This window comes from Streptococcus suis YS161 (genome assembly GCF_002760245.1).
Lineage (GTDB): Bacteria > Bacillota > Bacilli > Lactobacillales > Streptococcaceae > Streptococcus > Streptococcus suis_I.
This window is the reverse complement of the sequence record NZ_ASCA01000016.1, coordinates 1-57,671: the sequence shown is the minus strand read 5'-3', so window position 1 is coordinate 57,671 and position 57,671 is coordinate 1. Positions and strand designations below refer to the sequence as shown.

Below are 57,671 nucleotides of genomic sequence, written 5' to 3'. Positions count from 1 at the left end.
ACTTGACAAAGGGCTTTACATATCAGTGGTTTGAATTAGGAAAAGGATAACTTTAAGTTATAGTGTCAATAACCTACTCCTAAAATAACTCTAAAGTTTTCAAATTGATAAACTTAGATATGTCCTGCTTCATTTCACTATAAATGACTATATTTGATGCAACAAAAAAGTCTGAACCTAAGCCCAGACTCTACTAAAACAATTATTTTACTTCTACTTTTTCAGTCCAAGGACGCGCTGTAGTTGCTAGAACCTCGTTTAGTTCTTCTACGTTGCGGCGACCTTGATCCGCCAACCAAGCTTTGGCTGCTTCTTCACCCTCGCTTGCAAAGATGGCTACTGCATCCTTCCAAGTCGCCCGACCACACAGGACACCATTAAAGCTTGAACCAGCTTCTTTGGCAAAGACAAGGGTTTCTTGGAAGAGTTTGGCAGATACACCCGCGCTCAAATAAATGAATGGCAAGTGAGTGCTGTCTGTTTGCTCCTTGAAGAAGGCCTTAGCTTCCTCAACTGTATAGACTGGCTCTTCATCTGTGTAGCCTTCTACAAAGTTCATATTGACAGGCACTTCAACCTTGAGTACGTCGGCATTATAACGTGACTTACTAAATTCACGCATGGCACCATTGACCTTGTGTGGCTTGAGGGCTGCGTATTCACGAGAAGTCACATCCATATCGCTGGCATCATAAGTCAAGATTTCGACGAAGTAAGGAATATCTTCTGCGATACACTCACTACCAATGCGTTCTACCCAAGCATGCTTAATGTCGTTGATTTCTGGCTTGTCATCTACATCATAGTAAAGCAAGATTTTTACGGCATCCGCCCCCAATTCTTTGATACGTTTGGCTGACCAATTTGGCAAAAGGTCTGGCAAACGACCTGGTGTGGACGCATCGTAACCTGTTTTTTCATAAGCTGCAATGAAACCGCAATCTGCATGGCGCAATTCTGAAGCCGGAACACCGTATTCCGCATCCAAGAGAATGGAGCTTGCATAGGGTGTCAAATCGCTTGAGATGACTTTCTTGAAGTCAATCAAAATGTCATCTCCAAATTCGCCACCACCTGCTGCAGCAGCAAGCAGGCGTTTCAATGCACCACGTTGGTCAATCGCCAAGGCCGCAATCACCTGATCGCTATTTGACAAGCGGGTCATGTGATTGAATTTAGCTTGAGAAAGTTGTAATTTTGTCATTAGTTTCCTCCTAAGGAATTTTATTAACCAAATCGTTTCACGCCATCTAGATAGGTCGCTTGTAAGCGTCCTGCATCATCTACGACGATAAAGTCTGCAGCTCGGCCTTCTGTAATCCGACCACAAATATGGTCAATATTGACAGAGCGAGCTGGTGCCAGAGAAGCCATACGAAGGGCATCAGGTAGGGATACCAAGCCCCATTTCACAACATTCTGCACTGCTTCAATCAATTCTAAGATAGAACCTGCCAAACTACCACTTTCTTTTAAACGAGCAGTTCCATCTTTTACAACAACTTCAAATTCACCGAGGCGGGACTCCCCTTCACCCATACCGCCAGCTCGCATACAGTCCGTAATCAAAACAGTTTCCTCTGCTCCACGTGCTTTGACCACGATTTCTGCCGCAACTGGATGAACATGGTGTCCATCACAAATCATTTCCGCATAGACATTTTTTAAATTCAAAGCAGCACCGACCATACCTGGTTCACGGTGATGAAGCCCACTCATCCCATTGTAAACATGGACGAAGATATTGGCACCAGCTTCTACTGCCGCTTCCGCTTGCGCATAAGTCGCATCGCTGTGAGCCAAGGCAGTATGAATTGCCTTGCTGTTAGCAAACTCGATGAATTCTTTGACGCCTTCACGTTCTGGAGCAATAGCAATTTTATTGACTAAACCTTTAGATAAGCTGTGCCAGTTGTCCAACTTTTCAATGGATGGATCGCTCATGTACTTAGGATTTTGTGCTCCCTTGTATTTTTCTGTAAAGAAAGGACCTTCTAAGAAAATACCTTGAATCTTGGCGCCTGTTTCCTGCCCTGCATAAGTCCCAATCGTTTCACAAACTGCATCTAAATTTTCAGTCGTATCTGTTAAGGTCGTTGGAAGCCAAGAGGTTACCCCACAAGACAAGAGGCCTTCTGAAATTACCTTGATCCCTTCAAAATCATTGTCCATAACATCGTGAGAAGCGTAGCCGTGGATATGTGTATCAACTAGCCCTGGTGCTAAATGAAAGTCAGAGTAATCAACAATTTCCCCTTCAGGCTTTTCAGTCACAATCCGTCCAAACTGCCCCTTGTCAGTAATTTCCAAATAGGCTGATTCGACCTCACTCTCTGGTAAAATAATAGATTTTGCTTTTATAAATACTGCCATATTATCTCCTTTGTTGATATATACACTTACTAAACTGGTTATAACCATATATCAAATATATTGTAGAACTTCTATTAGAAAATGTCAAGTAATTACCATAACTTTATAAGAAATGGATGCTGTGAGAAGGTAGAAAAAAGAGTTCTTACTCCCCAAAGTACCGTTTCTGAATCTGTACTTGGAGATAAGAACTCTACGTAAGCAGTGTATACTAGGCGTCAATCCATAACCTAACACCTGCTCCTATCAAATATAAATAGATTACAACAATTCGTTGAGAGGTTTGAAGATGATACGTTCCAAATCAGCTACATAAGTTCCCAACTGTTGTTGCTTGCTGAAATATTCCGTCAAAAGTGGATTTCCCTGAACTTTCTTGTTGAAATCCAACATTTTCTTTTGGTCAGCTTCAGTAGGAATTTCACCAGCCTGCAATTTAGATTGGATTTCTTTTTGGAAAGAAATATAACTTTCCAATATTTCTTTGGCTTCTGAATTCCCCTCAACTGAGACCTTAACGGCTTCCACCGCCTTATATTCAGGAAGGTTACGGATTGCACGTTCCAATTCATTTGCGATATCATAGATATTTGTTGACATAATTTTCTCCTAATCTAAATGGATTTTGTAAGTCGTCCGCTCTCTTAAACGTTTCGCAGCGTCTTCCAAATTTCCTTTGTTTTTAAACGTAATTTGTAAAATACCGTGTATATCTTCACGGTTCTCTTCATTGATACGAATATTGACAATGGAAATACCCCGTAAGACTTCCAAAACCTTCAAAATCGTATCTTCCTCATCAGGAACACTAAGGAATAAGTCGTAGAAAGAATCAACACCTGCACGCTTGTGAATTTCCATGGCTTTACGAGTTTGACGTCCCTTATCAAAAAAGTCCCAAATTGCTTTTTGATCGCCAGATCTGAGCACATCTGAAATTTCTGAAAGACGTGCTTGAAATTCCTCGATTCGATTTAGAATAGAATCTGCATTGGTTAGCAAAATGCTAGTCCACATGCTCGGCTCACTTTCTGCAATCCGTGTCATATCTCTAAATCCTCCAGCTGCAAAATTATTCGTAAAGGGATGATCTTGGGCAAACTCTCCAGCTTGATGCATCAAACTAGAAGCCAATACGTGTGGAAAATGTGAAATTTGACTGGTCACACGGTCATGTTCTGCCGCATCAATCTGAACAAAACGTGCCCCCGTTCCAGATAACAAGTCTGTCAATCGGGGAACCGCATCCTGCTTGGTAGCCTGACATGGTGTCATAATGTAGTAAGCATTCTCAAATAGATGGAGATCTGCTGCACTGGCACCAGATTTATGACTACCTGCCATAGGGTGTCCACCGATAAAATTAATTTGTCTTGGCGCCAAATGTTCCTCAGCAGCAGCCACAATTGCAGACTTCGTTGAACCTGCATCTGTAATCAAGACCGTATCCTTCAATTCAAGGGCACTAAATTCTTCAATCAAACGCAAAGAAACTTGAATTGGAACACAAAGAAGAATCACATCAGCCTGCTTTGCTACACCCTCCAATTCCGTTGATACCTCATCAACCATCCCCTTGCCCAAGGCAATTTGGCATGATTGTTCGTTAGGATCAAAGCCAATGAGGTGATAGTCAGGATGGTCTTTGCGAATACAGAGCGCAAGTGAACTTCCAATCAACCCTAGACCTACAATTAAAATCGTTTTTTTCATTAATTACCTAGAAATTTTTGACATAGTCGCGATGACTGGCTACTGCAGCTTTCAATTCCTCCATATTATCGGAAGAGAACTTCTCTAGGATTTCTGTCGCTAGAGTTGTAGCTACGACTGATTCCATGACTACACCAGCTGCTGGGAGAGCCGTTGGATCTGAACGTTCCACAGTAGCTTTATAAGGCTCATGGGTGTCAATGTCAACCGACATCAATGGCTTATAGAGGGTCGGAATTGGTTTCATAACACCACGAATAATCAGAGCCTCGCCATTGGTCATACCACCTTCGAAACCACCTAGATTATTGGTTCGGCGTGTATATCCTTTTTCTTGGGACCAGAGAATTTCGTCCATGACTTGACTCCCTTTGAGATAGCCAGCTTGGAAGCCTACTCCAAATTCTACTCCCTTAAAAGCATTGATTGAAACAACAGCCTGCGCTAATTTTGCATCCAACTTTTTATCCCATTGCACATATGACCCCAAGCCAGCTGGAACTCCTCCAACAACAGTCTCAATCACTCCGCCAATAGTATCTCCATCTCGCTTGATTTGATCAATATAGGCTTTGATTTCTTCTTCACGCTCTTGGTTGACAATGGATACTTCTGACTGGGCTGCACGCTCTTTGATTTCTGCTACGCTTAAACCATCTGGGACATCAATTTCCTTCCCTCCGAAAACGACTACATGGTTAGCAATTTCAATATCCAACTCAGCCAAAATCCGTTTGGCAACCGCACCAACAGCCACACGCATAGTTGTCTCACGCGCACTAGAACGTTCCAAGGAATTACGCAAATCATCAAAGCGATATTTCATACCACCAACTAGGTCAGCATGTCCTGGGCGTGGATGTTTGATACGACGCTTACTTTTGAGCTTCTCTTCGATGTCCTCAACTGCCATAATATCCAACCATTTTTGATGGTCTTTGTTGGTCACATTCAATGTAATCGGGGCACCTGTTGTCTTACCGTGACGAACACCAGCCGTAATCTCTACGCGATCTGTTTCAATCTGCATCCGACTACCACGACCGTATCCCCCCTGGCGACGTTTTAAATCTTCATTAATATCCTCAGCTGTTAAAGGAAGACCAGCTGGAACTCCCTCAATAATGGCTGTTAGACGTGGTCCATGAGACTCACCAGCTGTTAAATAACGCATACTTAATTCTCCAAAATTTCCAAAAACTTACGAGTATTGCCTAAAGACATCTGTCCAGGTGCAGATGTTTCATCTAAGCTGGCAAAAGTCCAGCAGGATCCTGTAATCACACCTGCAATACGCGTTAACTTCCCTAGTTCACCCATAGCGATTGTCGCAAATGTCTGCTCGGTGTTCAGCGATTTAAAACCACGAGTATAATTCATAACATCTAGGACATCCTGCTCTGTCTTAGCCATTACAGCCATTTTAACAACAGCTGGTGACAGGCTAGTCAGTTCAGACATGATTTCCATATAATTAGACGGTGTTTCCTCAAAATTATGATAACTCAACACAAGATTAGGAAACTCCAACATCTGCTCAAAAACCGACTTATAAGAATAATATTCAAAATCAATATAATCTGGCTGATAAAGCGCTGCAACTTCTTTGATTAAATTGACATATTCTTGATCCGCCAAATCTAAATGTCCACCCTCGCGTGTGGTACGAACGGTAAAAATTACTTCTTTCCCATTACATTTTTCAAAAATAGCAGGAGCGACTGTTAAAATTTCTTCTTTTGGAAGATAGTCAGCTCTCCACTCAATGAGGTCAGCTTCCGACAAACGCCCCACATCAATGGCCTCTACTTCTTCCAAATTTCTAGGCATAATAGGTACTACTATTTTCATTTTTCTACCTTTATCGTAAAGACCTTGAGGTAATTACTACTTTCATCATTTTTATTGATTGTAAAATCAGCTGGTAAACGATAGTCAGCAAGATAACGATGTCTTTGTGAACCAAATCCTTTTTCGATCTGCTGACGGAACTTTTCAACGGAAACATTTGCAGCGTTGGTCGAAGCGATAATAGTTCCTCCTGTATTTAGTATTTCCAAAGATTGAGAAATCAACTTGTGGTAATCTTTGGCTACTGAAAAGGTTTGTTTCTTATTTCGTGCAAAGCTTGGCGGATCCAAGACAATCACATCATAAGTCAAGCCTTTACGTTTGGCATATTTGAAATATTCAAATACATCCATTACCACAAAGTGATGATTATCTAAGTCTAAACTATTAACCTTAAAGTGAGCTTTAGAAAGTTCTCGCGAGCGTTTGGCTAAGTCAACAGAAGTCGTTTCCCCTGCTCCGCCCATAGCAGCAGCAATAGAAAATGCTGCCGTATACGAAAACATGTTCAAAAGTGACTTGCCTGCCGCCAGGCCATCCACCAAGGAACCACGTACCTCATGCTGATCCAAAAAGATTCCCGTCATCAGTCCATCATTCATAAAGACCTGATAGTGAACTCCATTTTCCAACACAGTGAAATACTCAGGGGCTTCTTCTCCATAAAGATGAGCAGACTCAAAGGCCAAGCCTTTAAAACGAATCTTCTCATAAGCTCCTCTTACTTCTGGAAATACCTGTTGAAAGGCAGCAACAATCATCTCTTTGACAGAATAAATAAAGGTATTATACCATGAAAAAACTGCGTATTCATCATACAAGTCAACCGTCATTCCACCAAAATTATCTCCATCTTGATTAAATAAACGAAAAGCATTCGTCATCTCAGATTGATAAAAATGTTGGCGTTTCTGTTTAGCATCCACGAATAATTTAACAAAAAAATCCACGGTCAAGTCTTGGTTGCTTCTACTAAACAGCCAGCCTATTCCCTTATTCTGTTTGGACAAATAAGCCTGACCTAAATAGCTTCCAGATTCTGAATACAAAACAGCCAGCCTGTCTTCATCAAACGAAAAACCTGAAAAATCAGCGCTATCCAGGAGTTGAATCCCTCTGTTTATTTTCTGTTCTGCAATACGGTTTACCTTTATTTTCATAGAATTATTATAACATGTTTCTTCATATATGCCAAAAAAACTCTAAACTTTGAGGCTTATTTTAAAATTATGGTATAATGAACTAAGCTTTTAGAAAGGACCATGAGGCTTTATTGTGAAAAAACTAATTGACTACGTCAAGAAGATTGGACAAACTCGACTTGGCTTCGTCTTGATTTTGCTAATCATTTACTGGCTCAAAACACTCTGGGCCTACTATGTTGATTTTAATTTAGATACCCAAGGATTTTTCCAAAATTTTATCGCTATTATGAATCCTCTACCAGTAGGAATTTTATTGCTTGGTCTCTCGCTTTATATAAAGAATACGAAGGCATTCTATAGTGTAGCGATGACCATTTATATTGTTCTTTTCGCCTGGCTCTTTTCAAATGCAGTCTATTATAGAGAATTTTCCGATTATATTTCCATTTCTACCATGATGGCTACCTCTAGCGTATCTGCTGGACTAGGGGAAGCAGCTCTTAAGTTATTTAGGCTATGGGATATTGTCTATTTTCTTGATTTTATAGCTTTTGGTTTCTTAGTCTACCGTAAGGCATTTCACTGGGACAAAACTCCATTTCATAAAAAATCTAGCTTTGCCATCACAGCCTTTTCAGTATTATTGTTCTCTATCAATCTCTTTTTAGCAGAAATTGATAGACCTGAGCTACTTACAAGAGGATTTTCTAATACTTATATCGTCAGAGCCATTGGGTTACCAGCTTTCCTTGGCTACAATGCTAATCAAACCTACAATGCCCATAGGGATCGCTCTGGGGCCACTGCCTCAGACCTGGAGCCTGTAAAACAATATATTACAGAACATTATGCTCAACCGAATGACAACTACTTCGGTATTGCCAAAGGGCGAAATGTTATCTATCTCCACCTAGAAAGCTTACAACAATTTGTTATTGACTATAAGTTGAACGTCAACGGTATCGAATACGAAGTCACACCTTTCCTCAATTCTCTGTATCATTCTAGCTCTACTCTCGCCTTTTCTAATTTCTTTAACCAAGTGAAGGCAGGTAAAACCTCTGATGCCGAAACCATGATTGAGACCTCACTTTTTGGACTCAATCAAGGCTCTTTCATGGTCCAATATGGTGGAAGCAATACCCAGCAAGCTGCACCATATATTCTCTCTCAAAATGGTGGCTATACATCTGCTGTATTCCACGGTAACGCAGCCAGTTTCTGGAATAGGAACAACACCTATAAACAGTGGGGTTACAATTACTTCTTTGATCAATCCTACTTCTCTGAAGCCACTGCTGAAAATTCATTCCAATACGGTCTGAATGATAAAATCATGTTCGCCGACTCTATCCAATATCTTGAACATTTACAGCAACCCTTCTATACTAAATTTATCACAGTTTCCAACCACTACCCCTATACAACCAGCTTGATTGGAGATGAGATTGGCTTTCCATTAGCCAATACAGATGATGAAACCATTAATGGCTATTTTGCTACTGCAAACTATCTCGACGCGTCCATAAAGGCATTTTTCGATTACTTAAAAGCGACTGGCTTGTACGAAAACTCCGTCATCGTCCTCTATGGTGATCACTATGGAATTTCTAATTCACGCAATCCTGACTTGGCACCGTTGATTGGAAAAGATTCTCAGACTTGGTCAGATTTTGACAATGCCATGATGCAACGTGTTCCATATATGATTGTTGTACCTGGAATGATCAACGGCGGGATTTTTGATACCTACGGTGGTGAGATTGATGCACTTCCTACTCTCGAACATCTTTTAGGAATCAAATCCGATAACTATCTTCAAGTTGGTCAAGACCTACTTTCCAGCCAACACAGCCAAATTGTGGCTCTTCGAACCGCTGGCAGTTTCATCACACCAAAATACACTAGCTACGAAGGTAAAATCTACTATACAGAAACTGGTCTTGAAATTACAAATCCAGATGAGACAACTCAGAAAGAAATTGATGCAATTAAAGAAGCTACTGCAGCACAACTAGCGACTAGCGATGCCATTCAAACTGGTGATCTTATCCGATTCTTCGACAATGGATTGCCAGCCTTGGATTCAAGTCAATATAACTACATTGACTCATTGGCTGCCGAGATTGCACTGGAGAATAAACTTGGTACACAATCGACAAGTTTGTATAGTAAAAACGGCAATAAATCAACAATTGAACTATTTAAAGCACCAAGCTACCTAGAACTTCACGGTAGTACAACTGCTACTAGCACACCAAATACTGGTACTAGCTCAACAAGTACCAGTTCAACTTCGCAGTAATACACTAAAAAGCTTAGAATCATGTCAGTTACTACATTGATTCTAAGCCTTTTTATACTCAATGAAAATCAAAAACAGACTAGCTCCAAAGGTTTGGGGAACCTTTGGAGGTTGGAGATAGAGCGAACGTAGTTCGTTTCTACTTAGCAGATAGAACCCTGTTACTATTTTGTTTCAAGGTAACAGGCTGAAAGGCTCCACTGGAGCCTTTCACTCATCAAATCAAGTCAACAACGTCTGATTTTGATTTTCGAAATAAAGAGCTTGGTACACAGACCAAACTCTTTATTTTATATACTTATTTAGCAAGCTTTGCTTTAGCAGCATCTGCAAGAGCTGTGAAAGCTGCTGCATCGTTCACTGCCAAGTCAGCAAGCATTTTGCGGTTTACTTCGATTTCTGCCAATTTCAAACCGTGCATCAATTGTGAGTATGACAAACCGTTCATGCGAGCAGCCGCGTTGATACGAGTGATCCACAATTTACGGAAATCACGTTTTTTCTGACGGCGGTCACGGTATGCATAGTAGTAAGAGTTCATTACTTGTTCTTTCGCAGTGCGGAACAAGAGATGTTTAGCTCCATAGTAACCTTTAGCTAATTTTAAAATACGTTTACGGCGTTTACGAGAAACAACGCCACCTTTAACACGTGCCATTTAATTTTCCTCCAAATAATTCAAATAATAAGTAGTGCTATATCAGTGCTTAGCGCATTTGAGTAAGCATTGACTTGATACGCTTGAAGTCACCAGCATGTACCATACCTGCTTTACGAAGGTGACGACGTTGTTTTTTAGTTTTACCGTGGAAACGGTGTGAAGTATAAGCGCGGAAGCGTTTCAATCCACCAGAACCTGTACGTTTGAAACGTTTAGCTGATGCGCGGTGAGTTTTTTGTTTTGGCATGTTAATTCTCCTTTTGCTTAAAAAGCTTATTTTTTATCTGAAGCTGGGGCCAATTGCATAAACATTTGACGTCCGTCCATCTTAGCGCGTTGTTCGATAATGGCAATATCTTGGGTTGCTTCAGCGAACTCAGCTAATACTTTCGCTCCAACTTCTTTGTGGGTAATCATACGACCCTTGAAACGGATCGAAACCTTAACCTTATTTCCTTTTTCAAGGAATTTACGGGCATGACGAAGTTTTGTCTCGAAGTCCCCTTTGTCAATAACTGGGCTTAGACGCACTTCTTTTACAGTGACAACACTTTGTTTCTTGCGTTGTTCTTTCTGTTTCTTCTGATATTCAAATTTGAACTTACCGTAGTCCATAATTTTCGCTACTGGTGGTTTAGCTTGTGGTTGAATCAATACTAAATCCACATTGGCGCTATCAGCAATGGCCTGAGCCTCATTGAGCGGTTTGATTCCCAACTGTTCACCCTCAAGACCGATAAGACGAACTTCACGCACTCGAATTTCATCATTGATGAACAAATCTTGCTTTGCTATGGCTTTTCACCTCATTTTATATTTTTCGAGAAAAACGAAACGGACTTGCTAAACAAGTCCGCACTACACCATTATTCTTTCCGAAGAAATCTTAATCCGTAGAGCCAGACAACGTTAGTCGCAAGGCGAGAAGCTCTCACTTCTGCTTTTCTCAATATGACTATTCTAACATGTCTAAAACTACTTGTCAAGAATTTCTTTCGCTTTTTCTGAAATAAATTTCACTACACCTTCGATGGATACTCCTGTTGTATCAAAGGTAATGGCATCGTCTGCTGCCTTTAAAGGAGAAACTTCTCGATGGGAATCTTTATAGTCACGAGCCGCAATTTCCTGCTTTAGAGATTCCAAGTCAGTCTCAATGCCACGTTCCGTATTTTCTTTGAAACGACGCAGGGCACGTTCTTCCACTGATGCAATCAAGAAAATCTTAAGTTCCGCTTGAGGCAATACGACTGTACCGATATCACGACCATCCATAACGATGCCACCAGCCTGGGCAATTTCCTGTTGCAGGCGTACCAATTCTTCCCGTACTAGAGGAAGTGCTGCTACTGCCGATACATTATTTGTAACTTGGTTATCACGAATTGGTAAAGTGACATCTTCATCACCCACAAAAACTAATTGTTGGCCATTTTCATCACGACCAAATCGAATAGGATACTGAGCAAGCAAGGCCACGATTCTATTTTGATCTGTGACCTCTATACCGTTTGTCAAGGCTAGATAGGTAGCCGAGCGATACATAGCTCCTGTATCTAAGTAAGTATATCCAAAATTTTTAGCAATAATTTTAGCAACCGTTGACTTCCCACTTGAAGCTGGACCGTCAATTGCAATTTGAATTGATTTCATAACTCCTCTTTATCTAATACGGACTACATCACCTGGATGCGCAAGCCAAGACCCTGTGGTCATTTTCTCTGGATTTAACCGCTCTAACTCAGCAATTGAAATCCCGCCACGTGCGGCTAATTGCCCAACACCTTCACCTGCTTGAACAGTAAGAGTCGAGCCATCCGTAGCTTCTGCTAGACTGGAACTTGTTTCCGTTGTTTCTGTTTCTGTCGCATCAGTAGAAGTAGACTCCTGTGTTTCTGCAACTGAAGTTGAACTTTCTGCTACAACTGCCGCGGAGCTTGGATTATAAAATTCTTTAGTTGAATCTGTTTTACTTCCTCCAACCGACAAGTAGATGGCAGTGATACCAATAATCAGTACGATAACAAAGAAAATAATTGCCAAGGCTGTAAATACTGTTGTACTTGCTACTCCCTTGTTTAAACGTTCTTTTCGACTAACTGTTTCTGTTTGATAAACTTCTTCATTCCATGGCTCTTGTGACATTATCGAGAAAACTCCTTGTATTTTTATTAAAATATGATTACAATACTAATATGAAAATAAAACTTATTCCTGAACGGTGCATTGCCTGCGGGCTCTGCCAAACCTATTCATCTATATTCGATTATGATGACGACGGTATCGTTGTTTTTTCAGACGACTCACAATTTGAGAAAACGATTGAACCCAATCCAGATATTCTCAAAGCCATCAAATCATGTCCTACAAAAGCCATTTCAGCGGATTGATTTGGCTTTTTTTGTATAATACTCTTCAAAATAATCCTGTTTTATTAAATGGTCTATTATTTCAATCTCACCCTTGAAGCAATTATGAATAGCTAAATGGTTAATAAAGTATTTTTTCGGCCATTTGCGCATGTGATACACCTGCCCATTGGGAAATTCTTGGGAAAATATGCGAATGGCTAGATAAGAAACTTCAATTTTTTTTATGGTAGCAATTTCAATTTTCTGTACTGCAAAAGGATTAGCCGAAGCAATCCGTAAATGCTTTTCTTTTATCTCGAAATAGCGATGTAAGCCAAGCACTACTAATACAGCAAAGAGAGAGAGCAGTAAGATAAATAATCTTGACACTCTCAACTTTTCCAATAAAAGTGTCATACCAATGAAAATAGGCGTGAAGGTAAGTGACCAGTAAATAATGGCCCATGATAAATCCGGTTGCCAATGGTAACGAATTTTACCAAAAATTTTGATCATATCGGACCTCCATCTATTATTCTAGCACAAAAAAAGAGATTTTCCTATGAAAACCTCTATCTTTTGAAATTTTTATTACATTTACATGACAACGGCGTCTTATTTGTAAAAGAAATGAAATATTTTACTTCTCTCTATTACGAACTTTTCAGCAACCATTTATAGTTGACAAGATTTACTTGCCAATAAACCTTAATTTATTGAACAAATTTTAAAATCCACAAATTCTTTGTATTTTACCATAATAATATATATCAATGATAAATAACACCGAGTCCTCGAATGATGTAAAAATCATAAATATAACTTTTGAAAATATGAATACTACTTAAAATAAGTAAGAGAGCCGAAATAAGGAAAACCAGTCTTTGAATTTTCGGATACATTTTTAATAACTTCCAATACCCGAACATCATCATCAAGCATAGTGGAACAAATAATCCAATGATATATCTACCTTGTGGCTGATAATCAGTAAAGTAACTCCTATAAACGTGTAAAAAAATAGTTATTAGCATTGAGCCTGCAAGTGATAAATATGCAAAAATTTCCCATATCGAGAGCTTTATTTTAAACTTATAAAAAATGCTAAAACATACTCCAATTATCAAACTATACCAATAGACATTGTAGAGAAAGTCTGACAGAACCAAGGACATATAGCTAAATCGACCAATAAATGACTGCCAAGTCCAAACAATAAAATCATAGTTACGCCAAGTAAAAAACTCTATAAAATTTCTACCATAACTAACAGCGCCATTTAACATTGACTCACCACCCTGTTCAATCCATTTTTGATGAGCAGCTTCAAAGGCACTACTGCCAAAAAAATCTCCATATAAGAGATAATTTCTTACAAAAAATGGTGCAACAACGACAATTAAGATAATTGATAGTAAGACACAATGATTGATTTTCATTACGAAGCTATTGTGCTTCAGTTTATTAGAGTAGTTGATTGCGAACAGGAAATATATACCAGCAAACAATACAAAACCATAGGTATTGATATATCCTAATAAGCAAACAATAAAACCCAATGCTAAATAAATGGTATCAAAATATGTCCACTTGCGAGCAATGCTTGTTTTTACAACTACATCAGTGACTAAAGCTACTCCCAACAATCCAATGATGTCATTATTAACGTAGGAGGATAAAAAGATAATTTGTGGCCAAAGTCCAACAAATAAGATTGTAAACAAGCAAATCATTTTACTTTTTGTGATTCTCCAGACAGAAAGTGCAATCACATTTGCAGTCAAAACTCCGCTAATAACACTAGTAAATCTCGCAGCTAATAACAGTGCCTGGTCACTTTGGCTAAATAGACTCGTCACTTTCATGAAAAGCGCACTAAACAATGGAGCTAGAAACTGAGAATAGAAGCCATAAGACCAATTTCCACCTCTATCAAATAAAGTTTCGGTATCATAGCCAGTTGGAAGATGTCCGTGCTTATATATAAACATAGGAATCTTATAGCGTAAGTACTCATCAGGAGCACCATCAAATGGAATTGTTTTTGCCCATACTAAATAGGTTAGAAGTAAACATGCCGATAAAATACATAGCATAAAGGAAAATCGATTTAACTTCATCTCCTTCTCCGTTTTCTAATTTTATTCACTAAAAGCAAGTGTTTATATTCAAATATTTTATTTCCGAAAAAGTAGAAATTTGTAGCACAGAGTAAAATAAGCAAATACACATATGGAAAAACATATCGTGATTTAACTTCCCAAAATAAGTGGAATGAAAAGCCACCAATCAAATAAATATATGGAACCAATAGTAAGAAGTTATAGTCTTTAGTCCTAGACAGCAGTTGTAGTAAAGCAGAGATTAAAGTAGATAGATAAATCAAGGATACAATTACCGCCATATATTTGTTATAAATATTGTATAGAGGGCCCTCGCTATAAAGATCGTTCAGTGAATTTGTTTCAGTAGATTGCCCATAGGCTTCTAGTGGACCAACAAAAATCGATTGGAAAGTAGGTTCATTCCAAGTTACATTAATTTTGTTATAAAAAAATTGTTGAGCATATTTTGGATTTGTTTTTAAAGCCTGCATACGCTCATTAAGATCTCTATTTACAGCTTGTTCAGTCTGTTCATCATTATAGTTATTCCACTCTCGAATAAAATTAGTATATCCATCCCAGTAACCTGGACTAGCCACTTTATCATTCAATCCCATGACTATCCATGCTTTTTGAGATGGATAGGTAATCTCATTTTGAATCTTTTTTTCATAGTAATTATGTATAGAATTATTTGATATGGTGTAACTCACTGGTAATATAAGCATCGATATACAGATCATTATAGATGGTTTCTTTATTAATTCAACGACTTGCAATAACAAAAGTAGTATAAGAAATATGAGATAGTTTGCTCTGATTAGACACGCTATAGTAATGCATATAGTTGATAGAAAAAAGAAGATAATTTTTTTTTGTTTTGAATAATGAATATAAAAATAAAGAGAGAGTAGAATAAATACTAAACCTGGAATATCTCCATATATCCATAATGTGAGGAATATGGAAGGTAAAAATAAATGTGATAGTAAAATTACAAGATTACTGATAGCTCTTTTTTCGAACAATAAATTAGCAATTTGCCAAAGTAAAAAATTTGATACACAAACTAAAAAAACCTGTAACCGAAATAAATCTTCAGGGTTAGAAGTAAAAATAGTGTATAGTCTAAACAACGTCAACAATCCCATTTGAGTTGGAAAGGTTGCCATATAGTGAGTATGGTCTATTTTTTCAAATGAAGAAAAATTCCCATTATTTATCTCTATTGCTGTCTTTAATACTGCGCCCGGATCTGAACGAATCACCTCTCCTGCATTTTCAGCTAAAAACAAACCAATTGCTAAAAATATGCAAGTACCCCCAATGAACAATATAGTAGAAGAAATCTTTTCAAGATGCTTGGTTATTAAAGAAATCAATACAAATCCTACTATTAAAATGAAATAGAATACAATATTATTCTTGGTAAAAATAGTTGTTTGTGTAATATCTAATTTCATATAGCCTGTTGATTTCAAGGATAGAAATGACATAAATCCAGCAACTATGATAGAACAGACAAGTATTAAAGTTTTTCCCAGTGAGAGCAAAATGACTTGCAGGTAATTAAAATCTGTTTTAGTTCTCATCTTCTCTACCTACTCTCTCACTTATTATATATTTGGGACGATTTTTTACTTCCAAATAAATTTTTCCAACATATTCACCAATTATTCCTAGACAAACCAACTGTACTCCACAAAAAAGACTTAGTAGAGTGGCATTTGAAGCCCACCCAGAAACTGTATCACCCGAGAAGAAACGGATAAAAATCCAGAAAATACTTAAAAAACTCACGAGAGCCATTATCATTCCAAGGCTTGTCACCAGGCGTATTGGTCTTACACTCAAACTCGTTATCCCTTCAAATGCCAAATGAAGCATTTTACTTAGAGGATATTTACTATTTCCAGCTAATCGTTCTTTTCGTTTATAGTATACATATGTACTATTAAATCCCACTAAAGGAAACATTCCCCTAAGGAATAAGTTAACTTCATCAAATTTTTCAAACTCCCTCAGTACCTTACTAGATACTAAGCGATAGTCTGCATGATTATATACTGTCTCCACACCAAGCCAATCCATCAATTTATAGAAAGATTGCGCGGTTGTTTTTTTAAAAAATGTATCAGAATCACGATCATTCCTGACACCATATACAATTTCTGCTCCTTGCATATATGCAAAAATCATCTCATCCATTGCGTCAATATCATCTTGACCATCGCAATCAATGGAAATTGTAATATCCGCCCAATTTTTACTTTCCATCAAGCCTGCATAAACTGCATTTTGATGTCCTCTATTTCGACTTTGACGCAATCCAGTACAATGAACTGATTGTTTTGATAGATTAGAAATAATTTTCCATGTATCGTCTTTACTTCCATCATCTACAAATACTACTCTACTATTTTTAGCAACTAAACCTTCTTCAATTAGTGATTGTATTTTCTTTAAAAACAATGGAGCAGTAATTGGTAAAACATCCTCTTCATTATAGCAAGGAATTGTAATTGCTAAAACTGGTATTTTATTAGTATTATTCGCTATTCTTTTCATATCTTCTAAACTTCTATTTTGTAATTGATTAATTGTAGATTTTGCACAATCTACTTCATTTGAAAGAACTGATTATATTGTTTCAAATACGATTTTCCAGCAATAAGATCGTACTCAACCAATTTCAGGTCATTAGCAATTTTTAGTTGTTCATCTGTTAGTGCTCTTTTATCCACACTAGCATTTTCTAAAACATCGGTCAATAACGCATAATAAGGTGAAACTCTAGAGTTTGTATGTGCGAGTAACGCTGCTGGGAAATCTGTTGAATTTACAACTGGAAAATCTAATTTAGTATTGGACTTATTACTCCAGATAAAATAATCTGTTAAGTATTGACTTTCAGGGTTATTATCAAATGCAGAAATGGGGTATAGCCCTGGTAAATGGTCACCGTAAAATACAACAGTAATATCCTTATCAATATTAGCAAGTTTGTCTAAAAATCCTTTTGTGACTATATCTGTCTCATATACAAGCCTTGCAAAGTTTGTTAAACGACTATTTTCCAAATCTGAAAAACCTATACCGGAACCAGTAATGTATGATGGTTCGTCCATAGTCCAAGGAATATGATTTTGATAAGTAATAACAGAGAAAAATTGACTTTGATTTACATCTAGCCTATCCAAAATATTTTGATATGTGGATTCATCACTAGGGAAGCCACCATATTTTTCGTTTACCGTAGGCTCAGTCGCATTACCATCAGTAGCAACAAAAGTTCCAAAATTAAGACGCCTATAAACATCTGCCCGAGAGTATAACTGAGTGCCTCCAAGATGAATGACATACTTGTTTTGACTGAGATATGAATCGCTAATCGAAGGAATAATTGACATTTTTGGCAGTACTTCAACATTATAAATCGAAATCGAATTTGATAAGTTATAAAATGGAAGTCCAATAAGCGCCTGAGACTCCATATTCGCAGTTCCACCACCATAATTATCGGACTTCATTAAACCACTAGTTGTTCCAGCTTTTATTGCATCAATGTTTTTAAAAATATCCTCAGTTAAAGTTACTCCTTCAATTCTATTTGGATTTGCAAGACCTTCACTTAAAATAAAGATGACTGTCTCATCTGAAATATTTTGAGTTCTGGTACTATTAATTTCATCTGCACGATGTTTATATTTTTCTACTAGCTCTTCAATAGTTTTTTGACTATAATTTTCTGGCTTTTCCATCAATGTTCTAGTCAATTGCTTCATCCATACAAACATTAATGATTGATATCGTGCACTTCTTGCATGACCTTCGAAAGTAATGTTTCTACCGTTATTGATTTTTGAAAGTATAGGTATTCCTTCTGAAATATAGCCATTTTCCTGATTTTTAAAAATTCCATAAACTCCACCTAGGATTGAAAATGTTAATAAAACTAGGACAATTTGTGTACGAAGTGAAGTGATAATTCTTCCTTTTAAATATCTAGAATTCAAAAACAAATATATATATATGAGTACAGCAATTAATAGTATTGAAAATAGTAATATTTTCACATCCAAAAAACTAAAAATCAAATCTATCTGTGTAATCATTGATAGATCGGTCACCAATAATGGCTCGCTACGTAGGTTAAATTTTAAATAATTCGCAATCGTAAATGCAGTACCTGATAATAGAATGACCAGAGTTGCTAACCAATAGCGGTTAAGTAAAAAATATACAAAGATATAGATTAGTGATAATATAATGATTTGAAATAAGGTTGCACCGGGAAAAATGTATTCACCAAGATAATCCTCATCCATTCTGATACCAAACTGTATCATGAAGTTGAAAATTAGGGCAAAAAACAATGAGCTAATAATAGCCAAAGAAAAAACTGAGTTATTTTTCCTTATATCTCCGCACGTTTTCCAAAATAAATATGTAACTATCGAAACGAAAGCGAGTATCACAACTAACTTATACAACAAATAAAAATAAAAACTTGTTGGATCACCGCCGTTTGATAAATATAAAAATTGCTTCAACTTCTCTATCAGCTTGCTATCTTGCAATACGATTAATGATACTAATAAAGCTAATAATAAATTTGTTGACTTATTTTCATTTAAATAATTAGAATACTTCTTAATTACTTCAACTTTGCTAGCCAAATACTTTAGAACAAATGCTAAAGAAATGACAATAATAATTACTCCAAAACTTCCTATCTCAAAAAATTGATTCGTATCAAAAGTCGCAAAATCAAAAGATTCATTATTAAGATTTTGGGTCATTAGTAAAAAATAAGAGATGAGTAAATATACAAAATATGAATCTATTAACTTTCTAAAAAATTCCCCTCCAATATTTACAGAAAGATAGGATGAAAAAATGAGAATCGAAATAGCAGATAAGACCTGTAAGACATACCGAAATTCAGTTACAGTCTGGCTAATAGTGATATAATCCACTAAATATTCACTCAATGAAAATGTTCCAATCACAATAGCTGCTAGCATCAAAACAACTTTCATAAGTATATCTTTTTGTATGCTTTTTTTAAAATACTTTTTCATTGATTGAATTTTCAAATCTCTATCCATTATTTTTCTCATATTTTCGTAAAATATTTTCTTAAAATAAGGCATTTGGAATACTTTCTCTTCCTAATTAAATAACATTTAGATTGTCAACTAATAGACTATTTTCTTTTTTTTCCCCTGATGTTCTAATGAAAAGCTTGATATATCCTCATCTAGTTTTATCATATTTGCAAGTCGAATCCCACGCCATTTCTCAATATGGAACAAGGGATTAACAACTGACCAATATAATTTCTTCTTTAAAGAATAATCTTTATCTCTCAATATTTTAGGTATATCTTTTAGAATCCCTTTCAAACTTTGACGGAATATAAACCACAAGCTCATTTGCGACTCTGGTGCTCCACTATTTAGACGAACGTTATATGTTTCGTCAAAGATACGTTTTTTATACTCTTTTAACAAAACATCGTTTGAGTGTTCGACTATTGCTCGGCCATTATATGCCTTGTAATATCCCGCATCTATAATATCTTTTCCATACTCATAATCCTCGGAATACTTGACTGGGCGATAACCTATTTCATTCACTAGAAAAAGACGTGGAGCTGCTGAACACACATCACTATAAAATGATTCTTTTGTGTACATTCCAACCTGTTCTGAAACAGTTCTAGTCCAAATCGTCACCGCATCAGGTGTCCCTTGCTCCTCAAATACCGCATTGATGTCGTATTTCATGGCAGGAAAACAATAGTCTCTAGGTTTCTGACGTGCAAGTACCGCAACGACTTTTTCACTAATTTCAAACGGTGCCAGCATCTCATTTAACCAATTTTGATTGTATGGAACAGCATCCTGACTAAGATACACCATATACTCTCCGTCTGATATTTCAGCTGCCATTTGTCGAGTTCCACCATGTGAATATTCACTTTTATCAATCTGCTTTAACGTAAGGTTCCCATATTTATCAGCAAACTTACGAATAATAGGAACAGAATTATCGCTTGAACCAGAATCTGTTATAAGGACATTCCAATTAAAATCTGTCTTTTGATTGTAAAGAGCAGACAATGTTTCTTCTAAATGGTCATTTTCACCATTATAAACTGGAATAAATACTGTAGCTTTAATTTGGTTAGCCATTTATAACCTCTCGACGAATAATCTTTTCTACTTTTTTATAGCTTTCATCCCATGATAAACCAGTATACTTATCACTCATTTGTTCGGCATGCTCATTAATATCGGCTCTTTCGACAGCTTCACATAACTTATTTGCTAATGATACGGGATAGGCTTCCGTATAGAGGATATCATCAATCTCACCGAGAACCATACGGTTATTATCTCCATCGTTCATGACTGGAACACATCCTGCTACCAACAATTCTAAAGGCAATAGTGATACATTTGTTAATGAAAGAACTAAACATGCTACACTTTCATGATAAATTGCTGCTAATTGCTCTTTATTTAAAATACCACGGTCTGTAAATTCGAACGGAATATCGTAATTTGACATATCTTGACCGAAAAACTCGATTTCATATTCAGGATGTTTTTCTTTGAAAATTTTCAAAGCCATAACCCCAATTTCAAAACCGCGTCGCTCAGTGTGAGCCCTAGCATAAAATGAAATTTTCTTCTTCTTTACAATTGGTGTTTTGGGTTTATAAATATCAATATCTGCACCGAAATCAAAATAATCTGCTTGCATTCCATATTGACCAACTTTTTCTACAAGCCACTTCCCTGCTGTGATACCATAAAAACCAAACTTATAGGTTGCTTCAGCAAGCATGTATCTAGATCCCACACCAAAGAATATTGGTTCAAAATCCTGAACAAAATAAAACTTATGCAAATGGTCATCTTGTAGATTGAAAACAGCGTAAGCAGTTTCCCAACTCGTAGCAAATACTACATCTTGATTTTTAAAGTCTTCTAATTCTTCTACATCCACGTCTATTCCATAAGAACGAGAAAAAATCTGCTGTGCTTCACCTGCTGATTGTGGAATAGTATTGTTATGATAGATATAAAATGTAATATGATGTCCCTGACTTTGTAAATATTTCACAAATCGCGAAATGGTCGTATGACCACCGCCGCCAGGTCCGACTGGAGGAGATACCCAAGCAATATTTAACTTGTCTTTGGATAATTTTTCAGGTTTAATATAGGGATGATGAATATAATCAGCACTAGCTAAATCTGAAAATTGTGGCATTTGAGGAAGTTCGTCCATGTTTATTTTAGAGGGAGGGGTAACAACTACTTGGTTTTGTCCTAGTAGATGCGCTTTAATTTTTCGGATTGTTGCCTTGGTTCCTTCTTGGCGATAAGTACGAATAGTACTATGAATAATTTTTTTCATTTTTTCTCCTTTCGGCCTATTCTCCATTTGTAATAATTCCATTTGACAATAAATTTTAACGCCTTAAACGGAACAATAAATAGATTTTTAATATTGCTATTACTAAGGTCTGACATGTTAATATAAAAATCTGGGTAGACTGGGATTTTGACTTCTTTTATGACTTCTACTTTAACTTCTTTTACTACCTCAATTTCCTTGATTATTTCAACCTCATGATAAACTTTTTGACGATTCAATACTTTATTATCTAGAAATGAAGGTAGGGAATTTGGATTTTCAATAATTCGAAAATCATATCCTTTATCCCAAGCTAAGTAAACAACTAGTCTATCAATAATGCTAAATAGTTTATTTTTATCAGAGTAGTCATCTCTAAGTAACTGGCTAATTGGTACATTTAGCAAATGCTTGACCACTTCATCTTTCATCCAAACCGCTCCACCATATGGCAAAACAAAACTATCAAATGATGAAAAATCAATATTTTTCCGCTCGGATACTTCTCTCCACACTTGATTCAATTCGTTTGAGAGCCTATTCTCCATATCAGCATCGACCAAGCGTTGCATTCGGAATGAAGTCGGTACATCAGGAATGAGCACCCCTACATTACTTTTACTTAAAAATTCGAGTAAAATACTATCGCTCTCGGTAAACATCATATCAGCTAATTCAGTGTAAGTTGAATGTCCGTTATAAAAGTCATCCGAATCAACCATAAAACTGTTCAAAAAACCGATATAGTTGTAGTGAGTAATATTATCTTTTAGTTGGTAAAGAGGAGAAAACGCAAAACCACATTTTTCTATAATAAAAATTTGAGCCACGATAGTAAATTTTTCCAATTCAAGGCGAATCCTCTTTTTCAGTTCTTCACTTTCAACCGAAATAATTATATCGAATTTATTGGCTAACGATTTTATTTTATCAATAATACTGTTAAAGGTCCATAAGTCAGTAAGATGAATGACTACTGCACCATTAGAAAATTCGTCAAAGTTTACTAGCTTTGTTTCTTTTTTTAATAGTTTTTGACTTAATTTGAAAACCGAATCAGGATAGTAAACCTGAGATAGATGGTCAATAATCAAGTTTGTTGGATAGTCTGTTTGTCTCTTTAATTCCTCTAAAATATATGGAGAGATGGGTTGGTGCATTTCAAAAAGTTTAACTTTTAAGAATGGAATTTTGGCCTCAATCAAAGTTTTAGGGTGATCTAATGAAAAATTCAACTTCCCATTATTTTCTATTTTTGTTGTATCTAAAATGGATTGATAATGAAATCCAGCATCTATCAATATTTTTGTTAGTTGTGTTTCATACTGATTAATTACATTTTGAACATCTGTAAAATTTTCTACATTCTTCATAAAATTCAAGAATATTTCAGAACTAAAAACAGACTTTTTAAAAACCATGAAATACGATTGTAAATGTTCTGGAATAAATGGCTCGCTATTTGGAACCTCAGCATGATTTGTCATACCCCAAAAATCTACATCAGTTTGCTGTTCAAAAATTTGATAGTAACCTTCCAAATCCCAAATTGGACCAAAACATGTATCATTCATAAATGTGATGGAATCAAATTCAAGAAGTTCTTGACTATCTAAATTGAAAATCCCATCCCTCCAAGCCGCGAAATCAAAGCCAACATTTTCTCGTATAATAGGATTTGAAATTTTAAACTTACTCTCTAAACTTTCAACTATTGATGTGCTTAATTGACTATTGCTGATGAAAATAGTTCTATCAAAAATGGGTGTAATTGTACTCAATTGATAATCAACATATTCACTATAAGCATTATATTTATTATAGTGAACATATACTAGTAGTCTTCTCATTTAACACCTCTGAGTCCATGTTTTAGATTGTTTTAAAGGTTCCCTGTCTTTTAAGAATTCCATCTGCAGAATCCACCAATGATAAATCAGTTTGATCAATTTTGCGAACGATAGTTACAATCGGCGACTCATCCAATGGTGTTACAGCTAAAATCTCAGAAGCCCTATTCTTCACAACCATCACCATTCTAACCTTAATACTATTAAAGTAATCTAAGCAACACTCATAACTAAATGTTTTTTTACCAATCCCTGTAGTTGACAGGTACATAGAATTATCATTGTATAAAGGTTGCCCTGTATCAAGATCAAAAAATGTAAATGCTAGATAAGTATCATCATCAACTAACTGATCATAAGAGATTTCAAATTGAAGTATATCCTCGGGCTGATAAATTTTATCATGTAGTAATACTGCTTTCAAATTTTGAATTCGATGATTTGTTTCAAGCTCACCTTTTGATGGCGATTCCTCTTCATTCGATGTGGTAGTAGGGGTGTTAGTATGAGTGTTATCCAATTGGTATTGTCCTGCAACATCAAATGGTTCACCATAAGCTTTTACCAAACCGTTCTCGATAAGCACCGCCTTGTTACAATACTTTTTAACAGCACTCATATCATGAGTTACAAGTATTGTTGTTTTACCAGATTTTTTCCGTTCCATGAAATAGTCATTACATTTTCTCTGGAAAGCTTCATCACCAACAGCTAATACTTCATCAAGGATTAGTACATCTCCTTGAGCTTTAATCGCAACGGAGAAAGCTAAGCGTACTTGCATACCACTGGAGTAATTTTTCAGCTTTTGATTCATGAATTCACCAAGTTCAGCAAAATCAACAATATCATCATACATATCATCAATTTCCTTTTGGGTAAATCCTAACATGGCCCCATTCAAATATACATTTTCTTTACCTGTTAATTCTGGGTTAAAACCTACACCAAGTTCAATAAACGAAACTAACTTACCATTTACAGTTGCTTTTCCTTGTTCTGGAACATAAATTTGAGAAATAATTTTAAGGAGTGTTGATTTACCTGAACCATTACGTCCAACAATCCCAAAAAAGTCCCCTTCTTCTACTTCAAAATTGATGTCTCTGAGTACATGTTGTTTTTTATAACCTTTTATCCCTTTAAAGCGATTTACCAAAGCTGTTCGAAGGCTCTGGGTACTTTCAGTCGGCAATTTGAAATATTTTGAAACATGTTCAACTTTTACTGCAATATTTTTTGTCATTAAAGAATCTCCGCAAAACGTTTAGAATTTTTTCTAAAGATAATCAGTCCAATCCCAAAAATTACAAATGGAATGACATATGGAACTGAGGCAATTACCTTGTTTCCAATTAGGTCCCATCCACGCAAGTTTCCATCATAGACGATATAGTGACGAATATCTTGGACAATCTGAGCCAATGGATTAAGCATAAGAAATTTAGCTACTTGTTCTTGCCCTCTATCCAAAAGATACGTTAGTGAATAGATAATCGGTGTAGCATACATCCCAGCCTGCATGATAACTTCCCAAATTGGACCGATGTCTCGATATTTTACAAACAGGCTTGAGAGAATGAAGGCAATCCCTGTAGCCAAAATAACTAGTTCAATAAAGAGAGGAATTAAAACGAGAAAATTGACATTAGGATAAATTCCGTTCACAATTGAGAAGGCTAAAACGACAATTAAGTTGATACTATAGTTAATAGCAGCTCCTGCAACTGAGGAAATAACTATAATCTCTTTGGGAAAACTTAGTTTCCTCAATAAGTCTCCTCGTGATACAATGGATAACATTCCCATATTAGTTGCTTCAGCAAAAAAGTTCCAATTGACCATTGCAAACAAAACGCCAACAGCAGCATGTGGGGTACCATCATCAATTCTCAAAAATCGAATAAAGACAAGATACATGATTGTAAATAGTAACATTGGTTTCAAAATTGACCATAGATGCCCAATAAAGGAACCTTGATAACGTAGTTTAAAATCTGTTTTTATCATCTCTCTTAAGAGTATTTGATTTTCTTTATTTAATAAATTCATAACTATTCCTTATAAGCAAATTTTGTAATTATTAAGCTCGAAAAAACAAAGGTATGGAAAGTTTTATTTTTTCTCAAACCATATTTTTTTAATGTTTTATAGCGTTCTAGCACTGGTTTATCCATAATTGTTACAAACGCTTCGACTAATTCTCTATTTGACTGAGATAGAGGCATTTGTAGTAAGTGTCGGGCTTGTTTTTGGCTATTTTTGATCAAGTCCCAATAGACCGCAAATAAAATGTGAGGACGAATCCATTTTTTAAAGCGTTTTGAGAGGGTTCGAGCTCCTAAGACATTATCCGAATGTTGACGATAAAGTTCCCCTGGTAGATCAATAAACACCAGGTTTCCAAAGGCTGACGCAAGCAGGGCCAGATACCAATCATGCATCAAAATATCCTCAGTTACTTGCCACATTTCAGCGAGAGTATGATTAATCATGGCGACACCGCCAGTCACAGTATTCTCAGTCAACTCTTGCACCAATTCCGTATTGGCATGATGAGATTGAGATTTTACCATGCTTTCTGCCATAACCTCTAGATTTTGATTGACAACTTTGAGGTCCATATAAACCATCAATGGCAAATTTGTTGGATAGGCTTGTGCTTTTTTCAAGCTAACTTCCAGTTTATTTGGTAGCCAAACATCATCTTGGTCACTGAAAAAATAGAAATCAGCAGTATCATAATGAACTAGCCTATGAAAACTTTTGATGACACCGAGATTTTCGTCTGTCTCAACATCTATGAAGTGAATTCGCTGATCTTGTTCAACAAAATCTTTAATAATCTCTCTAGTTCGATCACTGGAACCATCATCACGAATAAATAGTGTCCAGTCTGTGTAAGTCTGTTCTTGGATAGAGCGAATTTGCTCAGCTAAGAACTGTTGACCATTGTAGGTCGACATGAGTATGTTTACTTTCATTGTAAAAATAATTCCTCGTACTCTTGGACGATTTTTTCCCAGGTGTAGGATTCGTGCATGTGCTTCTTGGCAATATTACCTAGGTCTTCTGCTTCCATCTGCTTATCTATCTGGTTAATCAATTGACTTAAATTACCGGATTCTTTACTCCAATAATGAGCCCCTTCTAGGGCAACTTTGCAGTTAAAATCAACACCTAAAACCAAATTTTCATTGGTTTGCGCCAGCGCTTCTAGGAGGCTGGGATTGGTTCCTCCAACTTCGTGTCCATGAATATATGCTCGACATTCTTGGCGCAGATACTTAAGCAGTTCTTGGTCATACACTGTTCCTACGAACTTGATTCGCTTATCTGATGCTAAGCCTGTCTCATCTTTCAATTTTTGAAAATAGGCAGAGCCTTCATGGTTAGCAACGATGACCAAATCACGTTTTGTATCGCTCTTCATAAATTCCTTGATGGCTGCTAGATAATTGTTCTCAGGAACAAATCGACCGATAATCAGATAGAATTCTTTCTCCCTGATTCCCCAATTTGTAAAATATTGGCGAACTTGTTCAGATTCTTTTGTTAACTTAGTTGGACTTAAATCTGTACCGTAGGCAATAAAGCGTGTATTGGTTGCCGAGTATTCAGATTGAATATAATCTTCAATTCCCTCATTATCCGCAATAATCAAATCAGCATATCTGACCATCATTTTTTCAGAAAATTTTAGATAGCGTTGAACTGGTTTAGCCCACTTGGCCCGTTTCCATTCCAAACCATCTGGATTGACAAACAGGGTACCTCCAACAGAGTGAATCTTTTTCGCAAAAGGTACTATGAAGCCACCTATGGTATTTCCCAAGATATAGAAAATCGGTCGCTCTATCTGCTGTTCCTTAATGATTTTAAGGGCATAAGTAATCGCCATCATATCATAAGCGATAACGCGAGCTGGTCCAAATTTAGGTGGATTAATGGTGAAGCAATCTGCACCTAAGTAGGTCGAATGCTGATGATGACTTGTATCCGATAAACAAGCTACATGATAGCAGATTTTCTCGGATTTCTGGTGACTGACCAATTGTTGGACAAAGGTCTCAAAGCCACCATATTTTGCTGGTAGTCCACGACTACCGATAATAAAAACGTGTTTCATGAATCCTCTCCATCAAATTGCAGTTCTTTTCATTATACCATTTTTTTATTTTTTTTTCTAATTCTATACGTGGTTTACTTAGTGTGCTATTGTAGGCTAAATTCTACAGATTCCTATGCTAGCCTAGAGAGACAAGAAATCGTGTAAAAGCCATTACAACGAATTTATTTCTCCTGCCTAGGAAGAGTTGAAATGGAGCAAATAAAGTTTGCATTTACTACAAATGAGCCCCCTCGCTCTCTAGTTTCTAGCCCCAGACTGTTTCTCTCCAACAGGATAACCGTAAGCTCAGCGATAAACGATTCTATTGCCCCATGTTTCGAATACATCTAACAAACAGGCAATCCTAGACAAACTTCTATCCTACTCGGACGAGCTAAAACAGAACTATGGACCCTTTCTGCTACTCCTATTTCATTACTGAGAGAAAACTCAAACTATTTCTTTGACCTAATCGAACAAGAAATAGCCACTGTTAATCCTATTTTCCAGACGGTATTTAAGACATTTCTAAAGGATAAAGACAAGGTTTTAAACGCGTTGGAATTACCTTATTCCAACGCCAAACTGGAAGCTACCAATAATCTCATCAAAGTCATTAAGCGAAATACTTTTGGCTTTAGGAAGATGAAAACTTTAAAAAACGGATTTTAATCGCTTTGAACAGTGAAAAGGGCTGGGGATAGCCCTTTTCAGCCTATCTCCTAAAAATAAGAAAGAGATAGAAAAAGAGAGAACGAGTTCGTCCTCTCTAGGTGTTAGCTTTTCATCTACCCACTACAGTTGACAAAGAGCCAAAAGAGTCTACTAGATATTAAACTTCCAATAAAATCTATTCTTATTCATATTATTGCTCAATCCGAATCAAACTAATTGACATCGTATTGATCAAGCCCATATCTAAGAATTAACGATTTTAATTTCTCTGCGTATGCTGGATCGGTTGCATAACCAGAAGCTAGTAAGCTAGTTAATGCAGACTCATAATCCTTAGCTTGCAAAAAGTTAGAATAATTTTTTATTCTCCAAGGTGTTGAAGTAAAGAAATTACCATAGTCAGCTATACTTTCAAAAATAGTCCCATATGCACGGAATTGTTTCTCGACCGTAACTGTTTTTCCGCTTACAACTTCGTTTGTTTGAACAGTGTAGGTGTTTCCTTTCCAACTTACATCGGCCTTAATTCCAAAAATATTATTCGCATTTGTAGCTAGTTGAGACGTTCCCCATGCACTCTCTAAAATAGTCTGTGCTAACATCACACTAGTAACTATACCTTTATTTTTTGAAACTTGCTGCACTGTAGGTAATATTTTATTAACAAATGCTTGTTGGCTAGTTGTCATCTGAACTCGTTCAACAGTATTTTTCTGGTTAGTCGTTTCAGTTGCTGATGGTTTGCTACCAACAACACTATACCAATTATCAATACCAGTAGCCAAAGCTTTTGCAAGTTTTGTATGGTATGCCTCTTGTTTAATTTTTTGCAATTCAGATGGATTATCCATGAATCCAAGTTCGACTAATATCGCTGGAATTGCAGTCTCGCGTAAAACTGCAAATGTTTCTCTACGAACTCCTCGGTTTACCGCACCAGTTTCACGAATTAGACTAGTTTGAACTTGATTTGCCAAAATCTCACTTTCAGCTAAACGAGTCGGATTGTTATGCATTTTCTGATTAATTTTAGGTTGGTATTCTGGATCATATTGATACCAGTATGTTTCGATACCAGTTGCACTAGATTTCCCTAAACCGGTTGCATTGAAATGGATACTTATGAAGAGATCAGCATTGCTTTGATTAGCCATTCTCGAACGTTCTGTTTTGAAATCAACATCATAGTCTGCTGTACGCGTCATTAACACTTGGTAACCCATTTGTATCAAATTAGCTTTTAATTTGTTGGCGACCGACATTGCTAAGTTCTTCTCGTAAATACCATCATATGATGCACCAGAATCTGAACCGCCATGACCTGGATCAATATAAATTGTATAAGATCGGGAGGACGGAATATTTACAACAGCCGAAGTTACATAATCTTTATAGTCAGAATATACATAATATACAGAGACCTGATAATCACCGATATTATTACTGTGATTTTTTTTATCAATTTGCACTGCGTAAGTACCATCACTTTGAGCAACTGCATTATATGATTTTAAATCGCTAGGATTTTTTTGAGACCAAACAACAACCTCAACATATTTTAAAGAAGATGATGGTACAATATCCGAAACCTTAAGATTGAATGTTCCGTTCTTAGCATCTAACGAAGAAACTGAAAGCTTTCCTGAAGACTTGACAGCTGCCAATTCTGTTGTTGTCGATCCAGCAAAAGTCAGTCTACCATCTGTATCACGATAGTACACATGAATATTGTATTTACCAGTTTCATATTTATGTTGAGCCTTATTGACTGTAAATAGATAACTGCCATCCGCCTGAAGACTGGCTTCATACCATTTTATATCATCCTGACCATTAAATTCTGTCCAGGTTGGTATGATAACTTTACTTAATGTATTAGGTGCTACAATGTCTGTTACTCTGACATTGAAAATACCTTTTAAATTATCTTGTTCAATAATCTTAATATTACCAGAAACTTTAGCTTCAGGTAGATTTGCTACAGCTTCAGTAACATATACCAAACGATTATCTAAACCACGATAATACAAATGAATGTTATATTTACCAGTACCATACTTATGCTGAGCCTTATTGATAGTAAGTAGATAACTACCATCCGTCTGACGATTAGCTTCGTACCATTTTATATCATCTTGACCATTGGAATCTGTCCAAATTGGAACAAGAACCTTGCTAATACCATTAGGCGCTAAAACATTTGTTATACGAACTTTAAAAGTACCGTGTTGTTGATTTATGTCCGATACCGTAATAGTACCTGATGCTTTAGCGGAAGGAAAATCAATAACTGTTTCATTCACATATCTTAGACTACCATCGTCACTCTTATAATATAGATGTAAGTTATATTTACCAGCCTCATAATTATGTTTGGTTCTATTAACAGTTAGGATATAACTGCCATCTGTTTGTCGGCTTGCTTCATACCACTTTATGTCATCTTGGCCACCTGACTCTGTCCAAGTTGGAACAAGAACCTTGCTAATACCATTAGGGGCTACAATATTTGTTATACGTACTTTAAAACTATCACTCTGAGGATTGATATCCAAAATCGTAAAATCTCCTGATAATTTAACTTCAGGGAGATTAGCAATCGTTTCAGTAATGTATACTAAATTTCCATTACTATCCTTATAATATAAATGTAGATTGTAATCACCTACACCATTTTTATGATTTCGTTTATTTACTGTTACCTTATAGTTACCATTTGTCTGACGTTGTGCTTCATACCAAACAATGTCATCTTGGCCACCTGACTTTGTCCAAGTTGGAACAAGGACTTTACTCAAACCGAGTGGCGCTGAAATATTTTCAATATTGACGTCAAAAGTCCCAGTTACTGAATCAATATTAGAAACTGAAATTTTTCCACTAGCTTCTACATCAAATACAACTTCATCTAGATAAACCATTTTACCATTACGATTTGCATAAGTGTGAATCTGATACTTTCCATAATCACGATGTTTTCTCAAATCTACATAAGCAGCACCAGTTTGATTGGCATCATACCAAATAAGATCATCTTGAGAATTTTTTTCTGACCAAACTGCAAATTTAATAACTTCTCCGCTACTAATTGGACGAGTATATTTTATTTCCAATATCTGATTCTTTTGTGCAACTTCAGTTATCACACTTGACGGTGTTGTACCTGTTTGTGATTGCGTACTTGTATTCGTTGCTGCTCTCATCATAGAAGCCGATTGAAGCTGTGTTCCCACGCTACTTAAAATTTGACTTGTGCTTGCTACCGTCTCAGTTTGTGTACTCGTTACCAATTTTGCTAAAGAAGTGCTTACAGAATTGGTATCATCTGAAGATACAGTATTTTTTTCAGAAATTGTTGTCCCACTAGTCGTAGTCGAAGCTAAAGCAGATGAAATACTAGAAGTAACCGAACTATTTGAAGCTGTCGTCTCTTTTCCACTATCTTCTTTAACAATAGCTACTTCTTGACTAATATCTGTGGCTTTTATCCAAGAGAATGTATATTCATCCAAACTATGTGAACTTCCATCTAGGAGACTAACTACTAAAGTCAAAGTAAATATTTGATCTTCATCTGAAAAATTAGAGCGATTTAAATAAGCAACATACTGTCCCTGAGCATCAATAGTGAAGGCAATAGTTTTTCCTGAGTTTGAACTTGATTTAAACTGTCCTGTTACTCCAATGATTTCCCCAGTAATATGTGAAAGAACAGCTTTCATCTGACCAGCTTCTTCTATAACGGATAACTGTCCTCCGATTTCCGGTGAACTAGGAACACTCATTAACTGACTTGAAGCTTCTAAACTATCCGCTTGTACGACATAACCACTCAAAACAATCGCACATACAGATAGTAAGAATATCGTTTTCTTTTTCACATTACCCTCCTTAATTTCAGTTAAGATAATAGCCATAGCTACACTAACAAAACTAAAATCTATATTCTAAATTATAGCACAATTTCTCATTTTTAAACAAAAATTTTATCATACAAACAATAATTATTCGGTTTTATTAAGCCCCGAAATTTGTAAAATTAAGCTAGACAAAAAAACATCTATGTTAGGCTCAGATAAACTACCACATTTATCTGAAATGACTAACATAAATGCAGGTCCCCTTCTTACCACAAATGAACTCATTATTATAAAGGCTTGCTTTCAAGAAGACAAAAAAATTGACAAAACTGAAAATTTTAGATAATTCAAAATAGACTATCTATAATGTATAATGCACTTTCTCAAAAATGGAAATTCAGCTTACGACTACTATTAGCTAAATAAGAAACGTTATAATCTGAGTAGAACGAACCTAACATCATCAGAAAAAGCCTTTATCCAATCTCATTCAGAAGAAGATTGGAACTTGACGGTGATAAAAGGAATCTGTCATAACAGGATTCCTTACTCTATGAGAACTCTCTAAATGTCTAACTTAATCTGACAATGTCAAACTACTACATACATCAGACAAGAAGCAAACCATTTCAGTATATATAGCAATAAAATTACAATCACTAATGATAGCAAGTGAATAATTAACGAAAGAGAATTTCTATCGCTTCTCCTGCTTATAAAAAGCTTCGAGGGCTTCTTGCCAAGTTGGGATGACAAAGCCAGTCGCCTTTGCCTTGTCCAAGCTCATGGTTGAGTTGAATGGACGTTTTGCCTTAGCTGGGAATTGGCTAGAGTCCACTGGCAATACCTTGGTGTTGGTATCCTTGAGGATTTCCGTAGCAAAATCAAACCAAGTCGTATCTTCTGCTGCATCGTTTGACAAATGGTAGTAACCAAATGCTTGCTTGGTGTCCACCAAGTGAACCATGAATTCCGCAAGGGTGCGTGTCCAGGTTGGACGACCGTGTTGGTCATTGACAACCGTCAAAGTATCGCGGGTTTGAGCAAGATTTTGCATGGTGAAAACAAAGTTTTTACCGTAGTTACCAAAGACCCAAGCTGTACGGACTGTGTAGAACTTGTCTGCGAACTTCTCAACTGCTTCTTCACCCAAACGCTTGGTACGACCGTATTCTGATTGAGGATCTGGCTGGTCATCGACTTGCCACTCTTGACCGACTGGCAACTCACCGTTGAAAACATAGTCTGTTGAAATATAGACAAGAGTTGCACCGTATTTAGCAGCTGCCTTGGCAACATTCTCAGAACCTGTTACGTTAATCTTGTAGTTGAGTTCCTTGCCCTCGTCTTCAGCCATATCAACAGCTGTGTAGGCTGCACAGTGGTAAACAATGCTTGGTTTTACTTCTGCAAAGAAGGTATCCACCTTGTCTGCATCCGTGATGTCCATCTCTGCTACGTCAGCGGCAACATACTCGACACCACGCTCATCCAAGAGATAACGCAATTCAGTTCCTAACTGACCATTTGCACCTGTAATTAAAATCATGTTTGCTCCTTATTTCAAGAAAGGCTTGGGCAAGAGCCCTAGCCTTTAATAGTCTTATTTAATAACTTCCTGTGTCTTAGCATAGTTGGCTTCAACAGCTTCTTTTTCTGCCTTCCACCAGTCTTGGTTGTCTGTATACCACTGGATTGTTTCTTCCAAACCTTGAGAGAAGTCTGTGAATTGTGGTGTCCAACCAAGCTCGTCACGAAGTTTGCTTGCGTCAATAGCATAGCGTAAATCGTGTCCTGCACGGTCAGTCACTTGGTCGTAAGCATCTTTTGGTTGACCCATTTTTTCAAGAATCAATTCAAGCACTTCTTTATTGTTTTTCTCACCGTCAGCACCAATCAGGTAAGTTTCACCCATACGACCTTTTGTCAAGATTGCCCAAACACCAGTCGAGTGGTCGTTGGTATGAATCCAGTCACGGACGTTTTTACCTTCACCGTACAGTTTTGGCTTGATACCTGCCAAGATGTTGGTGATTTGGCGTGGGATGAATTTCTCGATGTGTTGGTATGGACCGTAGTTGTTTGAACAGTTTGAAATCGTTGCTTTAACACCAAATGAACGCACCCATGCTTTAACAATCAAGTCTGAAGCAGCCTTGGTTGATGAGTATGGTGATGATGGGTTGTAGTTGGTTTCTGCTGTAAATTTCTCACCTGGACCCTCGCCATGACCTGGCAAATCTTCACGCAAAGGAAGGTCACCGTATACTTCGTCAGTCGATACATGGTGGAAACGAATATCGTATTTACGAGCCGCTTCAAGCAAGGTGTAAGTACCGATAAAGTTGGTATGGATGAATGGGCTTGGATCGTTGAGAGAGTTGTCGTTGTGGCTTTCTGCCGCATAGTGAACGATTGCATCTGCCTTAGCAGCCAATTTGTCAACCAACTCAGCATCTGCAATGTCGCCAACAACCAGCTCAACACGGTCACCAAGAATAGCTTCCAAGTTAGCCTTGTTTCCTGCATAAGTAAGTTTATCCAAAACAGTTACGTGAACGTCTGGATGATTGTTATAAACATAGTGTACAAAGTTTGAACCGATGAAACCAGCTCCACCAGTTACGATGATATTTTTAAATTGAGACATTTTTTTCTCCGAAAAGTTTTTTCTTTTTTTGTGTGTCAGCTTAGGTAGTGGGGACGTAAGCAACCACCAAGGTGTTTCATTACTAAACCATGAGCCTAAGGTCTCATGGCTTCCCCGCTCCTTAGCAAAGCAAAGGAGCTTCTCACTACGGCGGAAACTATCGCTTTGGGCTCGCGATGCTCGCCCTCTTGCATTACCAGACTACTTCAATACTTCTTTCAAGTAAGCAATCTTAGCAAAATCTTTTTGATTGTTATTTTCTGCACGGTAGGAATCTTTGGAAGAGGCTTGGTAGATTTTTAGGTATTGTTCAAGTGTCGGTAGGTAATAGCGAACACCTGCTGTTTCTAGTTCTTCCAAATCTTCTAGCTCTACACCAGCAAATTCAGGCAGTGAATGTAGGCCTCCGAATTCAACAGATAAGCCGTCTTTATGAAATTCATGTTCGTGACGGTCAACAAGGACATAACCAAGTTGATTCATCACGGCTATCAGCTCATCTGCACGGTAAATCCGTTCGTCATCTGGGGCTTCCCAGCCACGTGGATCACTTGGAACATGAATATCTACATCTCCTGCCTGCCAGTCCCTCCCTGTTCGCCTTTCTAAACCAACTGAGCCCATTAACAAGGGTGTGATTCCTAGCTTGTTTAACTGCTCTGCTATTTCCAAAAAGGCTTGAAACATTAGAGGTCCTCTTTTCTCAAAGGCTTGACGTCCTTGAGGAGTGGATGGTTTTTATCCGCCTCTGAAACTTCCGCTTCCTCTAGGTTTTCCCACTGGATGTCGAGACTAGGGTCAGCGTAGTTGACGAAGGCATACTTAGGCTTGAGTTCCAAAGCCCAGTAGTCATTAACCAAATAGCTGTAAGCCACGAAGTCTGACAAAACTTGGAAACCATTGGCTACGCCACGCGGAACGAAGATACCTTTTGAAGCATCGATAACGGTTTGGTAGGTGTTACCGAAGGTTTCGCCTTCACGAAGATCGACCCAAGTTCCTAAGACCTTACCACTGTCTGCAACGGAAATGTACTTGTCCCAAGGCTCTGCGTGAAGACCACGAAGAACGTTTTTGCGAGAGAAGGAAACATTATTTTGCAATTTTCCTTCTGCAAAGAAACTTTCAGGGAAGCCGAGCGGAAGCATTTTTTCCTTTTGGAAGTTCTCCTTAAACCAGCCACGGTTGTCGCCATGAACAGGAATGTCGAATTCTAACATTCCTGGAATAGCTTCAACTGAGCGAGCTGCTAGTGTTTTACCGAAAAAGTTTTCTGTCATTAGGCTTCTCCAATCAAACGGAGCAAGTATTGTCCGTATTCATTTTTCTTAAGTGGCTGTGCCAATTCATGCACTTGTTCTTTGGTGATGTAGCCCATGCGGTAGGCAATTTCTTCCAAGTTAGCCACTTGAACGTTTTGCAAGCGTTGAACCGTTTCGATGTACTGCGCCGCTTCCAAGAGGCTTTCATGCGTACCTGTATCCAACCAAGCGAATCCACGGCCCATAAGCTCAACAGACAAGTCGCCGCGTTCTAAGTAAGCCTTGTTGACATCTGTGATTTCCAACTCGCCACGAGGTGAAGGCTTGATATTTTTCGCAATTTCGACAACATCATTGTCATAGAAGTAAAGACCAGTAACAGCAAAATTCGATTTTGGCTCTTCAGGTTTTTCTTCGATAGAGATGGCATTCATATCAGCGTCAAACTCAACAACACCAAAGCGTTCTGGGTCTTTTACTTGGTAACCAAAGACAGTCGCTCCCTTTTCTTTGCTGGCTGCACGTTGCAACATCTTGGTCAATCCATTGCCGTGGTAGATGTTATCACCAAGAATCAAGGCTACATTGTCATCACCGATAAAATCTTCACCGATAATGAAGGCTTGCGCCAAACCATCTGGACTTGGTTGTTCGGCATAAGACAGACTAATACCAAGCTCTGAGCCATCTCCCAGCATATCCTTGAAACGAGGAAGATCCTGAGGAGTAGAAATGATCAAGATTTCTTTAATCCCAGCCAACATCAATGTTGACAATGGATAATAAATCATTGGTTTGTCATAGATAGGCATCAATTGTTTTGAAGCCGCACGTGTCAGAGGATAAAGGCGTGTACCTGAACCACCTGCTAGAATAATACCTTTCATATAAGAGTACCCTCCCTAAATTAATATCAGTTCATTATACCATATTTTTAAAGATATTGTCATAAAAAAAAAGCCTGTGACGACAGACTTTAACAAATTATCCTAGAGCAACATCCAAAATCATCATGATGATAAAACCAGCCATTAAGCCCAGAGTTGCAATATCCGTATTGCCGTTTGTCTGCGATTCTGGAATGAGCTCTTCTACGACGACAAAAATCATGGCTCCTGCCGCAAAGGAGAGGGCATAAGGTAAAATAGGTGTCATAAAGGTGACCGCAAAAGCCCCGATGACTGCTGCAATCGGCTCAACAATTGCTGACATTGATCCCCAGTAAAAAGCTTTCCACCTAGATGCGCCGTCTGTACGAATTGGAATAGCCAAGGCTGCCCCTTCAGGAATATTTTGTATACCAATCCCAATAGCAAGACCAATTGCGCCGATAAAAGCTGCTGGACTATAGTTAGAAGCAAGTGCACCAAATGTCACGCCGACCGCCAAACCTTCAGGAATATTGTGAATTGTAATAGCTAAGAAGAGCAGGGCTGTTTTGGATAGATTTTTTCTATCCTTCTCACCACCGCCTTCTGCCTTATCTTTATCATTTCCCAAATGCAAATGCGGAACCCAGGCATCTACCAAGCGTAAAAAAATACCACCTGCTGCAAAACCTACTGCTGCTGGTATCCAAGCCAGACTGCCATAAAAAGCTTCAGCGTATTCAATCGAGGGTGCTAGCAAAGACCAGAAAGAGGCCGCAATCATAACACCTGCCGCAAAGCCTAACATGGTATCCAGCAACCGACGACTAACAGTTTTAAAGAAAAAGACGATAGCCGAACCTAAAATGGTACAAAACCATGTAAACAAGCCACCTAATAAAGCCTGTATGACAACAGACTGTTCCGTAAACCAAGCCATTTCACATCTCCTTTTTAACCGCGCATAGTATGATAATTAGGATACCCTAACTACCCTAAAAAATCAAGAGAAAGACAGAAAAAAGCCACAACTTTTGTGACTTTTATAGGTGTCTAAACGGATTGGTTGAAACGGTTGAAGGCATAATGTCCACATCCCAGCCCTCTTCTGCTTTCCAAGTTTCCAGCAAATCTGCAATTTTCTTGATAAACAAGGATTCGATATGGTGGCCTGGGTCAATCGCCAGCAAGCCCTGAGTCAACATATCCTGACCTGTATGGTAGTAAATATCGCCTGTGATGTAAACATCTGCTCCCTTGGCAAGAGCCTCATGGTAGTAAGAACCACCACTGCCACCACAAATCGCCACACGACTGACATACTGATGAGCTTGGTGTCCATAGGTCACCAGACGGACAGCATCTAGACCAAAGACAGACTTGACTTTCAAAGCCAATTCTTCCAAAGTCTGCTCTGCTATTGTCCCCACACGGCCAAGCCCCTGCCCCTCGGCAGTTTCAATCAGATAGGTAGTATCCTGAATCTCCAGAAGGTCGCAGAACCAGTCGTTGAGACCACCCTCAACCACATCAATATCTGTATGACTGACATAGACTGCAATATCGTGCTTGATTAAATCAAGATACATTTTAGTTTGTGGATTGTCTGCCACCAAATCCTTTATGGGACGAAAAATCGGAGCGTGCTTGACGATAATCAAATCCACCTTTTTATCAATCGCCTCTGCCACTGTTGTCTCACGAATATCCAGAGCCACCATGACGCGTTGAATCTCTTTATTAAGGGTACCGACTTGCAGCCCTTTGACATCGCCTTCCATAGCTAAAGAAGGGGGACAAAAGGCTTGATAGCGCTCAATAACCTGACTAGCTAACATGGAGTACCTCCTGAATTTGTTGGATTTTTTGGGAAATGGCAAAGCGGTCACCTTGGCGTTCAGATGGAACTTGTTCCAAAGCAAAACTTAATTTTTCAAGTTCTCTTCTCCACTTTTTGACGAAAACTGGCGAAGCCTCCTCTAGTAGATAGGGACCAAAACGATGTTCAACTTCTGATAGTCTCATCTGTCCTGATTCTGCAACGAGGATTTCATATAACTTGCCATTTTCTTCCAGAATCTTTTCAGCAACCAATCTAAAACCATTTTTTTCCAACCATCGACGCACATCATCTTCACGATTATTTGGCTGGAGTATCAACCGTTCAATGGTCGCAAGCTTTTCTTTTCCTGCTTCTAAGATTTCTGCAATCAAGCGTCCTCCCATACCTGCTATGGTCACGGCAGTCATCTGATCAGACGTCTCAAACGCACCTAAGCCATTTGCTAAACGGACTAGAATTTTTTCTGTTTGTCCCGCCTGCTCTACATTCTGGAGCGCTGACTGATAGGGACCTTGAACGACTTCCCCTGCAATGGCAAAATCAATACGCCCCTGCTCTACCAAAAAAAGAGGGAGATAAGCATGGTCACTCCCTACATCAACTAGACGTGCCCCTTGTGGGACAAAACTTGCGACTGTTTCCAGCCTTTTAGATAATTTTGTTTCCATATCAATCTTTCCAGAGATCCATTGCATCAAGAAAGTCACTTGAAACAGTCACATTCTTAGGAGTCTGAATTTCTCTTTCTGCATTTTTCGCTTCTACTTGCGCAACTGTAGTAATTCCCTCGCGGCGCCAGTTTCGTAGAATAGCTTGGATGTATTTCCAATTTGTTTTGTTGTTAAAAACAGCTTCTTTCAAGGCTGCACGAACCAAATCAATCGAAGTTTTGTCATCCTCAATAGTCTTCTGCAAATCTTCGATTTCAAACGGCGATAAAAAGCGGCCCAATTCACGTTCAAAATCACCCACCAAGGTCTTCAAATCATTCTCTGGCTGCACAATCTCAACTGCCTGTTTTGTAGTTAACAGAGCATCCAATTTTTCAAAAGCAGGAAGCGCATCGAATATCATTTCAATTTCACCAGCAATACTGATTGTCTTAAATTCTAAGAGTCCAGCATCTTGGAGATTTTCAATAGCTTGATTGACCTGGGCAACTGTTTTACCAGTAGCTTGAGCAATCTCACTAGGTGCTAATGATTCGATAGCTGAAGAATTTTGATAAAAGAAAAACTGCCAAATCAAAAAATCATCTGCCGACGGAAAAAGCTCTTGATAGTGGAATAATATTGCTGCTGGCAGGACCAAATGTCCCTGACGAAATTGCTGTGAATAGTTCATACTTCCTCTTTAAAGACTAGCTGACTGGGCTGATTGTTCAAAGATATGCCAGTCGTATGGAGTTTCTTGATAGACAGCATAATTCACCCAGTTGGTAAAGAATTGTGCTGCTGGTAAATTCCAAGAGAGAGATGGTTTGCTTGTAGGGTCATCTTCTTTGAAATAATTTTCCGGTAAATGGGGATTTTTTCCAGCTATACAATCACGTTGGTATTCCTTAGCTAGTGTATCCCTATCATACTCTAAATGTCCAAAACTATAAATTTCTCTTAAATCCTTGCTGGCTAAAATGGATAGGCCAACTTCTGGACCTTGCGATAAAATCGTCAACCCACTCAGATGGGCAATATCTGCCTCCCTTACTTCCGTATAACGGGAGTGTGGTGAACGAAATTCATCGTCAAATCCACGCATAAGAGGGCTAGTTGGATTAGTCACCTCTTGACAATATACGCCTGATAGTTTTCGAGACATACTGTGTTTGGGTACACCATAGCGTGCATACAAACCTGCCTGTGCACCCCAACAAATGTGCAATGTTGAATAAACATGTGTTTTTGACCAATCAAAAACTTGAGTAAGTTCATGCCAGTAATCAACTTCCTCAAAAGGTAAGTTTTCAACTGGTGCTCCTGTCACGATGAGCCCATCAAAATAGCTATCCCTGACCTGCTCAAAAGTCTTATAAAACTGCTTCAAATGGTCCGAGTGTGTATTTTTGGACTCGTGACTAGCCATGTAGAGAAATTCAACCTCTAGCTGTAAAGGAGTGTTAGCCAAAAGACGGAGCAACTGAGTCTCCGTCACTATCTTCTGTGGCATGAGATTGAGAATAAGGATTTTGATAGGACGAATGTCCTGATGACTAGCTCGGTCACTATCCATCACAAAAATATTCTCTTTTCTCAAAATTTCAACTGCTGGTAATGATTTTTCAATTTTAATTGGCATAAGCAACCTCCCAATTTTCTTATATTTATTATAAGACAGGTTGCTATGCAATTCAATTAGAATAAAAATAGGACCAGTTATAAGTTTTAGCTATAACCTCAGATTAATAGTGCATCAAAACCTTGTAGTCGTAATCGCCGATTGCTTCGCGGCCTTTCAAATCATCTAGCTCAATCAAGAAGGCACAGCCAGCAACGATACCGCCAAGCTTTTCAATCATTTCGATCGTTGCTTTTACAGTACCACCAGTTGCCAACAAGTCATCGACAATCAAGACACGTTGTCCTGGTTTGATTGCGTCTGCATGCATCGTCAATGTGTCTACACCATATTCTTTTTCATAGTCAGCTGAGATAACCTCACGTGGTAACTTACCTGGCTTACGAACTGGTGCAAAACCGATTCCCAATTCAAAGGCAACTGGACATCCAACGATGAAACCACGCGCCTCTGGCCCAACAATCATATCGATTTGCTTATCTGTCGCATACTGAACGATTTCACGTACTGCATAGCTATAAGCATTTCCATCTGCCATCAAAGGGCTAATGTCACGGAATTCGATACCTTCTTTTGGATAGTTCGGAATTGTTGCGATGTAATCTTTTAAGTTCATTTGTCTCTCTCTTTTTAAAAATAATTTTTACTCTTCATTATACCATGAAATTGTTTTTTGGTACATTTCAGACCTATATCTTTAGCAAATCGTCTCCTCACATTCACCACACAAGCTGCCCTGCTATGTCCACCATAGGAAAAGCTTCCTTGCTGATTAAAGTAAGACTGCTCCCAGCCAACCTCATTTCTTCCTTTTTAGTAGTGGCGCAAGCGAGTAGGCGATAAATAGACTCCCATCTTTGAGCGTAGCAATTCTTTCCGAAAAACGGGATCCTGCGTGCCAACTGGAGCCATATCAAGTTGTCTATGGCGCTTATTATTAGCTCTGGCATAATTGAAGGAAGCCCCGTTTACCACGCCATTGACATGTGGTCGTTCTTCTAAAATCAAGGCAAATTGTCCATCTTGATTTAGGATAAATTCGCTGTGAAAATGAATCAAAATCTTCATATTGACTGGCAAGGTCTTCTGATTTTTCTTTCCGAACAGTTGTTTATTGTGTAGGCGGGCAGATTCTCGTAAGCGGTAAGACCACCGAGGTAGGCTACGTAAATAGGCTACTAGAGCCTGCCAGTCTGTTTTTCCTTTTCCAAACTGCTGACGTACCCAAAAAGCCTGCTGATAGGAAATAAGGTAGCGCAGCTGATGGACCTGTCTGTTTAACGGCCGTTTGACTTCTAATTCTCGAACTGGAAAAGCCTTATCAACTAGCTTAGCAAAGTACCGCCAAAACGGATGGTGTGGAGGACAATTCACATCCATCTTCTGCAAAAGTTCAGGTAATATCCCGTGACTTAATTCCTCAGGAAAATCTAACATATTCATACTTTGCTCCAATAAAGCCGTCGCTTTCTCTTGGCTTAAAGAGCGACTGTCAACTTTTATCAACTGATAAAAGCTAGTTGAGGCAAAAATAGTAGCTTCTTTTATGAAATTTTGAACAAATGCTGGGATGTCTTCTTGTTTTAGAGGCAACAGTTGTTTCAGGAAAACCTTTTTGATGGCTCTTTCTGACCATCCTACTTGCCGTAATTCAATCAATGCATGCTTTATTTCGGTTATCTGTTCAAGATTTTTCAACAGACTTTTTTGCCTGATAAACCTATAAGTGTAGAGAAGCGTTCCAATCACTCCAACAACAACCAGAGCTTCTACTGTCATCAAACGCGACCACATAGCCATTCATAAATTTCCTGAACGGTGCCAAGCGCCATCAACTCTTGTTGGATAACTGTTTCTTTCAATTCTTGATATATTTGACTTTCTGAAATCTCTCGCTTCTGCGCCTCTTTGTTGACCCGCATGACCCCATCCGTAATCGTGACGAATTCTAATTCTTGGAAAATCTGAATCATTTTGACCAAGAGACTGTCATTAATTTTTAAGTAACCAGCCAAATCTTTCAGTTTGTAGCGGACATCAAACTCATCAAATTGGTAAATAGTCTTATACAATTTAGCGAATTGTTCTCGGCTACCATAACCATCTAGATAGTACGGTTTGGCAATTTCATTTTTAAAATAAATAGCTTCAAATTCTCTTTCCTGAAAATAGCTACGCAGACTACTGAGGTCCTCAGGCAAGTTAGCCAAGACAATTGCTTTGTTATCTGCTACTGGATTTTCAATGTCCAAAATTGGGACTCCTGCGGGAATAGGATGTTGTTTTCCACGAATATTATAAAGTTGAACACCATTGACCCGAGCATCAACCAACATGAGCTGAAGACTGGTATTGCCATTCCATTGATTGACAGACAAGGTGACAGCTAGTTCTAAGCCCTTGGCCTGTGAAAATTCCAAGGCTAGATTGCCCTTACCAAAAGCAACCACATCAAATCCAGCAGCACCTTTAGTAATGCGTAGTTTCAAATGGGCATTATTCTGCCCCATGGTTCTTGCTGATTCCACCTGAAAGTCTCTGATGTAGAATACAGGCTTTTTATTATCCATGCCGTAAGGCGCAAACTTCTCGAAAGATTTTAGAGTATCTAGGGTTAATTCCTCTAAATCCAATTCTTCATCTAAGACCAGCGAAGACTTGCTGGATAAATCCAATTTATTTTCGATAATGTAGTCTGCCAAGGTTAGAGCAAGCTCTTCGAGTTTGTCAACTTCCAAGGTCATACCTGCTGCACCAGCATGGCCACCAAAGGCGATAAATAGGTCCTGATGATCTTTAAGGGCCTTGAAAATGTCAACCGCTTCAACAGAACGAGCCGAACCCTTTGCCTTACCATCTTCAATAGACAAGACGATAACAGGCTGGTGCAATTCTTCTAGTAGGCGTCCTGCTACAATCCCTAAAACACCTGGGTTCCAACCTTCTTTAGCCAGAACTTGAACAGGTCTATCTCGGCGCAACATGGTTTTTGCTTCATCATAAATAGCTTGGACAACATCTTTGCGTTCTACATTTTTACTATCAATCATGAGGGCAATCTCATGGGCCTCTTCGTCATCAAAACCAGTCAGTAATTCGATGGCTGGATTAGGATCATCAAGTCGACCAAGGGCATTCAGCCTCGGAGCAAGTTGGAAACCAACTGTTTCTTCATCAATACTGTCTATGTCAATACCAGCTATCTTTATCAACTCTTGCAAACCTGCTCGCTCAGTCTGTTTGAGAAGCGAGAGACCATATTTGACCATGACACGATTCTCATCGGTCAAGCTGACCATATCAGCGATGGTGCCAATTGCGACCAAATCCAGCAAGTCTGCATGAACCGTTTCAAGAAGGGCACAGGCCAATTTGAAAGCCACACCGCAACCTGCCAAATGTTTGAAGGGATAATTTCCCTCTGGATGCTCTGGATGTACAATCGCATAGGCATTGGGAAGAGTTTCCTGCATGGAATGGTGGTCTGTCACGACAACATCGACCCCCATTTCCTGGGCATAGGCAATCGCTTCATGACCCGCTACGCCATTGTCCACCGTCACAATAAGAGAAATCCCCTGCTGCTCTATAAAATACTTGTAAACTGACTGATTTGGCCCATAGCCATCTGTGAAACGGTTGGGAAGATAAACTTGGACTTCTGCCCCCATTTCCTCCAAAGTTTCTTTCAGAATAGATGCCGAGGTCATGCCGTCTGCGTCATAATCTCCATAAATCAAAATTTGTTCGTAATCTTCGATTGCTCGGCGAATCCGCTCTACCGCCTTGTCCATATCATGTAGTAAATAGGGATCGTGAAGGTCTTCTAAGCTTGGTTGTAAGAAAGTATGCAATTCTTCCGCCGAATGGATGCCACGTTCATACAGCAACTTAGCCGCTACCGGGTCTACTCCTTCTTTTTTAGCAATTTTGATAAATTGTTCATCAAAAAAACCGGTTAATAATTGCCAGTCATAATTGGGTTTTATCACGTGTTTCACTCCTTAATACTCAAAATCACAAGTAACCTGTAACTTTTCCGAGTATAAACTATCTTTCTATTATATCATTTTCCAAGAAAAATGGAGCAGAGGGAGGACTGAATTTAATCAATCAACCCTTGCTCCAACTATGCAAGATTATTTTTAAAGCAATGGAGAAATAATATTCATCAAGGCACCAGCTAATCGCTTGTACCACGGATATGTATTTTCAAAGCCGAGTAAAGTAATGCGTTGAGACTGGGCAAAGGAGTCTTCAAAGTCCTTGTGAATGTCTGCCAGAACTTGCTTATGGTTATAAACATAGAGGCCGCATTCAAAGTTGAGATAGAAGGATCGGAAGTCCATATTGACAGTACCAACGGTTGCCTTTTTGTCATCGACTAAGACTACCTTAGAATGCACAAATCCTAGTGTGAACTCGTAAATTTCAATGCCTGCTTCCAGATAAGTTCTGAAATCCGTCCGAGCGACCAAGTAGGCCGACTGCTTATCGTAGATATGAGGTAATAGTATCTTGACTCGTACACCGCGCTTGGCTGCATAGGTCAGATTGTCAATCATCTCATCGTCTAAGACTAGATAGGGAGTCATAATATAAATGTAGTCAGTTGCAGATTGAATCATATCCAGATAAACTCGTTTGGCTACTTCATCATTGTCAAAGGGACTTTCACCATAAGCTAGGAAATACCCCTCTCCTGCAACCGTATCTGATTCGGATTCCTTATGAGCTCGGAGATAGGCGAGGTCGTCATTTTCCTTTCGCTCGTCGAAATTCCACATTTGTAGGAACATATTGGTAAAGTTGGCAACAGCCTCGCCTTTGACCATAATGGCTGCGTCCTTCCAGTAACCAAATCGTTCTTTTTGATTGATGTACTCGTCTGCGATGTTGACCCCACCTGTGAAGGCAACTTTGCCGTCAATAACAGTAATTTTACGGTGGTCACGGTTGTTCTGAACGGTTGACAGGGCTGGGATAATTTGCGAAAAGACCTTGGCCTTAATACCATAAGAACGTAGGGTCTTGTAGTAATTATAGGGGAGCAAACTGAGGGAATTCATGCCGTCGTACAAAAACCGAACTTCCACTCCCTGCTCTGCTTTTTCCTTGAGAATGGTCAGGATAGACTCCCACATATAGCCAAAATCGACAATGAAATACTCCATAAAGATGTACTGCTCTGCCTTTTTCAACTCCTCTAAGAGTGCCTCAAACTTGGCCTCCCCCGACGGAAAATAAACCGCATCTGTATTGGTATGCAGAGGATAGCCGACGTACTCGCTCATGTAGTGAGCTAGTTTGAGCTGCTCCTTATCCTCTCCTGCCAAGCCCTTCATGACCTTTTCAGAGGTGTGTCCGTACTCCCGCATAACCGCTGCCTGTCGCTTAAAAGTTCGACGATAGCGTTGGGTTTCCAGGTTGGACTGGAGGATAAAGTAAAAGAGGGCACCAAAAATCGGAATACCAATGACAAAGATAATCCAAGTCAACTTAAAACTTGCGTTCATGGGCCGGTTAATGATGGAAATGGCTACGATTATAGAAAAAAGTTGTAATACCGTCAAGATAGCTGGGACATAGACTGCTAGTGAGCCAACTACCCAAAATATCGCAAAGACTGTCAATAATAAAAGGGCAAGAACTATAAAAACCCGACTATAAATAATTTTCCACAATTTTTTCATACTACACTCTCACGATGTTTTTTCCCATTATACCAGATTATAGTCAAATATCCTACTAATTATCGCAGTAGATTTCTCGCAGTTCTTACTTGAAAACAGCACCCCTATCTCCTACATCATAAAACACCGACATAGACCGGTGTTTTACTTATATATATTATCTGTCAAAATTTCTACGGTTTACCGTAACGTAAGCCCATAGCATTGATAGCGACAATAACCGTCGATAGACTCATGAGCACAGCCGCCAATAAAGGATCCACCATAATGCCCATGCTTGGATAGAGGATTCCAGCAGCTAAGGGAATGGCAATGATGTTGTAACCTGCCCCAAACCAGAGATTTTGCTTCATTTTGCGGATGGTTGTCTTGGCAATGCTCAACATATCCAAGACCGCTGATGGATTGGATTGAACCAAGACTACATCTGCAGAGTGAATGGCAACAGAAGTTCCTGCGCCAATGGCAAAGCCTAAATCTGCCGTCGCTAGAGCAGGCGAATCATTGACCCCATCGCCGATGAAAAGAACTGCCCCACGCGCCTGATAGTCCTTGACCAGTTTTGCCTTATCCTCTGGTTTAAGTTCAGCTCGGTAATCCTCTATGCCCAACTGACTGGCCACTTTTTGTGCGGTAGCTGGATTGTCACCCGTTAACATCACAGGACTAATACCCTGCGCTTTCAAGCCTGCTACAAAATCTTTAGCATCTTCTTTTATCTGGTCTCCCAAGGCTACAAATCCCAAGACCACATGATCAGTCACCAAAAAACTCACGGTTAGACCCAAATCAAGATAGGGAGCAATCACGTCCTGATCCACTGACAAACCTATTTCCTGCAGACCTTTGTAGGACATGATTTCATAAACCCTTCCATCCAAGACTCCTCGAATCCCACTACCAGGGATATTCTCAACCTGCTCTACTTGATAGGAATGTTGACCTGCCGCCTCCACTATGGAAAGGGCAATTGGGTGGGTTGAATGAACTTCTAGGGCTGCCATTTTGGCCAGCACATCCGCTCCCTCAACCAAATCTTGACTGTGGCGAACTTGAAATTTTCCGTCGGTCAAGGTTCCGGTCTTATCCATCAAGGCAAACCGAATCTGGTTAACCTGTTCAAGAGCTGTTCGGTTCTGAACCAAAAGACCATTTTTTGAAGAAATCGTGGTCAAACGCGCCACAACAAGAGGGATGGCTAAACCAAGGGCATGCGGACAGGCAATGACAAAAACAGAAACTGCCATCATCAAGGCAAAGGCAAGATTAGCCGTCATGGTCCAATAAATAAAGGCCAAAATCCCCACAATTAAAGCTGCATAGAAGAGCCAAGAGGCTACGCGGTCAGCCATATTTTCAAGCTTGGATTTCTGGTTTTGCGCTTGACGGACCATTTCGGTCACCTCCGCCAAAAAGCTGTCCTTACCAAGAGTGGTCACTTCCATTTCAAAGGGCGTGTTTTGATTGAGCGAACCACCGAATACTCTATCTCCTGCCTCTTTTTTGACAGCTCGAGATTCCCCAGTAATCATGGATTCATCAATATGAGCAACACTCAAAATCTTACCGTCAGCCGGAATTTTTTCATTTTCCTTGACTAGGAGGAAATCCCCAATCTGCAAGTCCTCTACCGCAACATCTGTCCCATCCTTGAGATGGGCTTTTTTCGGAATGAGAGAGGCCAAGTCTTTCAGGGCATCGCCTGCTCCCATAACCGCCTTCATCTCAATGATATGCCCAATCAGCATAATGACAATCAGCGTAGACAACTCAAACCAAAAGTTCATGCTTTCTTGTCCCAATAACGCTAAAATGGTCGCATAAACGGAGTAAAGATAGGAAACAATAATCCCCATGGAAATCAGGGTCATCATTGCCGGTTTTTTAGCTCGCAACTCCCCTCTAGCTCCGTTAAAGAAAGGTGTTCCTGAGTAGAAGAAGATAATAGAACCTAGTATCAGCTGGACAAGTTCAACACCCGGAAAACGTAAGAGAGTGAAACCTGCAATTGGAGAAATGGCCAGTAGGGGAATCATGACTGCCACTGCGACTTTGAGTTTTGTATTCATATCCCCCATGTGCATCATGTGCCCACCATGCTCCATCATGTCATGGTCATGCCCTTGGTGATGCTGATGAGCATCATGAGTATGATGAGAATGATGACTGACGTCAGAGCCCCCTACATGATGATGGTCGTGATGGACGTGATGGTCAGAATGATGATTGGCGTGAACCCCCTCTTCATGAGGATGCTCCTGCTGATGAGAATGATGGCTGGTCTGACCAACTTCCTCAGAATGCATCATATGTTGGTGTTCCTGCTTATTTTCTTTTGAATGGTTCATAAGATAACTCCTATTTCTGTCTACATTTGTAATCGATTTACAATTATAGTTTACACTTGTAGTCAAAAAATGTCAACCGATTAGATCAAAAAAACCTAGAATGGCATTAATCCATCTAGGTCATATTATGTGTTCACTTTTCTTTATTTCAAATTAAAGACCGTACTGGCCAAATAATCAGCCAGTCTCGGAAAAAGAGTATATAGCTTATGAGCAGCTGCTAGTGACCAAGGCAGATTGATGTCTCGTTTCTTCGTCCCCATAGCTGAAACAATTTTCTTGGCAACATAGTCTGGCTGGAGCAGAAAAGCCTTGACGCTCTCTTGATAGCTTCCATCCGGGTCAGCCTGATCGAAAAAGCTGGTTGCGATTGGACCTGGATTGACCGTAGTAACTGTCACACCATACTGGGCTAATTCCAAGCGAATGGTATTGGAAAAACCCATAGCTGCAAACTTGGTCGCCGAATAAACTGAGGACTTGCTTGAAGCAATCAAGCCTGACATGGAAATGATATTGATAATCTGCCCGCTCCGTCTGGCCTTCATTCGTTTACCTACTAAACGGCACATGGTCATCAGAGCAAAAGTATTGATGTCAAACATAGCCTGCACCTGCTGGCTGGAAAAATTCTCAAAAGCATCATAAATAGCATAGCCAGCATTATTGACTAAAATATCAATCTGACCAAACTGACTATCCAGTTCATCGAAAAATGCCGTCAGAGCTATTTCATCTCGGATGTCTACATCAAAGACAGCCTTTTTTTCATGGTAAGTATAGAGCTGCTCGATTTTCGCCACATCTCGCCCTAACAAAATCAAGAAATCATCTTTCAGCAATGGCACCATTTCCTGCACCAAGCCACCAGAGGCGCCTGTGATTAGAATGGTTCTCATAGCTCAATTTCCTCTAAATCCTTGACAATATGAACCCGCTCGAAAATAGTACTTGCATCTTTCCGTAGCTGACTAATATCTTTGGACAAAAAGCGTGGACTGATATGGTTGAGTAAGAGCTGTTTGACACCTGCATCCTTGGCAACCTGAGCGGCTTCCATATTGGTCGAATGCCCGTGCTTGCGAGCAATCTTCTCATCGCCTTTTCCGTAAGTCGCCTCATGCACCAGCACATCAGCATTGACAGCCAGACGGACACTAGCATAACACTTGCGCGTATCACCAAGAATGGTCACTACCTTACCAGGCCGAGGAGGAGAAATATAGTCACTCGCGATAATTTCAGTCCCATCTTCTAGCGTCACGTTTTGACCATTTTTGATTTTACCGAATAGGGGACCAAATGGTACACCTGCCGCGCGCAGAGCCTCTGCATCCAATGTCCCTTCCAAATCTTTCTGGATGACACGATAGCCGACACAAGGAATGGTATGGTCCAGCTTTTCAGCGAATACCGTGAATTTGTCCGTTTCTAGGACCTGACCTACCGTATCAACATCAAACTCATGAAAATGAATGCGATAAGGTAGGCGTGTCCCTGATACTTTAAGACTTGCCAAAACAAATGAACGAATGCCCACAGGACCGTAAATATCAATATCCGTCTGCTCCTCACTAGACTGGAAAGAACGGCTAGACAAAAAACCTGGCAGTCCAAAAATATGGTCTCCGTGCAGGTGAGTGATGAAGATTTTTGCGACCTTACGTGGACGAATAGTCGTTTCCAAAATTTGATTTTGAGTTCCTTCGCCACAGTCAAATAGCCAAATCTGATTGATTTCATCCAAGAGTTTCAAGGCCAAACTGGATACATTTCGAGCCTTGGAGGGCTGACCAGCCCCCGTACCTAAAAATTGAATTTGCATTGTTTACTTTCTAATGTTTTATATATAAAATTGCAGAGCGACCCGACCAGACATAGTAATGCTGACCAGCATAGCCGTCCGCCACTTCCAGCACTTCTTCCTGATTAAAGCCTGAAATCTTGACCAAACCTTTCGCTGTCGCCACTTGAGTCAAAAGGTAGTCTGTTTCAACTTCCTCTAACTCGGCGTCCTCAAAGGGATTGGCTTTCATGAAAATCTTGCCCTCCTCCACAAAGACGACATAGTGGGGAAAGACTTGGGCGATTTCAAAGAGCAAACTTCCTGTCACTTCCTCTAAACCTTCCGAAAAAACCTGGGCCAGACCGTCAGCCGACACATAGGCAAATCCGAAAGACTTACCAGATAAATTCAGGCGGACAAAGGGCTTGTCTTCAGCAAAGCTGGGTTCTTTTGGAAAAAGGCTCAGCTGCTGAGAAAGAGTCAGATAATAGTCTGTCGCCTCTTCTGCCCCTTGTTTCTGGTAGATTTCCGCAAAATAGGCATTGATAACTGAAGGCGGTGGCGTGATAAAGTCTAGTTTTTGTTGGTCAGTCAAATCGGCTAATTTCTTAGCCAGATAGACCTTGTCCAGACTAGTAAAGCCACCGTATTTCATTGCCAAATCAAGATAATCCGTCATAAAATTCTTCCAACTTCCATTTATTGCTGGAAGCGATATAGCCTGATACCACTTCCACATCCTCTTCGTAGGTCCGATTTTCAATCAGTGCAAGAGTTGCTAAATCGTGCAATTTATAAGATTCAGCAAGTGGAACCCTGACCTCAAATCGTTCAAACATGGTCTTAATCTTGGCCAAGACCATCATCTGAATATGGCCTTTGGCATTTTTATCCTTAGCGGACAGCATGACATGAGGGAACTGACTTGGAGTAAAGCTGTCATCGGTCTTATCCAGCTTGTTGTAAAGGGCCAGGCGAGGAATGTCCAGCATATCCAAGTCCTTGAGAATGTCTAAGACCACCTGTTCCTGCTCACTATGATTGGGGTCAGAGGCATCGATGACATGGAGCAAGAGGTCCACGTTCATGGACTCTTCCAAGGTGGACTTGAAGGCAGAAATCAACTCGGTCGGCAGATCCTGAATGAAACCAACCGTATCGGTCAAGGTCACGTTGAACTTGTCCGCCAAGTTAATCTGCTTGGTCGTGGCATCCAGTGTGGCAAAGAGTTCGTCCGCCTCATACTGCCGCTTGTCGGTCATGGCATTCATAATCGTGGACTTGCCAGCGTTGGTATAGCCAATCAAGCCGATTTTGAAGACGCCTGATTGCAGGCGGCGTTCACGGACAGTCGCCCGATTTTTCTCCACTGTTTTGAGTTGGCGCTCAATGTCGTGAATCTGGTTGCGGATGCTTCGGCGGTTGAGCTCCAACTGGCTCTCACCCGGTCCACGAGAGCCGATACCACCTGCCTGACGGCTGAGCATGATGCCCTGTCCAACCAAGCGTGGCAACATGTACTTGAGCTGGGCTAGGTGGACCTGCAGTTTTCCTTCGTGGCTTCGAGCCCGCATAGCAAAAATATCCAAAATCAACTGCATACGGTCGATGACTTTAACACCTAAAATCTCTTCCAGATTAACATTCTGACGAGGTGTCAGTCGGTTATTGACGATGACTGTATCAATCTCGTCAGCTTCAACCATCTGGGCAATTTCTTCTAGTTTCCCTGATCCGACAAAGGTCTTACTGTCGTATTTTTCACGTTTTTGAGTGTAGACTTCCTTGACCAGAGCGCCAGCCGTCTTAGCAAGACTTGCCAACTCCTCCATGGACATGTCAAAATTATCTGTCTGCGGTAATTCCACTCCAACCAGGAGGGCGCGTTCTTGTTCTTTCTGCGTTTCAATCATTTAAAAATTCCTCCACGGCGGTGAAAATCTGCGACTTGTAATCTGGCTCGCCTACTGAATAAAAGGGGACCTGCATGCGATTTCTGAACCAGGTCAATTGGCGTTTGGCAAAGCGGCGGCTATTTTGCTTGACCTTATCAACCGCTTCTTCTAGCGAAAGCTCACCTGCAAAATAAGGGAAAAACTCCTTGTAGCCAATTCCCATAGCAGCTTGGGCTTCTGGGTGTTCTTGGTAGAGCCAGCTAACTTCATCTAGTAAGCCCGCCGCCATCATCTTATCCACTCGCTGATTGATGCGGTCGTAAAGAACCTGTCTGTCATCCGTCAGGCAGATGTAAAGAGGCACATATTCTGACTCTGTATTTTCTAAGTTTTTACCAAATTTTTTCAACTCTAACCCACGAATGATTCTCCGTCGGCTGTTTCCCTCGACCATCAAACCTGCCTGCTCTGCCATTGTTTCCAAATCCTCGTCAGACAAGCAATCGAGTTCCGCCCGATAAGCAAGAACTTGCTCCTGGTCAACCAGCCCGCCCAGATGGTAGCCTTCAAGCAGGCTCTGAATGTAAAGCCCCGTACCTCCAACGATAAGGGGCAACTTGCCACGACTAGTAATGTCTGCAATTAAGGCCTTGGCTTCTGCTACAAATTCATAAGCCGAATAGCCCTCGGTCACATCTCGGACATCAATCAAGTGATGAACCGCAGCAGCCTGCTCTTTAGGACTAGCTTTTGCCGTGCCAATATCAAGTTTGCGATAGACTTGCTGGCTATCACCGCTAATAATTTCTCCATTGTAGCGCTGGGCCAAGTCTATGCCAAGGGCAGTTTTTCCTACCGCTGTCGGTCCAATGACCACAATAACTTTAGTTTTCATCTTTTTCCTTGAAAATATTTTGTTTTTTCGCTAAAATCTATTATAACACAAGTAAAGGAGAAATAACTATGGCTAAAGGTTTTGGTAAAGGTTTCTTGACAGGTGTTCTTTCTACAGTTGCTCTTGCAGCAGGCGCAGTCTTCACTGTTCACAAAACAATCATTGAACCAGAAGAAAAGAAAGAAGCCTTCATTGAGGAAAATCGTAAAAAAGCTGCTCGTAAACGTGTGGCACATTAAAAAGCTGGCAAATGTCTAGCTTTTTTTGTTTGACAAAAAATCCCTTAGAAGCTCTGCCATTTTCACAGAAAAATGCCAGCCTTCTTAAGGGATTATACTTTATAAGATAATATCTTCTCTTTCAATGAGAACAATAGTCCACATCATGGCAAGTGTGACGATAGCCAGAGCAAGAATCAATGGCATCCAGTTTCCGAAGATTGGATAGCTATAACCGAGAAGGCCTGGTCCAAATGCTGCAATGAGATAGCCACCTGTCTGCACCATTCCTGATAACTGGGCAGTAGCCTGGCTGTTGCTTGTTTTCAAAGTAAAGCTCAACATCATATAAGGGAAGAGGGCTGCATTTGAAAAACTTAAAATAATGTGAAGCGCTGACCAAAGAATGAGATTGGTCGGAATCAATACCATCATGACCAAACCAAGCAAGGTAACAGATGAAATAGCCAGCATGATATTTCGACGCATTTCTTTTGTCTGACGGGAAAGAACAGCTGGGATAATCATAGACATGGGAATAGCTGTCATATTGAAAAAGCCAGCCATTAGCCCTGCTTCTGCCTTACTAAAGCCAACTGATTGAGAAATAGTTGGCAACCAGGTAATCTCTGTATAGTAGAGGACTGATTGTAGTCCACCAAATATCAAAAAGGCAATCGCTGCTTTATTTTTCCAGATAGATGATTTCTGGTTTCCTTGGTTCTCACTTGCAAATCGATGGTTATTTCTTACATTAGGCAACCAGATTAGGAAAGCCATAAACACCAATCCTGTAATTAATAGAATAAAAAATTCCCAAGAACTAGAGGATACAATTGGAACAGCAATCATGGATGCAACTGTTGCCGCCACCCCCATGAGAGTGATATAAATCGTCGTATACAGACCAATTTTCTTTGGAAAATTAGCCGCAACCAAACTTGGTAGCAAAACATTAATAAACGCTATTGTAGCACCAACAAGCATTGTACCAATGTAAAGGGCTGGTAAGTTGAGAACTCGCATTCCTGAACCCAGTACCATAACCAGTAAGACTAGGGCCATTAGTTTTTCCATGCCAAACTTAGCCGCAAGACGCGGTGCTAAGGATGAACAGAGGGCAAACATGATGAGCGGAATAGAGGTTAAAATTCCTAATGAACTCACTTCTACTCCCAGTCCTGCTGCCACATCTGTCAAAATAGCAGGCAAAGCTGTAAAGGGGGCACGCATCACGACCCCTAGCATGACGATTCCTGCAATTATAAAGGGTGATTGTTTTTTCATTTTTCTCCTAAGTCTCCTAATGTTCGGATTTCAGCACTTTCGATTATACCATAGTTGACAAATGATAGAAAGTTATTTCCGTCTATTTTTTCTAGTTATAGTTTTTAACTATGGATTTGCCATGAAAATAACTATTTTTCAAATGATAGCTTATGAGTTAGAATAGGTTCATCACTAAAACGAAAGAAAGAGAGATACATATATGACAACTTCAAGATTCCAATTAGTCGGTTCACTTCTTCGACCAGCAAACTTAGGAGAATTTAAACGACAAATCGAAGCTCGTGAAGACATCAAATACCCATTCTATGATGACTTCGATGGTTACAAAGAAACTGAAGCTTTACTCATCCAAAAAATTGTTGCAGAACAAAAAGAAAACGGTTTGGATATTGTGACAGATGGAGAATTTGGTCGTTCAATGTGGCACCTAGATTTTCTCTGGGGCTTCGATGGTATCGAGCGTTACATTGCTGAGCATGGTTATCCATTTAAAGACCATGATGGACAGATTTTTGAAACACGTAAGGATATTGGATTGCGTATTACTGCTCCACTTTCTGCAAAAAATCACCATTTCATTGATATTTTTAAACAAGTGAAAGAATTAGCAGGAGAAACTGTAACCAAACAGACTATTTTCGGTCCAGCCCATGCCTTTAATGAATTGACAATTTTCAATGGTCAAGTTGGACCAAATCAGGTCTACAAGACTCGTGATGAATTAAAAGCCGGACTCATCGCTGCCTATAAGGAATTTTTAGACCAGTACAAGGAAGCTGGTGGACAAATCGTTCAATTTGATGACTGCCTTTGGGAATTATTCGACCCTGCTAACCCTGTACCTTTCTTGCCACAAGACGATTCTGAAGCATTGGCTGCTTTGGCTGACGAGTTTGTTGCTATCAATAATGCTGTTATTGATTACGGACATGAAATTGGCTTGACCGTCTGGACGCACAACTGCCGTGGTAACTATGAAAGCCGCTCTGCAGCTGGCGGAACTTACGAAGCTATTGCTGAAAAATTCCTGCGTGACCAAAAATACGATCGATTCTTCCTTGAGTGGGATGATGAACGTGCAGGTGATTTAAAAGCTTTGGAAAGCCTGCGTGACAAGAATGTCGAAGTCGTTCTTGGTCTACTTTCAAGTAAAACTTCTGATTTGGATGATGAAGAACGTGTTTACAAATTACTCGAGGAAGCAAGCAAGATTATTCCAAAAGAGCGTCTCTACTTGTCACATCAATGTGGATTCGCTTCATGTGATTCAGGTAATGAATTGGCCATCCCGCAACAGTGGGCAAAGATTAAACAAGGTCAAGAAATTGCAGAGAAGTTTTGGTCTTAAGCCACTTCTTGCTATTCGTGCATAAAAGCCCCGCCATTTGGCAGGGCTTTTATTTGTTTGTTAATCAATCCTAATATAGCAAAGGCGCCAACAGTAAAATCACAAGTAAGGCTAACAAATGCCCAACTGTCACTAGGATAAATGAATACTTGAGTCCACGTTTCATACTTAATTTCGATAGATTGTGGAAGGTAATCATCACACCAGACTGAGGCACAACTGTCAAGATAGCTGATGCAACAACTACTACACGATGCAGCAACTCTGGATTAATCCCCATTTCTAAATAGGCAGGAAGGAAATTACTTGAAGCAATACCTACTGCACCAGAAGAGGAACCGATAATACCACTAACCAATGCTGTCGAAACAGGTAAACTAATCAGCGGCGATCCTGGTATTTGTTGAATCCATTCTTGAATGACTGCAAAAACTGCTGACAAGGTTAACACCGTCCCAAATGCTACTGTACTAGAAGTTGCAAAAGCAGGCACTATAGATGCTGTTGTCGCAGCATTCAAAATTTCTTTTTGATTTATGTGACTTTTAATCCGTCACGCTCCGTAAGGTGCGTGACAAATAAACCACCCGCTATGCGGGTGCGCGACGAAGGTTATACCAAAAAAAACTCCAAACGCGATACAATAAAGGTGTTCAAGCCTATTGTAAAGCGAAAGGAGAAAAGTATGGCGCAAAAGGCACATGATTTATCACATACAAAGTGGCTGTGTTCTACCACATTGTCTTCACACCTAAGTATAGACGAAAAATCATCTATAATCAATATCGAAGTAGTCTTGGAGAGATATTTCGACGATTGTGTAGTTATAAAGGTGTTGAAATTAT

At 39.2% G+C, this 57,671-nt stretch carries 51 protein-coding genes, 2 pseudogenes and 1 other annotated feature; of the genes and pseudogenes, 6 read left to right on the top strand and 47 right to left on the bottom strand.

The window, feature by feature from the left end:
• Window positions 1-202 precede the first annotated feature (202 nt).
• The 7 genes from lacD to SST111_RS02795 form a co-directional block, all read right to left on the bottom strand.
• Window positions 203-1,204 carry a tagatose-bisphosphate aldolase gene (lacD, locus tag SST111_RS02825; RefSeq protein WP_002940627.1) on the bottom strand — a complete coding sequence of 334 codons (1,002 nt, stop codon included), beginning with the start codon at window positions 1,202-1,204 and terminating at the stop codon, window positions 203-205.
• 23 nt (window positions 1,205-1,227) lie between these two features.
• A complete protein-coding gene (gene nagA, locus SST111_RS02820) occupies window positions 1,228-2,373 on the bottom strand; it encodes an N-acetylglucosamine-6-phosphate deacetylase (protein WP_099809947.1) in 1,146 nt (381 codons plus the stop codon).
• Window positions 2,374-2,634: 261 nt separating this feature from the next.
• Window positions 2,635-2,973 carry a YlbF/YmcA family competence regulator gene (locus SST111_RS02815; RefSeq protein ID WP_002938966.1) on the bottom strand — a complete coding sequence of 113 codons (339 nt, stop codon included), beginning with the start codon at window positions 2,971-2,973 and terminating at the stop codon, window positions 2,635-2,637.
• A 9-nt stretch (window positions 2,974-2,982) separates the two neighbouring features.
• On the bottom strand, window positions 2,983-4,086 hold the full coding sequence (locus SST111_RS02810) for a prephenate dehydrogenase (protein WP_099809946.1): 1,104 nt from the start codon (window positions 4,084-4,086) through the stop codon (window positions 2,983-2,985).
• Between the two features lie 7 nt (window positions 4,087-4,093).
• The gene (gene aroC / locus SST111_RS02805; protein ID WP_002940623.1) at window positions 4,094-5,260 is read right to left on the bottom strand and encodes a chorismate synthase; all 1,167 of its coding nucleotides are present in this window, start codon (window positions 5,258-5,260) and stop codon (window positions 4,094-4,096) included.
• 2 nt (window positions 5,261-5,262) lie between these two features.
• Window positions 5,263-5,937: a type I 3-dehydroquinate dehydratase gene (aroD, locus tag SST111_RS02800; RefSeq protein ID WP_099809945.1), complete on the bottom strand. Its 675-nt coding sequence runs from the start codon at window positions 5,935-5,937 to the stop codon at window positions 5,263-5,265.
• On the bottom strand, window positions 5,934-7,097 hold the full coding sequence (locus SST111_RS02795; protein ID WP_099809944.1) for a class I SAM-dependent rRNA methyltransferase: 1,164 nt from the start codon (window positions 7,095-7,097) through the stop codon (window positions 5,934-5,936). The genes aroD and SST111_RS02795 overlap by 4 nt, the downstream gene beginning before the upstream one ends.
• Before the next feature lie 115 nt (window positions 7,098-7,212).
• Between SST111_RS02795 and SST111_RS02790 the strand changes: the two genes are divergently transcribed.
• On the top strand, window positions 7,213-9,387 hold the full coding sequence (locus SST111_RS02790; protein WP_099809943.1) for an LTA synthase family protein: 2,175 nt from the start codon (window positions 7,213-7,215) through the stop codon (window positions 9,385-9,387).
• Between the two features lie 298 nt (window positions 9,388-9,685).
• Here SST111_RS02790 and rplT read toward each other — a convergent pair whose 3' ends face one another.
• The 5 genes from rplT to SST111_RS02765 form a co-directional block, all read right to left on the bottom strand.
• Window positions 9,686-10,045, bottom strand: a complete 360-nt coding sequence (gene rplT, locus SST111_RS02785) for a 50S ribosomal protein L20 (RefSeq protein ID WP_012028296.1) — start codon at window positions 10,043-10,045, stop codon at window positions 9,686-9,688.
• 49 nt (window positions 10,046-10,094) lie between these two features.
• Window positions 10,095-10,295 carry a 50S ribosomal protein L35 gene (rpmI, locus tag SST111_RS02780; protein WP_024375714.1) on the bottom strand — a complete coding sequence of 67 codons (201 nt, stop codon included), beginning with the start codon at window positions 10,293-10,295 and terminating at the stop codon, window positions 10,095-10,097.
• Between the two features lie 26 nt (window positions 10,296-10,321).
• Window positions 10,322-10,828 (bottom strand): translation initiation factor IF-3, encoded by a 507-nt coding sequence (gene infC, locus SST111_RS02775; protein WP_002940606.1) that lies wholly within the window; start codon window positions 10,826-10,828, stop codon window positions 10,322-10,324.
• A gap of 40 nt (window positions 10,829-10,868) precedes the next feature.
• Window positions 10,869-10,997: a sequence feature (ribosomal protein L20 leader region), on the bottom strand.
• A gap of 26 nt (window positions 10,998-11,023) precedes the next feature.
• A complete protein-coding gene (cmk, locus tag SST111_RS02770) occupies window positions 11,024-11,701 on the bottom strand; it encodes a (d)CMP kinase (protein ID WP_014637749.1) in 678 nt (225 codons plus the stop codon).
• Window positions 11,702-11,710: 9 nt separating this feature from the next.
• Complete coding sequence (locus SST111_RS02765; protein WP_099809942.1) at window positions 11,711-12,193, bottom strand: SAG1386/EF1546 family surface-associated protein; 483 nt, start codon at window positions 12,191-12,193, stop codon at window positions 11,711-11,713.
• A gap of 50 nt (window positions 12,194-12,243) precedes the next feature.
• Here SST111_RS02765 and SST111_RS02760 point away from each other — a divergent pair, with 50 nt between their 5' ends.
• A complete protein-coding gene (locus tag SST111_RS02760) occupies window positions 12,244-12,438 on the top strand; it encodes a ferredoxin (protein WP_014637747.1) in 195 nt (64 codons plus the stop codon).
• Here SST111_RS02760 and SST111_RS02755 read toward each other — a convergent pair.
• The 12 genes from SST111_RS02755 to cps2T all read right to left on the bottom strand — a co-directional run bounded on the left by SST111_RS02755 (window position 12,427) and on the right by cps2T (window position 27,917).
• Window positions 12,427-12,915, bottom strand: a complete 489-nt coding sequence (locus tag SST111_RS02755) for an EbsA family protein (protein WP_099809941.1) — start codon at window positions 12,913-12,915, stop codon at window positions 12,427-12,429. The two genes, SST111_RS02760 and SST111_RS02755, sit on opposite strands and share 12 nt — an antisense overlap.
• Window positions 12,916-13,169: 254 nt before the next feature.
• Window positions 13,170-14,519, bottom strand: coding sequence for a hypothetical protein (locus SST111_RS02750; RefSeq protein WP_099809940.1), 1,350 nt, complete (start codon window positions 14,517-14,519; stop codon window positions 13,170-13,172).
• Window positions 14,516-16,096 carry a hypothetical protein gene (locus SST111_RS02745; protein WP_099809939.1) on the bottom strand — a complete coding sequence of 527 codons (1,581 nt, stop codon included), beginning with the start codon at window positions 16,094-16,096 and terminating at the stop codon, window positions 14,516-14,518. The genes SST111_RS02750 and SST111_RS02745 overlap by 4 nt, the downstream gene beginning before the upstream one ends.
• Window positions 16,086-17,072 carry a glycosyltransferase family 2 protein gene (locus tag SST111_RS02740; protein ID WP_099809938.1) on the bottom strand — a complete coding sequence of 329 codons (987 nt, stop codon included), beginning with the start codon at window positions 17,070-17,072 and terminating at the stop codon, window positions 16,086-16,088. Before SST111_RS02740 ends, SST111_RS02745 begins: the two co-directional genes overlap by 11 nt.
• Before the next feature lie 50 nt (window positions 17,073-17,122).
• Entirely contained in the window at window positions 17,123-19,660 is a 2,538-nt protein-coding gene (locus SST111_RS02735; RefSeq protein ID WP_099809937.1) for an LTA synthase family protein, read from the bottom strand.
• Window positions 19,661-19,705: 45 nt separating this feature from the next.
• Window positions 19,706-20,704, bottom strand: a complete 999-nt coding sequence (locus SST111_RS02730) for a glycosyltransferase family 2 protein (RefSeq protein WP_099809936.1) — start codon at window positions 20,702-20,704, stop codon at window positions 19,706-19,708.
• Window positions 20,697-21,929 (bottom strand): rhamnosyltransferase WsaF family glycosyltransferase, encoded by a 1,233-nt coding sequence (locus SST111_RS02725; protein ID WP_044668250.1) that lies wholly within the window; start codon window positions 21,927-21,929, stop codon window positions 20,697-20,699. The genes SST111_RS02730 and SST111_RS02725 overlap by 8 nt, the downstream gene beginning before the upstream one ends.
• 5 nt (window positions 21,930-21,934) lie before the next feature.
• Window positions 21,935-23,788, bottom strand: coding sequence for a rhamnan synthesis F family protein (locus tag SST111_RS02720; RefSeq protein ID WP_044773444.1), 1,854 nt, complete (start codon window positions 23,786-23,788; stop codon window positions 21,935-21,937).
• Window positions 23,789-23,810: 22 nt separating this feature from the next.
• Window positions 23,811-25,034 (bottom strand): ABC transporter ATP-binding protein, encoded by a 1,224-nt coding sequence (locus SST111_RS02715; RefSeq protein WP_044668179.1) that lies wholly within the window; start codon window positions 25,032-25,034, stop codon window positions 23,811-23,813.
• Window positions 25,034-25,840 carry an ABC transporter permease gene (locus tag SST111_RS02710; protein ID WP_044668178.1) on the bottom strand — a complete coding sequence of 269 codons (807 nt, stop codon included), beginning with the start codon at window positions 25,838-25,840 and terminating at the stop codon, window positions 25,034-25,036. The genes SST111_RS02715 and SST111_RS02710 overlap by 1 nt, the downstream gene beginning before the upstream one ends.
• Window positions 25,841-25,842: 2 nt before the next feature.
• Window positions 25,843-26,772, bottom strand: a complete 930-nt coding sequence (locus SST111_RS02705; protein WP_099809935.1) for a glycosyltransferase family 2 protein — start codon at window positions 26,770-26,772, stop codon at window positions 25,843-25,845.
• Window positions 26,769-27,917 (bottom strand): beta 1-4 rhamnosyltransferase Cps2T, encoded by a 1,149-nt coding sequence (gene cps2T, locus SST111_RS02700; RefSeq protein WP_099809934.1) that lies wholly within the window; start codon window positions 27,915-27,917, stop codon window positions 26,769-26,771. Before cps2T ends, SST111_RS02705 begins: the two co-directional genes overlap by 4 nt.
• A 266-nt stretch (window positions 27,918-28,183) precedes the next feature.
• On the opposite strand from cps2T, the pseudogene SST111_RS02695 reads away from it, so the two are divergent.
• Window positions 28,184-28,603, top strand: a pseudogene (locus SST111_RS02695) (transposase); the annotation flags it as partial.
• Window positions 28,604-28,786: 183 nt separating this feature from the next.
• On the opposite strand, the gene SST111_RS02690 reads toward SST111_RS02695, so the two are convergent.
• The 21 genes from SST111_RS02690 to miaA all read right to left on the bottom strand — a co-directional run bounded on the left by SST111_RS02690 (window position 28,787) and on the right by miaA (window position 53,970).
• Window positions 28,787-32,455, bottom strand: coding sequence for a GBS Bsp-like repeat-containing protein (locus SST111_RS02690; RefSeq protein WP_257211357.1), 3,669 nt, complete (start codon window positions 32,453-32,455; stop codon window positions 28,787-28,789).
• Window positions 32,456-33,131: 676 nt separating this feature from the next.
• Complete coding sequence (gene rfbD, locus SST111_RS02685) at window positions 33,132-33,983, bottom strand: dTDP-4-dehydrorhamnose reductase (protein WP_099809933.1); 852 nt, start codon at window positions 33,981-33,983, stop codon at window positions 33,132-33,134.
• Between the two features lie 54 nt (window positions 33,984-34,037).
• Window positions 34,038-35,084, bottom strand: coding sequence for a dTDP-glucose 4,6-dehydratase (rfbB, locus tag SST111_RS02680; RefSeq protein ID WP_099809932.1), 1,047 nt, complete (start codon window positions 35,082-35,084; stop codon window positions 34,038-34,040).
• A gap of 201 nt (window positions 35,085-35,285) precedes the next feature.
• Window positions 35,286-35,771 carry a phosphoribosylanthranilate isomerase gene (locus SST111_RS02675; protein ID WP_099809931.1) on the bottom strand — a complete coding sequence of 162 codons (486 nt, stop codon included), beginning with the start codon at window positions 35,769-35,771 and terminating at the stop codon, window positions 35,286-35,288.
• Window positions 35,771-36,364: a dTDP-4-dehydrorhamnose 3,5-epimerase family protein gene (locus SST111_RS02670; RefSeq protein WP_099809930.1), complete on the bottom strand. Its 594-nt coding sequence runs from the start codon at window positions 36,362-36,364 to the stop codon at window positions 35,771-35,773. The genes SST111_RS02675 and SST111_RS02670 overlap by 1 nt, the downstream gene beginning before the upstream one ends.
• Window positions 36,364-37,233, bottom strand: coding sequence for a glucose-1-phosphate thymidylyltransferase RfbA (gene rfbA / locus SST111_RS02665; protein WP_029176634.1), 870 nt, complete (start codon window positions 37,231-37,233; stop codon window positions 36,364-36,366). Before rfbA ends, SST111_RS02670 begins: the two co-directional genes overlap by 1 nt.
• Before the next feature lie 97 nt (window positions 37,234-37,330).
• Window positions 37,331-38,155, bottom strand: a complete 825-nt coding sequence (locus SST111_RS02660; protein ID WP_099809929.1) for a ZIP family metal transporter — start codon at window positions 38,153-38,155, stop codon at window positions 37,331-37,333.
• A gap of 103 nt (window positions 38,156-38,258) precedes the next feature.
• Window positions 38,259-39,053 carry a Nif3-like dinuclear metal center hexameric protein gene (locus SST111_RS02655; RefSeq protein WP_099809928.1) on the bottom strand — a complete coding sequence of 265 codons (795 nt, stop codon included), beginning with the start codon at window positions 39,051-39,053 and terminating at the stop codon, window positions 38,259-38,261.
• Window positions 39,043-39,726, bottom strand: a complete 684-nt coding sequence (locus tag SST111_RS02650; RefSeq protein ID WP_024411835.1) for a tRNA (adenine(22)-N(1))-methyltransferase — start codon at window positions 39,724-39,726, stop codon at window positions 39,043-39,045. The genes SST111_RS02655 and SST111_RS02650 overlap by 11 nt, the downstream gene beginning before the upstream one ends.
• Before the next feature lies 1 nt (window position 39,727).
• Window positions 39,728-40,402 (bottom strand): DnaD domain-containing protein, encoded by a 675-nt coding sequence (locus tag SST111_RS02645; protein WP_099809927.1) that lies wholly within the window; start codon window positions 40,400-40,402, stop codon window positions 39,728-39,730.
• A gap of 9 nt (window positions 40,403-40,411) precedes the next feature.
• The gene (gene metA / locus SST111_RS02640) at window positions 40,412-41,353 is read right to left on the bottom strand and encodes a homoserine O-acetyltransferase MetA (protein WP_044688987.1); all 942 of its coding nucleotides are present in this window, start codon (window positions 41,351-41,353) and stop codon (window positions 40,412-40,414) included.
• Between the two features lie 103 nt (window positions 41,354-41,456).
• The gene (locus SST111_RS02635) at window positions 41,457-41,969 is read right to left on the bottom strand and encodes an adenine phosphoribosyltransferase (protein WP_002937136.1); all 513 of its coding nucleotides are present in this window, start codon (window positions 41,967-41,969) and stop codon (window positions 41,457-41,459) included.
• Window positions 41,970-42,166: 197 nt separating this feature from the next.
• Complete coding sequence (locus tag SST111_RS02630) at window positions 42,167-43,153, bottom strand: DUF3114 domain-containing protein (RefSeq protein WP_099809926.1); 987 nt, start codon at window positions 43,151-43,153, stop codon at window positions 42,167-42,169.
• Window positions 43,132-45,345, bottom strand: a complete 2,214-nt coding sequence (recJ, locus tag SST111_RS02625; RefSeq protein WP_099809925.1) for a single-stranded-DNA-specific exonuclease RecJ — start codon at window positions 45,343-45,345, stop codon at window positions 43,132-43,134. Before recJ ends, SST111_RS02630 begins: the two co-directional genes overlap by 22 nt.
• Window positions 45,346-45,498: 153 nt before the next feature.
• Window positions 45,499-47,046 (bottom strand): cardiolipin synthase, encoded by a 1,548-nt coding sequence (gene cls, locus SST111_RS02620; RefSeq protein ID WP_024418469.1) that lies wholly within the window; start codon window positions 47,044-47,046, stop codon window positions 45,499-45,501.
• 173 nt (window positions 47,047-47,219) lie between these two features.
• Entirely contained in the window at window positions 47,220-49,394 is a 2,175-nt protein-coding gene (locus tag SST111_RS02615) for a copper-translocating P-type ATPase (RefSeq protein WP_099809924.1), read from the bottom strand.
• Window positions 49,395-49,537: 143 nt separating this feature from the next.
• Window positions 49,538-50,293, bottom strand: a complete 756-nt coding sequence (locus tag SST111_RS02610; protein ID WP_099809923.1) for an SDR family NAD(P)-dependent oxidoreductase — start codon at window positions 50,291-50,293, stop codon at window positions 49,538-49,540.
• Window positions 50,290-51,219, bottom strand: a complete 930-nt coding sequence (gene rnz / locus SST111_RS02605) for a ribonuclease Z (protein ID WP_099809922.1) — start codon at window positions 51,217-51,219, stop codon at window positions 50,290-50,292. Before rnz ends, SST111_RS02610 begins: the two co-directional genes overlap by 4 nt.
• A 10-nt stretch (window positions 51,220-51,229) precedes the next feature.
• Window positions 51,230-51,859 carry a cystathionine beta-lyase gene (locus SST111_RS02600; RefSeq protein ID WP_099809921.1) on the bottom strand — a complete coding sequence of 210 codons (630 nt, stop codon included), beginning with the start codon at window positions 51,857-51,859 and terminating at the stop codon, window positions 51,230-51,232.
• A complete protein-coding gene (gene hflX, locus SST111_RS02595; protein WP_099809920.1) occupies window positions 51,843-53,093 on the bottom strand; it encodes a GTPase HflX in 1,251 nt (416 codons plus the stop codon). The genes SST111_RS02600 and hflX overlap by 17 nt, the downstream gene beginning before the upstream one ends.
• Window positions 53,086-53,970, bottom strand: a complete 885-nt coding sequence (gene miaA, locus SST111_RS02590) for a tRNA (adenosine(37)-N6)-dimethylallyltransferase MiaA (RefSeq protein WP_099809919.1) — start codon at window positions 53,968-53,970, stop codon at window positions 53,086-53,088. Before miaA ends, hflX begins: the two co-directional genes overlap by 8 nt.
• A 68-nt stretch (window positions 53,971-54,038) precedes the next feature.
• Here miaA and SST111_RS02585 point away from each other — a divergent pair, with 68 nt between their 5' ends.
• Window positions 54,039-54,209 (top strand): DUF3042 family protein, encoded by a 171-nt coding sequence (locus tag SST111_RS02585; protein ID WP_012775205.1) that lies wholly within the window; start codon window positions 54,039-54,041, stop codon window positions 54,207-54,209.
• Between the two features lie 99 nt (window positions 54,210-54,308).
• On the opposite strand, the gene SST111_RS02580 is transcribed toward SST111_RS02585, so the two are convergent.
• Window positions 54,309-55,475, bottom strand: a complete 1,167-nt coding sequence (locus tag SST111_RS02580; protein WP_074392745.1) for an MFS transporter — start codon at window positions 55,473-55,475, stop codon at window positions 54,309-54,311.
• Window positions 55,476-55,677: 202 nt separating this feature from the next.
• Here SST111_RS02580 and SST111_RS02575 point away from each other — a divergent pair, with 202 nt between their 5' ends.
• The gene (locus SST111_RS02575) at window positions 55,678-56,826 is read left to right on the top strand and encodes a cobalamin-independent methionine synthase II family protein (RefSeq protein ID WP_099809918.1); all 1,149 of its coding nucleotides are present in this window, start codon (window positions 55,678-55,680) and stop codon (window positions 56,824-56,826) included.
• A gap of 70 nt (window positions 56,827-56,896) precedes the next feature.
• On the opposite strand, the gene SST111_RS02570 is transcribed toward SST111_RS02575, so the two are convergent.
• Window positions 56,897-57,319, bottom strand: coding sequence for a hypothetical protein (locus SST111_RS02570; protein WP_257211355.1), 423 nt, complete (start codon window positions 57,317-57,319; stop codon window positions 56,897-56,899).
• A 192-nt stretch (window positions 57,320-57,511) separates the two neighbouring features.
• Here SST111_RS02570 and SST111_RS02565 point away from each other — a divergent pair.
• Window positions 57,512-57,671, top strand: a pseudogene (locus tag SST111_RS02565) (transposase); the annotation flags it as partial.

Excerpts from the sequence above, each read along its gene's own strand:
- SST111_RS02810 (WP_099809946.1), bottom strand. The coding sequence starts at position 4,086 with ATGAAAAAAACGATTTTAATTGTAGGTCTAGGGTTGATTGGAAGTTCA.
- SST111_RS02645 (WP_099809927.1), bottom strand. The coding sequence starts at position 40,402 with ATGAACTATTCACAGCAATTTCGTCAGGGACATTTGGTCCTGCCAGCA.
- SST111_RS02575 (WP_099809918.1), top strand. The coding sequence starts at position 55,678 with ATGACAACTTCAAGATTCCAATTAGTCGGTTCACTTCTTCGACCAGCA.
- nagA (WP_099809947.1), bottom strand. The coding sequence starts at position 2,373 with ATGGCAGTATTTATAAAAGCAAAATCTATTATTTTACCAGAGAGTGAG.
- SST111_RS02655 (WP_099809928.1), bottom strand. The coding sequence starts at position 39,053 with ATGTTAGCTAGTCAGGTTATTGAGCGCTATCAAGCCTTTTGTCCCCCT.
- SST111_RS02795 (WP_099809944.1), bottom strand. The coding sequence starts at position 7,097 with ATGAAAATAAAGGTAAACCGTATTGCAGAACAGAAAATAAACAGAGGG.
- hflX (WP_099809920.1), bottom strand. The coding sequence starts at position 53,093 with ATGATTGAAACGCAGAAAGAACAAGAACGCGCCCTCCTGGTTGGAGTG.
- SST111_RS02750 (WP_099809940.1), bottom strand. The coding sequence starts at position 14,519 with ATGAAGTTAAATCGATTTTCCTTTATGCTATGTATTTTATCGGCATGT.
- rfbD (WP_099809933.1), bottom strand. The coding sequence starts at position 33,983 with ATGATTTTAATTACAGGTGCAAATGGTCAGTTAGGAACTGAATTGCGT.
- cps2T (WP_099809934.1), bottom strand. The coding sequence starts at position 27,917 with ATGAAACACGTTTTTATTATCGGTAGTCGTGGACTACCAGCAAAATAT.
- SST111_RS02630 (WP_099809926.1), bottom strand. The coding sequence starts at position 43,153 with ATGGCTATGTGGTCGCGTTTGATGACAGTAGAAGCTCTGGTTGTTGTT.
- rfbB (WP_099809932.1), bottom strand. The coding sequence starts at position 35,084 with ATGTCTCAATTTAAAAATATCATCGTAACTGGTGGAGCTGGTTTCATC.
- SST111_RS02735 (WP_099809937.1), bottom strand. The coding sequence starts at position 19,660 with ATGCCTTATTTTAAGAAAATATTTTACGAAAATATGAGAAAAATAATG.
- SST111_RS02660 (WP_099809929.1), bottom strand. The coding sequence starts at position 38,155 with ATGGCTTGGTTTACGGAACAGTCTGTTGTCATACAGGCTTTATTAGGT.
- cls (WP_024418469.1), bottom strand. The coding sequence starts at position 47,046 with ATGAAAAAATTGTGGAAAATTATTTATAGTCGGGTTTTTATAGTTCTT.
- cmk (WP_014637749.1), bottom strand. The coding sequence starts at position 11,701 with ATGAAATCAATTCAAATTGCAATTGACGGTCCAGCTTCAAGTGGGAAG.
- SST111_RS02730 (WP_099809936.1), bottom strand. The coding sequence starts at position 20,704 with ATGGCTAACCAAATTAAAGCTACAGTATTTATTCCAGTTTATAATGGT.
- SST111_RS02615 (WP_099809924.1), bottom strand. The coding sequence starts at position 49,394 with ATGAACCATTCAAAAGAAAATAAGCAGGAACACCAACATATGATGCAT.
- SST111_RS02765 (WP_099809942.1), bottom strand. The coding sequence starts at position 12,193 with ATGTCACAAGAGCCATGGAATGAAGAAGTTTATCAAACAGAAACAGTT.
- lacD (WP_002940627.1), bottom strand. The coding sequence starts at position 1,204 with ATGACAAAATTACAACTTTCTCAAGCTAAATTCAATCACATGACCCGC.
- metA (WP_044688987.1), bottom strand. The coding sequence starts at position 41,353 with ATGCCAATTAAAATTGAAAAATCATTACCAGCAGTTGAAATTTTGAGA.
- SST111_RS02650 (WP_024411835.1), bottom strand. The coding sequence starts at position 39,726 with ATGGAAACAAAATTATCTAAAAGGCTGGAAACAGTCGCAAGTTTTGTC.
- SST111_RS02705 (WP_099809935.1), bottom strand. The coding sequence starts at position 26,772 with ATGAAAGTAAACATACTCATGTCGACCTACAATGGTCAACAGTTCTTA.
- aroC (WP_002940623.1), bottom strand. The coding sequence starts at position 5,260 with ATGCGTTATTTAACAGCTGGTGAGTCTCATGGACCACGTCTAACAGCC.
- SST111_RS02610 (WP_099809923.1), bottom strand. The coding sequence starts at position 50,293 with ATGAGAACCATTCTAATCACAGGCGCCTCTGGTGGCTTGGTGCAGGAA.
- SST111_RS02740 (WP_099809938.1), bottom strand. The coding sequence starts at position 17,072 with ATGAAAAGAATAGCGAATAATACTAATAAAATACCAGTTTTAGCAATT.
- rpmI (WP_024375714.1), bottom strand. The coding sequence starts at position 10,295 with ATGCCAAAACAAAAAACTCACCGCGCATCAGCTAAACGTTTCAAACGT.
- SST111_RS02710 (WP_044668178.1), bottom strand. The coding sequence starts at position 25,840 with ATGAATTTATTAAATAAAGAAAATCAAATACTCTTAAGAGAGATGATA.
- SST111_RS02720 (WP_044773444.1), bottom strand. The coding sequence starts at position 23,788 with ATGAGAAGACTACTAGTATATGTTCACTATAATAAATATAATGCTTAT.
- SST111_RS02670 (WP_099809930.1), bottom strand. The coding sequence starts at position 36,364 with ATGACAGAAAACTTTTTCGGTAAAACACTAGCAGCTCGCTCAGTTGAA.
- SST111_RS02715 (WP_044668179.1), bottom strand. The coding sequence starts at position 25,034 with ATGACAAAAAATATTGCAGTAAAAGTTGAACATGTTTCAAAATATTTC.
- SST111_RS02760 (WP_014637747.1), top strand. The coding sequence starts at position 12,244 with ATGAAAATAAAACTTATTCCTGAACGGTGCATTGCCTGCGGGCTCTGC.
- SST111_RS02600 (WP_099809921.1), bottom strand. The coding sequence starts at position 51,859 with ATGACGGATTATCTTGATTTGGCAATGAAATACGGTGGCTTTACTAGT.
- SST111_RS02815 (WP_002938966.1), bottom strand. The coding sequence starts at position 2,973 with ATGTCAACAAATATCTATGATATCGCAAATGAATTGGAACGTGCAATC.
- aroD (WP_099809945.1), bottom strand. The coding sequence starts at position 5,937 with ATGAAAATAGTAGTACCTATTATGCCTAGAAATTTGGAAGAAGTAGAG.
- miaA (WP_099809919.1), bottom strand. The coding sequence starts at position 53,970 with ATGAAAACTAAAGTTATTGTGGTCATTGGACCGACAGCGGTAGGAAAA.
- rnz (WP_099809922.1), bottom strand. The coding sequence starts at position 51,219 with ATGCAAATTCAATTTTTAGGTACGGGGGCTGGTCAGCCCTCCAAGGCT.
- SST111_RS02580 (WP_074392745.1), bottom strand. The coding sequence starts at position 55,475 with ATGAAAAAACAATCACCCTTTATAATTGCAGGAATCGTCATGCTAGGG.
- SST111_RS02585 (WP_012775205.1), top strand. The coding sequence starts at position 54,039 with ATGGCTAAAGGTTTTGGTAAAGGTTTCTTGACAGGTGTTCTTTCTACA.
- rfbA (WP_029176634.1), bottom strand. The coding sequence starts at position 37,233 with ATGAAAGGTATTATTCTAGCAGGTGGTTCAGGTACACGCCTTTATCCT.
- SST111_RS02635 (WP_002937136.1), bottom strand. The coding sequence starts at position 41,969 with ATGAACTTAAAAGATTACATCGCAACAATTCCGAACTATCCAAAAGAA.
- SST111_RS02755 (WP_099809941.1), bottom strand. The coding sequence starts at position 12,915 with ATGATCAAAATTTTTGGTAAAATTCGTTACCATTGGCAACCGGATTTA.
- SST111_RS02745 (WP_099809939.1), bottom strand. The coding sequence starts at position 16,096 with ATGAGAACTAAAACAGATTTTAATTACCTGCAAGTCATTTTGCTCTCA.
- rplT (WP_012028296.1), bottom strand. The coding sequence starts at position 10,045 with ATGGCACGTGTTAAAGGTGGCGTTGTTTCTCGTAAACGCCGTAAACGT.
- SST111_RS02675 (WP_099809931.1), bottom strand. The coding sequence starts at position 35,771 with ATGTTTCAAGCCTTTTTGGAAATAGCAGAGCAGTTAAACAAGCTAGGA.